Consider the following 57,671-nt stretch of genomic DNA (forward strand, 5'->3'; position numbering starts at 1 on the left):
GCAGTGAAATCGTGTCAGAATGTTCTGAATTTACACCAGAGAAACCTTGGATTTGTGTTGTAACACTTGTATTCGGATCAGTGCCAACGATAGACGGATCACCAATAATAGTTAACCCACCATTATCATCTCCAACCAAGTTAATAGCACCACCATTAGACGTGGTAAGCTGTGCACTGCCGCCTTGGCTTAATGTAATATTTCCTTGAATATTAGTCTTTACAGAAACGTCTAAATACCCACCATTATTAATAGTGACATTTCCTAAATTCGCGCCATCACCTGCATAAACAGAACCATCAGTTACCGTCGTATCACTGGCAACTGCGCCACTATAAATACTTTGATAACCACCACTAATAATCGTATTGCTCGCAATTGCACCTGAAAATACAAACTGACTAGCATTATTAGTAAGCGATGTATTGTAAACAACAGCACCAGATGAAACGTTTTGCTTACCTCCAGCAAAGTAATTACTATTAACACTACCACCTGAAACATTCTGAGTTCCACTAGTAATACTGGTATTTGCTACGGTTCCACCACGAATATTTTGAACCCCACCACTATTTACGCTGGTATTAACAACACTTCCTCCAGCAATACTTTGAACCCCATCATTACTTACATTAGTGTTAGAAACATTTCCTCCATCAATTCTCTGATTTCCACCACTAATAATATTAGCACTAACAACTATACCACTAAAAATATGCTGCAAAGCACCACTAGTAAGACTAATATTATTAACAGTCCCTCCCCATATATTTTGAGTATTCCCTTGTGCTATTGTAACACTATTAACATTAGCACCAGATGAAACAATTTGAGTAATGCCTGATCCTAATGATATATTATTAATTACAGCACCTGAATTAATAATTTGATAACCATAATTGCCAGCATTAGCACTAAGAGTAAAATTACTTAGATTTGCACCAGACATAATTACCTGGGAAGCATTATTACCTAAAGAAGTAATTCCACTTATTGTTCCTCCATAAAGAATCTGAGCTCCACTATTAATACTTACATTAGAAACAATACCACCATAAATCACCTGAGAACCATTATTTAAAACTGTATCCGTAACAGTCCCCCCATACACGCTCTGGTTACCACTACCTATACTTGTATAAGTAACATTCCCTGCAGAAACAGCCTGGTAACCACTATCAATACGTGTACTAACGACATTACCACCAAAAACAACTGTTTGATATCCATTTACGATACTTGTATTGGTAACACTCAGTGGATTGCTACCCGTTTCTCTAACATCTTGATAACCACTCGTAATCCTCGTATAAGAAATCATCCCACCATTAAGTTCTTGATGTCCATTAGCTATATTTGTATAAGTCACACTTCCTAATGTAACCTTCTGGTTTCCACTACTAATATAGGTACTAACAACATTGCTGCCCCCTGCTACACTCTGATCACCACCAAAAATACTTGTATTTTGAACAAAAGCTCCAGAAGTAATATACTGTGACCCATTAGAAATAATAGTATTATTGACAGTTCCTCCAGAAAGATTCTGACTTCCACTATTAATATTTGTATTAATCACATTACCACTAGAAACAACAGTCTGGTTTCCACTAGTAATCATGGTGCTAACAATAGTGCCCTCTGCAATGTACTGATCGCCATTCGTAATATTGGTACTTGTAACAGTTCCAACAGAAACATACTGACTACCATTTGTGATACTTGTGATAATCATGCTACCACTAGAAACAATGCTTTGATTACCATTTGTAATAACAGTACTTATAGCAGTCCCACCAGAAACAAACTGAGTACCACTAGTAAGAATCATATTATTAGCAACGTCACCACTATAAACATATGCATCACCAGTGACAACTAGCCCCCTATTCATATGTAAATTCTCATTATCCACTGTTGCTGATAAATCTGATTGTGCATTACAGTTATTTGTAACGGTTGCCCCTGAAATGATATAATTACTACTGTCGCCCATACTATGCCCCCTATAAACGCTTTATATTGTTAATTTTTTATATAAATACCGATATCGTTAATTTATATTTTATTAAAGTATACTTTAATAAAATACGTTAATAAATAAAAATATTTACATACAATTAATAATTGGCACTTTAAAACAAACAAATAAAAAAGCCTGTTATATGTAACAGGCTTTTATTCAGTCATTATATTGATGTTAATACACGGTCTTAACCAACCAGTGTCCATTTCATCCTCAGCCTCTGTCACGAGCTCTATATATGGCCCCTCAGATAAAATCTGTAAGGATATATAAATCACTGAATTATCAACTAAGTGCTTGCTCTTAATAGGTAATAACGCTCTACCTTTAGTCCAACGACCTGCTTTCTTTTCTTTTGCATGCCAGCCTTCAAGTTCTTCTTCCTCACGTAAAATATTAGATAACTCATTTTTATTATCCGCAAAGATCATCACTTCACCAACCAAGACCCCTAAGAAATGACGATTATCTACAAATGGACCAATCACATCACAAAGACGACTACGTCTAGAGTTAATCCATACAGACTCTACTGTTGAAGGAACCATAAACGTTACCCACTCACCAGAAACACGCTTATTACGAATAACTTGCCCTTGATCCGTTACTAAATGAAGATCTGAATCATTCACAAGTTGAACATGACGGCCTTTATAATCTACTTTCAATCTTTGAGCGCGTTTATTGAGTTTATTATATAACGGTTCAACAACATCTTGAGCAACCACAAGTGGCGCCGCTGCATCTACCTCCCAATCCTTGGCTGATTGGAATGACGTCTCAATAACCTTTTGATCACGGTTAAACGCATGACGATTGCCTGTATCTAGATAACTTTCCGTGCGAACACCATCCGCAATAATCACCGCATGATCTTGTGTTTCAAGATGATAATATTCATAAGAAGTAATCGAATAATCGTAGTAAATCGTAGAGCCATTCACCAACATCCGTGCAGGAATAAACTTATCTTCAAAGAATAAACAATGTTCTGCTGTTACTAATAAATCTTTATAAGGCACCCCTTTCGCAATCGCATCTTTCACAATACGAACAGGATACCCAGCCATATCATCAGGAAGAGATGTATTCACACGACAATATTTCTTACCAACCCAGTGACTTCACGTTCAACATATTTCTTTTGAACCCAATCATACGTCGTTACAAAATCACCCACTTGAAGTGCTTCAATATTCTTCACACCCAACTTCGTTTTAATTTGCGTCCCAGATAAGAAACAAACTGTGAGAATTAAACCAGACACTCCATCCGTAGACTCTTTAATAGAATATCCTGTTTGTTTAATCCCAAGAATATTTAATGTTAGAGCAAAACCTGTATCCATTGTCAGCGTAATATGATTTTCATCTGAGTAAGTTACACTACTTAATGTGCCAGTCTTCAGACCATCATATTCCAATAAAATACCATCGGAATGGCTTGCATCTGTACCTGCAAAACCTTGAATTTGTGTTGTAACACTTGCATTATTACCTTCCCAGTTTATTAATGGTGGCTCACCAATAATCGTTAACCCACCATTCTCGTCTCCAACCAAATTAACAACACCGCCATTAGACGTGGTAATCAATGCACTGCCACCAGGATTTAAGGTTACCTCCCCTTGAATGTTAGCACCAAGTCCTACGTCTAACCAACCACCATTATTAATTGTTACGTTACTAACTGTTGCACCATCATCTGCATAAATCGCACCAGATGAGATAATTTGAGTGCCAGAACCACTTATAATTGCGCCACTCAAACTTGCACCAGACATAATCACTTGAGAAGCATTTGTACCTAAATAAGTTATACCACTTATTTCACCCCCTGAGATTATCTGAGCTCCGCTAGTTATAGCCGTATCATACACAATACCACTTAGAATATATTGATTTCCATCATTTACAAACGTACTATAAACGGAACCTCCGTAAACATATTGATTTGCATAATTAGTAAGACTAGTATTAGAAACTACTCCACTATAAATTCTCTGAAGTCCTGTATTTATAAATGTATCATAAACCTCACCTCCTGAAATATACTGACTCGTATAGTTACTAAGGTGCGTATTCGAAACTACTCCAGCAGAAATAAAGTGTCGTCCATTTATTATAGTGTTATTAAAGGCACTGCCAGCGTCAACATACTGATCCCCACTCTGAATATATGTATCAATTACTACTCCACCAAGAACCCTCTGAAATCCATCGAAGATACTTGTATCAGAAGCTACTCCGCCATAAACTCCTTGACATCCATCTTTCTGAAACTTTGTATGAACAACTGTGCCTCCTGAAATGTACTGTGTACCAATATTAAAACTAGTATTTACAACAGATCCATTCCAGACCTCTTGTTGACCACTATACTGTCCCCCATCAAAATTAATATTTGACGCAATTCCACTCACAACCCTTTGAAATGCTCCACTGCCTAACAAAGAAATATTTGTAGCAGTTCCACCATAAAGATACTGAATACCATCTGTAATCGTAGCGCTATTAACATAGCCACCTTCTCGAACATACATTGCAGCAGATGAAATATTTAAAGAATTTACAGACATACCACTAGTAATATATACATTACTCAGATTAGTAACAACTACACCTCTATTTATATACAAAGTATCATCTCCAGGAGGACAACTAATTATCGTCTCCTCAGATGAGGATGACTGGATTTCACTTCCAATACTATTATTCGTAACAGATGCTCCTGAAATGATATGATTACTACTGTTGCTCACGATATGCTCCTTTGAGTAATTCTGAGGTTACTTAGACCTCAGTGAGAGGGACTTATTCGTTTTAAATAAATGAAAATTGCTTAATTATAATACTTTAATAATGAACGTTAATAAAACAAAATATATACTGATACCTAATAATTGATTTATTTTAACAAAAAGTTTTTTACGCAATTAATATTTTTTTATCGAAAAATAGTGTATAATAAGCACAAATTTAATTATGCTATTTTATACTCTTCATTTTTGTTTTATATAGCTTTTAACTTGATCCGTTTTTGCTTTATAGCCAAAACGCTATTATATTCCCTGCGTCATAACGACATCGTCGTTAAGCGTTTTCATCAACCATTTTTAGTCCATAATGGTCTATAAATAAGGATTTAGTCGTTACTGCGATGATGTATTACAGCCGCAAGAAACTAGCCCTGGTTATTATTACCTGTTTTATTGGGCTATTATTATGTTTACCGAATTTTATGTCTTCTCCCTCGCCAAAAATTCCTTGGCGCCAAGTCCATTTAGGATTGGATTTACGGGGTGGATCTTACTTGTTAATGCAAATTGATTTAAATGCATTAACCAAAAATCGTTTACAAACCCTCAGTGATAATATCCGCCAAACCTTGATCTCGAAAGATCTCGGATATAAAGATATTCACAGCTCTGACAAAGACCATAATATCAGCTTTACTTTACGCAGCCCTTCTGAAAAAGACGCTGTATTAAAAGTATTACGTGCAATGCCTAAAGCCGTTATTAATGAGTTTAGCGTGAGTGATGGCCCAAATGATCAAATTACTCTGACTCTTTCAGAAGCTGCCATGCAAAAACGGGGTAGCGATGCCATTGCACAATCTATTGAGATTGTTCGACGTCGTATTGATGCGACAGGGGCTGTTGATCCTTCAATCACTCGTCAAGGTGAAGATCGCATTGTTGTTCAACTCCCTGGCGTTGACGATCCAGATCGTATTAAAAAGCTATTGGGCACCACTGCAAAAATGACGTTTCATCTGTTAGATGACAGTGCAACCAACCCAGATTTTCCTCCTCCTGGCGTAACTTTTATGCCAATGATGGAAGATCCAACCAGAAAACTTCCTATTCGTGATCATGTTGAAGTCGACGGTGCTGAGCTCACTAATGCTAGTGCGGGTATGGATCAACAAAGCGGCGAATATGCGGTGAACTTCCAGTTTGATACTGCTGGCGCTCAAGCTTTTGCCAATGTAACCAGAACAAATATTGGTAAACCTTTTGCCATTGTTTTGGATAACCAAGTCATTACAGCACCGGTGATTAGAGGCGTTATTCCTGGAGGAAGCGGACAAATCACCGGCGGCTTTACCGTACAAAAGGCAACAGATCTTGCTTTGATGTTACGCTCTGGTGCTTTACCTGCACCATTAAAAATCGTCGAGGAACGTACGATTGGTGCTTCATTGGGTGAAGATGCAATCCGTGCCGGCGCAATCAGCCTTGGCGTTGGTTTTGTTTTCGTAATTATCTTCATGCTTGTTTTCTATGGTCGTTTTGGTTTTTATGCAGATATTGCCCTTTTTGCAAACCTTATTTTAATGACTGCCATTTTATCTTTGTTCGAAGCAACTCTTACGCTTCCTGGTATGGCTGGGATGTTGTTAACATTAGGTATGGCCGTTGATGCAAATATCTTGATAAACGAGCGTATTCGAGAAGAAGTCCGTAACGGACGCACACCTTTGGATGCATTACAAGCAGGATTTAACAGAGCATTAAGCACGATTGTTGATAGTAACGTTGCTGCATTTTTATCTCACGTTATGCTGTTTGTCTTTGGTACAGGCCCTGTGCGTGGATTTGCTTTGACTATTACGATTGGTATCGTAACCACACTCTTTACGACTTTATGTTTGTCTTGGATGTTGATTGTCCGCTGGTATGCGGTTACTCGCCCCAAAGAACTACCAATTTGAAAGAAAGAACATGCTAGGCCGTCCTTTATTACATTTAGTCCCCCATGGCACTAAAATTAACTTTATGCGTGGGCGCTTTATTGGGTTAATTACTTCTGCAGTTCTCTCTATTGCGTCTCTTATCCTCTTTTTTCACCCTGGTTTAACCCTTGGATTGGATTTTCGTGGCGGGATCGTCGTCGAAGCTCAAACTCAAGGTCCTGCTGATTTTGCAAAAATCAGAATGGAATTAAATCAGGCTCATATCTCTGCTGCTGGCTTACAACAATTTGGTGCAAATAATAGCGTCCTTATTCGTTTAGATGCTCCAAAAGAAAATAATGCCGAAGCGACTCAAAGTTTAATTAATCAAGTAAAACAAACCATCACTGCAGCTCAAGATGGAACAAAGATTGTTCGTGCTGATGCTGTTGGTGCTTCTGTTTCTTCTGAACTATTTCATCATGGTTTACTAGCTCTGGGCTGTAGTTTGCTAATGATTATGTTTTATATTTGGTTCAGGTTTGAATGGGAATTTGCACTTAGTGCGATTATTACCCTCATTCTGGATTTAACCAAGGCAATTGGTTTTCTTGTCATTACACACTTTGAGTTTGACTTGGTGATGGTTGCTGCACTTTTGACAATTCTAGGGTATTCTACCAACGATAAAGTGGTGGTGTATGATAGAGTAAGAGAAAATCTACGCAAATATCATTCTATGCCCATTCGTGAGCTGATTGATATGTCCATTAATGAAACCCTAAGCCGAACGCTTGCAACATCAGCCACCGTATTCTTGGCAGCACTACCCCTAGCCCTGTTTGGTGGTGCATCTCTATCAGGATTTGCATGGGTCATGTTATTTGGGATTGTTGTTGGAACATCCTCTTCAATCTTCATCGCTGCACCTTTATTACTCTTTATGGAAGAAGGCAGCCTAAGAAGAAGAACGAAAAAAACATCCTCGCAATAATAATTTGATTTAAACAAAAAGGTAGCTAAATAATTTAGCTACCTTTTTTTATTATAACTGCTCTTTTTGATTCGATGTGATAAAAGCGATCATTTGTTCCATCAAATATTGAGCTTGTTCCAAATTAGTCGTCGTCGGCTGCGTTAAGACTCTAATAATCGATAATTTTGCTTGCTGATCCAACTGAGCCAATGCTGTAAACTGTGCTTTTGTCACAGATGGATCTTGTAAATATCCCATACACATTCCATGAACAAATAGATAATTGATTGCAACAGAATGTGGCGTTGGTTTATCAATAGAGCTGCTATCTCTTTCCATTTGACACCCTAGTAATGGCGAAATAAAAAGAGCAACAGCTAACAAACGCTTTATTTTTTTCATTTATCAAAATCTTTGCGCATCGTTATACATTCTTATATGTTTAACGATTATCTTTCTTTTGTGCAACCAAAGCATCTCTAATTTCTCCTAACAATACTTCTTCATTAGAAGGTTTTGCAGGCGCTTCAGCTTCTTTTGCTTTAGAGCTTTTATAAAGTTTATTCAAAATTCTAACAAACCAGAAAACGGCAAACCCAACAATCACAAACTGAATTACTGCATTGATAAACACACCTAAATTTAAGGTTACTGCACCGATTTTCTGTGCTTCAGCCAATGTTTGAACATGTGCTCCCTTTAAAGTAATAAAAAAGTTGCTGAAATCTATTCCACCAATAATCAACCCAATCACTGGATTTAAAATATCTTTGACCAAACTATTTACAATACTTGTAAATGCTGCACCAATAATGATACCAACGGCCAAATCAATCACATTACCGCGCATAATAAAAGCTTGAAAATCCGCCAACCACTTTGGTGTTTTCGATTTTACTTGTGCCTGATTATCGCTCATTCTTTATTCCTTTATTTCTATGTTAATACAATGTCGTTACAATATTATTCTTATATATATAAATTGCCAACAGAATAAAAAGAGTAGAAATAATAAAAAAGTTTTTACGGAATGGATTGATTTCAATTTATAAAAAGTTTATAAGGTAACCTGTTTCTCCGTCTTATAGCGGAGGTTTTTTTATATTCTGTGAAGAGAAAATCATGAAAGCCGATATTCACCCAGAGTATCACGAAATTACTGTTGTCATGACAGATGGTACTGAATTTAAAACTCGCTCTTGCTATGGTAAAAGCGGGGACACACTACGTCTAGATGTGGACCCAAAGTCTCATCCAGCCTGGACTGGTGTGCAACGTATCAATGATTCTCGTGGTCAAGTTGCTAAATTTAATAAACGTTTTGCTGGTATTGGTCAAAAAAAGAGCTAATTCTCTTTCTTTTGATGGTTATTATCAAAGTGCTTTTTAGAGTTAAGAAGAGATCCTCTTTTCTTAACTCTAATTTTATTTGCTTTTGCCATGATAATTATTATATAAAATAGGATTGATAGGATATCTTATATAATAATTATTCTAGTTAAGCCTCTCTATTATTCATAGGACTGTTATGACTTTACCTCTTATGCCAAAGGCAACCGCAGTATGGTTAATCGAAAAAACTGCATTAACTTTTACTCAAATTGCAGATTTTTGTGGTATGCATCCTCTTGAAGTACAAGCCATTGCTGATGGTGAGGTCGCACAAAGTATAATTGGATACGACCCTGTATCAAATGGTCAACTTACCCAAGAAGAAATTGCTCGTTGTGAAGCAGATGATTCTCGTAAACTACGATTATCTTCATCTAGAATGCAAATCGTTAGACGTTCAAAAGGTGCAAGATACACCCCTATTTCTAAAAGAAATGACCGTCCTGATGCAATTGCCTTCTTACTTCGTAACTATCCACAACTCTTGGATCCACAGGTTGCGAAATTATTGGGAACAACCAAAGATACAATTGCAAAAGTAAGAGATAAACAGCATTGGAATTCGCCAAATATTAAACCTCGTGATCCTGTTATCTTAGGTTTATGCAGTCAAATGGATTTAAATGCCGCTATTGCTGAAGGAAACGAACGTTTAGCTAGAGAAGGTATTGAAGTTCCTGTTGCTCCAGCTGCAGAATCTTTAGAAGAAGCTTTTGCTCATACACCTTCATCAAGTTCTCAAGAGCCTGAATATGATGTCAATCAAGTGTTTGCAAGTTATTCAGACAAATCTACAGAGTCTTCAGAAGAAGAGTAGATATTATGTCTTTGTCAGCCTTCCCCTCTCCTCTTATTGGGATTATCATGGGCAGCCAATCTGATTGGGATGTCATGAGCAATGCAGTCAAATTCCTTGAAGAGTTAAATATTCCTCATGAGGTAAAGATTGTTTCTGCACATCGTACACCTGATCGATTAAGAGAATATTCTACAACTGCTGCACAAAAAGGCATTAAAGTTATTATTGCTGGTGCTGGTGGTGCTGCACATTTACCTGGAATGACCGCTGCTTGGACGCATCTCCCCGTTCTTGGAGTTCCGATGCAAACGCATGCATTAAGTGGTAAAGATAGCTTACTTTCCATCGTACAAATGCCAGCAGGTATTCCTGTTGGAACATTGGCTATTGGTAAAGCTGGTGCCGTGAATGCTGCCATTCTAGCAACATCAATATTATCTTTATCAGATCAAAAAATTGAACAACGTTTAATAGAGTGGCGAACAAAGCAAACAGAATCTGTCACTCTTGAACCTGTATAACTCCGTCATCCATTTTTAAAAGAGGTTTTAATGCTTTCTCCTAATGCTACCATTGGTATTGTTGGCGGAGGGCAGCTGGGACGTATGTCTGCTGTTGCTGCGTCTCGTCTTGGATTTCAAACGCATATTTTATCGGATATTCCTAATCCTCCAGCTGGACAAGTTGCCTCTCATACCATAATTGGTGCTTATGACGATCCAAAAACATTAGAATCTTTTGCAAAATCCGTTGATGTTATTACCTTCGAATTCGAAAATATCAGTGTAAAAGGGATTGATCTTTTATCCTCTATACGCCCTGTTCATCCTTCTGGACATATTTTACGGATTAGCCAAGATCGTATCTTAGAAAAAACTTTTCTAAATGGCCATGATATTCCGACGACTAAATGGTTAAAAATCGAGGAACTCAACGATGGAGCCAAAGCAGGTTTAGAGCTAGGTTATCCTTTTATTTTAAAAACAACTCGACTTGGATATGATGGTAAAGGTCAAGCCGTTATTCATAACCAAGAAGAATTTGAATCTGCTTTTGAAACTTTAAAACCTCACCCATTAATCGCAGAAAAGAAAGTTGATTTTTCTTGCGAAGTCAGTGTGATGGTTGTTCGCAATATTCATGGCACAGTACAAACCTTTGACGTTGCAGAAAACCAACATAAAAATGGCATCTTAGATATTAGCCTCGTCCCTGCACGTATTAATGTAGATCTACGACAAAAAGTACAAGAGCTTGCCATTCATCTTGCCAATTCATTAGATCTTATTGGGATTCTTGGTGTTGAACTCTTTATCGATCAAAATGATAAAATTCTTGTCAATGAGATTGCTCCTCGACCACACAACTCTGGACATTGGACAATGAATGCCTGTCCAATTGATCAGTTCGAAATGCATATTCGTGCTGTGGCTGGTTTACCCTTACCTCCTGCAATCCGACATTCTGATGCTGTGATGAAAAACCTCATTGGCCCAGAAGATATGGCTCTATGGCCTAAAATTATGGCAACACCGGGACTAATCGGACATTTATACGGGAAAGACATTGCAAAAAAAGGTCGTAAGATGGGACATGTAAATATATTATTCCCATTTAATAGCCTTCCTGGAGAATTCGGTATCCAAGCTATTTTACAAGATCTTTATAAGGCGGAATAACAAGGTTGTTTTCTTTAAAAGAAAAATAACAACCATTCCCAATAATAAGATGGTCTTCGACTCTGATATTGATAACTTTTAGTGCATTCATAACCGTTTCTGTAATCTTTGTATCTGCACCAGATGGTGCAGCAACACCACTTGGATGGTTATGTACTAATATCAACGAAGATGCGTTGCATTTCAGCGCACTTCTAGTAACTTCTCTTATATATAAAGAGGTTGTATTCACAGTACCATTCCCTTGTAGACTTTCTTGAATAATTTTTCCCTCTTCATCAAGAAAATATAAGAAAAAAAGCTCTGTTTGTTTTCTTGCAAGAAAAGCAATCAAATAATTCGTCAAAAAAATTTTATTCTGTAAAATATTACAATTATAAATTTTAGACTTTAATACTCTTAACGCAACCTCATGGAACAACTTTATAGTAGCTGAATCTTTTTCGCTTACGTTTAATCCATTTTGCAACTCATCTTGTGTTGCCGTTAAAATTGCAGGGAAAGATCCAAAACGAGACAAAACAAATTCTTGCCAATCAGTTACAGTTTTATTGAAATCAATCCATTTTGATAAATTTTCTAATAATTTTTTATCAGAAAAAGCATGTTTTTCTTTTAATTTTATTCTATGTTCAATGTTGACATAAAATGAGTCGTCGTTATTTTTACACATTTTATCCAAATGATTTTTTAATATTGATTGTTACTATTCTTAACCTATACAGAATCATAACAGTATACATCTAAATATGCTAGGAGCTATAACTCATTGACACAGAATAAGAGTAAAAAACTGGCCAATCAACAATGGGGCGGACGTTTTGCAGAAGGTCCTTCTGCGATTATGGAACAAATCAATGCTTCGATTGATTTTGATAAGAAACTATGGCAGCAAGATATCAAAGGATCATTAGCGCATTCAGAAATGTTGGCAAAAGTTGGCATTATTTCTGAGCAAGATAAAAAAGCGATTCATGACGGCCTACAACAAATCAAAACTGAAATTGAAAATAATCAGTTTGATTTTAGTCGTGCTCTTGAAGATATTCATATGAATATTGAAGCTCGCCTTGCTGATAATATTGGTGAAGCAGGAAAAAGATTACATACTGGACGTTCAAGAAATGATCAAGTCGCAACGGATTTCCGTTTGTGGGTTAGAGACAATATCGATGAAATGATTGTTTCTGCTAAGCATTTAATGCTTACTTTTGCCACACGCGCACAAGAATATGCAGATACACCAATGCCTGGTTTTACGCATTTACAATCTGCCCAACCTGTTACGTTTGGTCATCATTTATTGGCTTATGTAGAGATGCTCTCTCGTGATACAGGGCGTCTAGCAGATGCACGTAAACGTTTAAATGAAAGTCCACTAGGCGCAGCGGCATTAGCAGGAACCTCTTTCCCAATTGATCGTAAAATGACAGCAGAATTACTAGGATTTGATCGTCCAATGGCAAATTCTTTAGATGCTGTTTCTGACCGTGATTTTGCATTAGAATATTTATCTGCTTTGTCTATTATGGCAATGCATCTATCCAGAATAGCTGAAGAAATCGTTATTTGGTGTTCTTCTCCCTTCTCTTTTATTAAACTTTCTGATGCCTACACCACAGGCTCTTCTATTATGCCACAAAAACGTAATCCTGATGCAGCAGAACTCGTTCGTGCAAAAATTGGCCGTGTTTCTGGTGCTTTAATTGGTTTGTTAACGGTTATGAAAGGGCTTCCTTTGGCATATGCCAAGGATATGCAAGAAGACAAAGAACAAGTTTTTGCAGCAACAGAAACCATGATGTTATGTTTAGCAGCATGTTCTGGCATGATTGGCGATTTAAAAGCAAATAAAGACAATATGCGTCGTTGGGCTGGATCTGGCTTTTCTACTGCCACAGATTTAGCAGATTGGTTAGTGCAAAAATTACAAATGCCTTTCCGTACAGCGCATCATGTTACAGGACAGATTGTTAGTCTAGCAGAGCAAAAAAACTTAAATCTAGATCAAGTCACTCTTGAAGATATGCAAGCTATAGAACCTAAAATTACTCAAGATATTTTCTCAGTTTTAAGTGTGGAAGCTTCTTTAGCATCTCGCGTCAGTGAAGGCGGAACAGCACCAAGTAATGTTGCAAGCCAAGCGCAAAAATGGATTAAATTATTACAGGATTAATGATGAAACGTTATATTTCTTTATGCTTGTTATTCAGCTGTTTAGCTGTATTTACCATGCAACTTTCAGCTTGTGGACGTAAAGGTTCCCCTAAACCACCAGGCCCTGCAGATAAAATCACATATCCACGTGGTTATCCGCCTGCTGATTAATCAATACAAAACTTGCCTTAAGTCAATTTAAGGCAAGTTTTTTAATATTTCATGTGTCCCCTCCAATAAAGAACCAGCAATTCCACCTGCTTTTCCATCAAATGCAGCAACTTGTATGCCAACGATTGTCCATTTACCATTTGAGTCTTTAGCAAATAAGGGAGCTCCACTACTGCCATAAGTTGCCTGGCACGTATGAAATAATTTTGCTAGAGAATTCGGATAAGTTACCTGCCCTTGAATAAGACAATTTTTATCTGCGTAAAGAACTTCAATGCGATCTTGTTCGTAGCCTGCAAGCCAAACGGGGGTGTTTTCTTGAGGTAATTCTTTAGCAATTGGAATAAGCTTTGAAGCTGGTAAAATATCTTTAGGTAATACTAAGTAAATCCGATCAGAAATAATATCATCTAGTTGTTTATTAACCATCAACTGACGATATGCTTCTGACGGCAAAACCTGCTGAATAGAAGAAGCCACTTTATATTGCTGTCGTTGATATCCCAATAAAAAGTGAATAGATTGTGGCGCAAAAAATCGTTGTGTTTTCTTTATCCACAAACAGTGCGCTGCGGTTACCACAACTCTTGGAGAGATTAGAAAGCCTGTGCATTTTTCACCAGAATTTGTTTGCACACGCCCAATAATTTGCCAAGGAGGTTCTGAAACGTTTACAACTTGACGATGCTCATCGCTTTTATTTAATCCTGGTAATATCGGAGATTGAACCACTTGCGCCATTAGCTTGTCATGATTTAAAACAAAAGCACCAATGACACTGATAATAAAAAAGAGTGTTTTAAGTAACCGCATGAATACGCTCTCTATTCTATAAAATAATTTCTATATTTAAATTAGTATCAAACAAACACGCATATAACAATTTATTCGCAGTTATCTTGTGAAAGAATAGCGTAAATGCACTTGATTTAAATTTGAGCACAGTGCCAGCGCTTGGTATGAATAACCAGAATAATAACTTCCGTGAGAAAAAAAGCTTATATATAATAAATCGTTTGTAGGAGTTATTTCATAATAATCTATTTCAAAACTCTTCTTAAATTTAATTAGATTTCTAAAATAATATTCACTTTGAAACAGATCCGAATGTAAATTTACAAAAAATAACATATCAAAATACTGACTTTTAGAAGGGCTATCGGGATAATCTGGTTCATAATATGGATCAAAAAAACTATATTTTACAAGTTTACCATGATCAATAAACATGGCTAAAGTTTTATATTCTTGACCATTAACTGTTTTATGTTTTTGAAGACCAAATGAAATTCCCGTGATTTTTTGTATATCCTGATTACTATAATAATAGTTATATGGAAAAAAATAAGCTTTATCCCATTTAAAAGATGTAATTTCATGTAAATGAACTTTACAGGAGTAATGTGGGCCACATTTTTTATTAACGGCCTTAAATAGTTGATCATCCAATGGTGTAAACAACCATACATACAAATAAAATGCGCCTACTGATATCCCAATAATACAAGCAAATAAAAAGAATATGATTTTCTTTATAAAAAAATGAAGTTTATATCTAAATATTTCCATTATGATCATATCACTCTTTTGTGACTCTTGTTCGAAACCCGTAACAGTTTGTCATATTTGAATAATTAAAGATATAAAATGATGATAACTTGACAAAAGATATTGCATAAATCAGACTTGATAAATCTTATAAAAAACAAAAATTAAAAGGGTTATCAAATGAGCCAAACAGCTTTTTTCAGAGATCTATCCCTCAGTGGAAAAGTTGCTGCCGTTACAGGTGCAGCATCAGGGATTGGCCTTGAATGTTCAAAATTATTATTAAAAGCTGGAGCCAAAGTCGTTCTTATTGACCGTGAAGGTGAAAAGCTTAAAAAAATAGTTGCTGAGTTAGGTGAAAATGCGTTCGCCTTACAAATTGATCTTACCAATAACAAGCAAGTTGATGGCCTTCTTGACAGCATTATCCAACTTGCTGGGCGTCTGGATATTTTCCATGCCAATGCTGGTGCTTACATTGGTGGCCCTATTGCTGAAGGTGATCCTGATGTTTGGGATCGTGTGCTTCATTTAAATAACAGTGCGGCCTTCCGGTGTGTAAGAAGTGTTCTACCTCATATGATTGAACAAAAATCAGGAGATATTGTTTTCACAAGCTCTATTGCTGGTGTTGTTCCTGTCATTTGGGAGCCAATTTATACTGCTTCTAAATTCGCAGTGCAGGCTTTTGTCCATACAACTCGCCGTCAAGTTTCTGAACATGGTGTGCGTATCGGTGCGGTGTTACCAGGCCCTGTGGTTACTGCTCTTCTTGATGATTGGCCAAAAGAAAAAATGGAAGAAGCTCTTGCAAATGGCAGCTTAATGCAACCTATTGAAGTTGCTGAATCTATTTTATTCATGGTAACACGCCCTAAAGGCGTTACTATTCGTGATTTAGTTGTTTTACCTAGCAGTGTCGATCTTTAATTTATTTGACTAGTATGAGGATGACAATTTGATGACGAATAACGAAAAAACAATTATTGGTGTTGATGTTGGCTCTGGCAGCGTTCGTGCTGGTGTCTTTAATCTTGACGGTGAGCTTCTTGCTCATGCTAAACAAGATATCACTCTTTTTCGTAGTGCTGGCAGTATTGTTGAACAATCAAGCCAAGAAATCTGGCAAGCCGTTTGCTTTACAATTAAAGAAGCCATTAAACAAGCTGGAGTTTCTCCTAAATCCGTTGCAGGCATAGGCTTTGATGCCACCTGTTCTCTTGTTGTGATTGGTGATAATAAAGAACCGCTTGCTGTTGGCCCTACCGATGATCCAAATCGTAATATCATCGTTTGGATGGATCACCGTGCGATTGAACAAGCTGAAAGAATTAATGCAACCAAGCATTCTGTTCTAAACTATGTTGGTGGCACGATCTCTCCAGAAATGGAAACACCAAAAATCTTATGGCTCAAAGAAAATCGTCCTCATATTTATCAAAAAGCTCATCACTTCTTCGATCTTGCTGATTACTTAACATGGCGTGCTACAGGTGATCTCGCACGTTCTGTTTGTACAGTTACTTGTAAATGGACTTATCTGGCCCATGAAAAACGTTGGGATGCAGACTATTTCCATCAAATTGGATTATCAGAACTAGCTGATGAGAATTTCGCTCGTATTGGACAAAATGTTGTTGATCCAGGAACCCCTTGCGGTCAAGGTCTCTTGGAAGAAGCTGCTCATGAAATGGGGCTTCCTGTTGGCACACATGTTGCCGTCGGGCTAATCGATGCTCATGCAGGTGGTATTGGTACTGTTGGTATTAAAAACGGTGCACTTGCGAATATGGCTTATGTTTTCGGCACCTCATCTTGTACAATGACCACCACTCAAAAAGAAGTCTTTGTTCCTGGTGTTTGGGGGCCTTATTACTCTGCTATGGTGCCAGGATGTTGGTTGAATGAAGGTGGACAAAGTGCCGCTGGTGCTGCAATTGATCAACTTGTCAATTTTCATCCTGCTTCTGCTGAAGCACATCAATTAGCAAAAAAAGCAGGTGTTTCTTTGCCTGTATATCTTGCTAATTTGGTTTTAGAAAAAGTAAAATCACCTTCTGATGCGGTTAATCTTGCTAAAGGGATTCATATCGTACCAGAATTTCTAGGTAATCGTGCACCTTTTGCTGATCCTGATGCCAAAGCAGTCATTGCTGGATTGGGCATGGAACGTGATCTAGATAATCTTGTTGCTCTGTATGTAGCAGGATTATGTGGCATTGGCTATGGATTACGTCAAATCCTTGATGCTCAAAAAGCATGTGGAATTCAATGTGAAAATATCATCATTAGTGGTGGTGCTGGACAACATCCTTTAGTGCGTCAAATTCTTGCTGATACTGCTGGTATTCCAATTGTTAGTACTCAATGTAGCGAACCTGTTTTATTAGGTTCTGCTATTCTTGGTGCCGTTGCGGGTAACGTTGCAGCTTCTTTGCCAGAAGCAATGAAACAATTCACCAAAGTAGACCAAGTTTATAATAGTGAAGCACGTTATAGCGCTGTGCATCAACGTCGTTATGAAGCCTATAAAGCGCTTCAAAAAACTGCTAAATTAATTCGTGAATAAAATAATTATCGTAAAATTAATTCACTAAAAAATTTGGCTGTCATCCGTAAATAGATTGTTAAACAAGTTTATGTATGATAGCCAAAATATTATCTTTTGTCTTTCTCTGACCACATTAACATTGTTTGATATTTTAGTATTTATGTAAAGGCTTTCGACTTCGATGACTTCGTTAATTAAATCGCTTCCCCCTCATTTACAAACTCTTTTGCAAACTCATCCTGATCTCAGCATTGATGCAAAAGAAGGGTTAGTTTTTGGACAAACGCCTTTACAAGCAATTGCAACAAAATATGGCAGCCCTACATGGGTCATTAATGCGGATATTTTAACAGCACGATATAAAAAATTAGATCAAGCCTTCAAAGATGAGCAACTGGATGTTTCCATTCATTATGCGATGAAAGCAAATGGACATTTAGCTATTTTAGATTTGCTGGCAAAAGAAGGTGCTGGTGCAGATATCGTTAGTGGTGGTGAGCTTCTTCGTGCTTTGAAAGCTGGTATTTCCCCTTCTAAAATTTGTTTTTCTGGTGTAGGAAAAACCGAAGAAGAACTCACTTTGGCCATTGAAACGCAAATTGCTCAAATCAATGTTGAAAGCCGAGAAGAATTACATTTACTATCTAAAATTGCTCAAAAAATCGGTAAAAATGCAGCTGTTTGCTTACGCATTAACCCTGATGTTGATGCCAAAACACATCATAAAATTACAACAGGATTAGCCGAAAATAAATTTGGTATTGCTTATAAAGAGGCCATTTCTGTCTATAAAGAAGCGCATGAACTCCCAAACATTACCCCTCTAGGTTTTGATGTTCATATTGGAAGTCAGATCTCCTCAACCGATCCTTATCGTCAAGCTTTTGTAAAAATGGTCGATTTAATCAAAGAGGCACGAGCTCAAGGATTAGAAATTTCTACATTAGATTGCGGTGGCGGTTTTGGCATTTCTTATCATGATGAAAAAGAAGCCAGTCCAGCAGCAATTGCTACGTTGATGAAAGAAGTTTTGGCTCCATTAAACTTAAAACTAGGCATAGAACCTGGCCGTTGGTTAATTGGTCCCTCTGGAATTTTAATCAGCAAAGTTGTGATGCATAAAGATAATGGTGCTGACGCTGCCCCTTTTGTGATTATTGATGCTGCAATGAATGATCTTGTTCGCCCTGCAATGTATGATGCTTGGCATGGGATTTTACCAATTAATCCAGAAATATACCAACGTCCGTATAAATCCTTAAATATTGATGGCCCTGTTTGTGAATCCAGTGATATTTTTGCTCGGGATCGTTCTTTACCTAATTTGCAACCTGGTGATTTTATTGCTATTTTAGATGCTGGTGCTTATGGCAGTGTCATGAGCTCTACTTATAATGCTCGTCCGATGGCTGCACAAATTATGGTTTCTGGAAAACAAGCTGCGGTCATTCAAGAACGCCAATCGGTCGAAGATCTATGGCAAGACGAAATTATTCCTACATTCTCTTCTAAAAACACTTAAACTGACTTTGTAAATTAATGAATATATCCCCACAATATAAAGCACAGATTAAAAAAGCCCTTTTTCTAACTAAACTCAATGCTTGGATAGAAAAATGCTGGCCTATTGTTCTTTCTTTCCTCTCTATATGGGGGATATATCTTTGTTTTGGACTGCTAGGAATTCCTCAATCCCTGCCTGATATTCTTAGAGCTTTATTACTAGCCATCATCTCAATTGGCAGTATTGGTCTTGTTATCTATCAAGCAAAGAAAATTCCTTATCCAACCTTCCAAGAGTTATTACAACGTTTGGAAGAACATAACAAACTTGCCCATCAACCGTTACAAACCCTATATGATACCCCTGTTCAGACAGAAAGCAAAGCGGTTTGGAATATTCATTTACAACGTATTTTTGAAGAATTTCCACATTTAAAAGCAGGCACCCCTCAAATATGTAAAGGTCACTATACACTTAATCGTATAGGTATTGTAACAGTCTGTATGTTTGCGGCTTTTTATGTCTCTCACCCTCATAGCTCTCATTCTCGTTTATTATCTGCAGTTCGTCCTGGATATGATGATGTAACAGTTCCTCTACCAACATTGCAGGCTTGGATTATCCCACCTTCTTACAGTAATTCCGCACCAATATATATCAAATCCAACACGGAAACCGTTTCTACAGATCCAAAAGCACGGTTGCATATTGCGTTTTCTAACTTAAAGCAATCCCCTGAGATTATTAATCCTGAAAGCGATATTGTTTTAAATCAAACTTCTATTCAACAACTTGACCACCACCAATGGCAAGTCGAAGGAAGTATCCAACATTCAGGGATTTTAAAAATCAAAGCAAGAGGACGTATTCTTGCTTCTTGGACATTTAATCTACCAGCGAACCTTCCACCTCAGATTGCTTGGACAGGGCCAGTTCAAAAAAGTCCTTATGATTGGAAAACAGAATTTCCTTTTAAAGTAACACAACATTACGGAATTGAATCTTTACATCTCTCAGTGACGCTCCCTCAAAATAAAGATCATACCAAAGAAAATATTCTTTCTTTGACGTTCCCTTTTGGGGATCGCCCCAAAACAATTACTCAGACATTATATCAAGATTTAACCAGCAATATTTGGGCTGGAGATAAAGCACAGGCTGTATTAACAGCAACTGATGTGACTGGACAAACGACGACTAGCTCTAAGGTCGATTTTATACTCCCTAAACGTCAATTTACCTCCTTATTAGCACAAAAATTAGATCAAATTCGTCAAGCATATGGAACAAATAAACTTTCAAAAGATGCTACTATTCAAGCATTAGAATCATTACAAAACATTCCAAATGCTTTTCGCGATTATGATCTGTTTCTTAATTACGTTGGAATTATTTGTTTTCTAGATAATGCAAACAACAATAGTGATGCCATCAAAACTCAAGCTCTAACGCGCCTTTGGGAACTAACCATTGATACTGAAGAAAGAAACAACAGTAGTTCAGAGGTTGCCAGAGCCAATATGGAAATCCGTGCAGCTCAAACCAGCGTGCAAGAGCAGCTCGATAAAATGCAACGCCTAGGCAAAGATAAAATCACCAATCAAGATCGACAAGAACTTAGCAAACGATTAGAACGTTTGCAAAATGCAGTAGCTCAAAAAATGATGGCCATGGCTAAGCAAAACGCCAAAGATCATCCTGCGAATAATGATGGGAAAGAAATCCAATTTAAAAGCACACGTTCTTTTCAAGATATGTTCCAAAATATGAGCAAAACGATTGAAAGTGGCGATATGGATAAAGCCATGCAACAATTGGAATATACAAACCAAGTTTTAAATACGATGCGCAATGCCACCGCTGAAGATTTAAAAAAATTAGAAGATCAAGTTAAAGCTCAACAAGATATGAAAAAACTAGAGCAAGACTTAGAAGCTTTAATTAAAGATCAACAAACTTTACTAACTCAAAGTTATGCGAGACAAAACCGATCTGTACCGCTAATTTTACGTCCTAATCAAGATTTAAATCAGCTTTCTACGCCAGAATTATTAAAACAAATTACACCACAACCTTCCCACACAGAAGGAGATAAAAAACTTCCTTCTACTCAAGAAAGTGCTCAAAAACAACAAGAGCTCATTGATAGACTGCAAAAATTACAAGAACAAATGCAGGCAATTGCAAAGCAACCTATTGAAAACCTAACACTTGCATCCAATGAAATGGAAGATGCGTATCAATCTTTACTAAAGAAAGATGATCATAAAGCTGCCGAAGCACAAGAAAAAGCATTAGTTAACCTCCAAAAGGGCAATCAATCTGCTAAACAAACCATGCAGAAGCAAGCACAACAATTCTCTAATTTCTTTCCTGTATTCTCTGCTAAAAATCCTCAAGAAGATCCCTCATCTGACAATAAAGTTTCAGCCGATAAGAAAAAAGATCCATTAGGACGCTCTACAGATAAAGAAAATACAGAGATGGATTTGTCTGGAAACGCTTCCAGTGCCAGACATATTGAAGAGGAATTACGTAAACGTGCAGACGATCCAAATCGCTCTAACAAAGACTTAGATTATATTTATCGATTATTAAATATGTTTTAATCAACCGAGTAGACTTACAAAAAATCCCACAAATAATTTGTGGGATTCAAACAGATAATCAATCTAAATTATAACTCACACCATTGTCTCATCAAGTTATGATAAACATTGGTTAACTCCAAGATCTGAGGATCGTTATCCTCCATTCGTGTCCTCAATTTCATAATCGTCATATCTAAATCAAATAGGATCTTTCTTCGATCCGCTTCTTTAATCATTGATTGCGTCCAAAAAAAAGATGCCCAACGACTACCTTTAGTGATTTGACTCACTGAATGTAAATTATATGTTGGGTAGACGATCATATCTCCTGCAGGTAATTTTATAGCCTGAGAACCACTATGATCATGAATAATTAACTCTCCTCCCTCATATTCTTCTGGGTCATTTAAGAATAATGTCGAAGAAACATCCGTTCTAATCCGCATATTTGTTCCTGGAATAGGACGCAGTGCATTATCAACATGATCGGGGAACTCCATCCCCATATCATATCGATTAAACAAAGGTGGCACCACACGATAAGGCATCACCGCAGAATTAAAAATCGGATTACGTCCCAATGCTTTTAAAACAATTTCTCCTAACTCTTTACTTTCAGAGGAATTTTGATCAATTTGCACATTTTTCTTCACCTGCATCGATTGCTCACCAGCAGTGACTTTTCCATCAACAAACGTTGCCTTGGCAAATACTGAACGCACATAAGATAATTCTTCAGCGTTTAATACCTCTGGAATATGAATAATCATGAGTTCACCTTGCTCCTCTGAAAAACGTTAAAATTATTGTAACATATTGAGACTAAATAAAAATGCTCTACCTGAAGATGGCGTAACACGATTACCAAATAAAGAATCATAATTTAAACGATTGGTTAAGTTATAAATATTAAAAGCAACTTTCCAATGCTCATCGAATTTATGAGATAACATCGCATCAATACTCACATTTGCTGGGGCTTTGGCTGTATTGGTATTATTCAACCATACACTTCCTCTCCACGTAATTCCACCGCCAACAGTTACATTATAAGGCGTTTCAGGCATAATATCATACGTCGTCCATAAGTTCCCTTGTTGTGTTGGAACATATTGCACACGACTTCCTTTGGCACCTACAGTTTGAGATGATTCAACATTACTGTGATACGCAGCAAAACCTCCGTAAACATTCCAATGTTTTGTGACATTTCCAGAAACACCCAGCTCGACCCCTTCGTTACGAACCGTATCGCCAGAACTCATTACGTCCCCTGACACTGGATCACTGACGATTTGATTGCTTTTATCTAAACGAAATAATGCCGCTGTTATACCAACACGTTGACTTAATAAACTCCATTTGCCACCCAATTCATATAAACGGCTGCGCTCTGGTTTCATACCACTTTGACCGTCGCGCATGGGTGCATAAGAGTTCGTTAGATACATTCCCAAAGGCGTTGTAGACATTGCCCATGTAAAATAATACATTTGATTATCTGTTGGATTATACATCAAACTGACCGTTGGATTCACAATATTATTTGTCGTGCTCATGTTATTAGCCGCCCAAACACTGCCTGCACTGCCCCCTTCAGTCCCGTATTTGGCATTCCAATTATCATAACGAACGCCGCCCTTAATAGACCATTGCTCTGTCATCCAAAATTGATCATATAAGAAAACACCCACATCTCGTGTATGTCCTTTTCTTAACGCAGGATCTCCTGCACCCGTTGCCCCACTGATATTCGTTCCATGGGGATCCCCAGGTAAAATCGTAATTGGATAATTTATTACTGGCGTTGGATTGACTAAACTATTCGTTGGTAAAGGTGAAGAATACTCTCCATAAAATCTATTTTCACTGGCATAAGAAAAGTCAACACCACCCGTTAACTGGTGCTTAAAGCCCCATGTATGGAAATTAGCAACCGTTGATAATACATTCTGAAATGACCAAGTTCTCTGACGATAAGGCGCAGGCCCAGCTGTGCCAATAATTGCATTTTCTGGATGGCCAGTAAAATACGGGGTCACACAATTGGCAACTTGACATTGTGGACGTGTTACCGAGTATTCACGTTGATAATTCCCATAACGCGTATCATTATGAATAACAATATCTGGCGTTAATTCATATTTTAAACGCCCCGTTAACTGATGATCTTGTGTTTTATCACTATCCATCCAATTACCGTACCAGTTACTGCGACGAATACCATATTCAGTAATAGGTTTTGCAATGCTTGTTCCTGGTTTTGTTACCACGGGAATACCATAGTCAGGAATACGATTATCTTGTTGATAAACATATTGGATCACATAACTTAACTTAGTGCCCAACCCAAAACCAATCGACGGTGCCAGCCCCCAATGATGAGAGTAAATATAATCTCGTCCAACAACGTTATTACTATTTCCTACCCCAACAATACGAGCAGCAATTGTGTCTGTAATTTGTTTATTAACATCAACTGTGCCACGATAATAATCCACATTTCCTCCAGAGAAATTAACATCATAGCGATCTGTTAATAACGGTTTTTTCGTAACAACATTAATCGCTCCACCTGTTGTTCCATTTCCAAAAACAGAAGAAGACGGCCCTTTAATGACCACTACGCTATCATAATCAAAGCTATCTCTGGTATAAACCCCAAAATCTCTAAGTCCATCTTCGTAAATATCATTTTGTGCGGGAAAGCCTCGGATTAGAAATTGATTGCCTGACATTCCTCCTCGCCCCTCACCGACAGAAGCGGTTACTCCAGGCACATTTTTTAACGCCTCTTCCAATGATTTTACATTTTGTTCTTGTAAAATCTTTTGAGGCACAACATTGATATTTTGAGGTGTATGCATCACATCTTGAGGCATTTGATCCACCCCAGTATCATGGGTTAAAATATTAGAGGTTCTTTTCCCTCTAACGAGAATATGTTCATCTGACGTGGACGGATCTGCATTCTTTCCTTTTGTTTCCACTTCGCTCTTTTTACTATCTTTCAAATCATCTGAAGCCATTGTCTGTGCAACGGCAGAGCTGCCTATAAAACCAACCATCACAGTCGCCAAAGAAACTGGCCGAACAATCCTGTGAATACCAACTTTTTTCATTATATTATTACTTTATCAATATTAAGAATGATTCTCATTAGTGTTTAATAGTGATAATCATTCTTAATATTTCAAGGGTAATATCAGCGTTAATACACAACTTTTTAAAAATAATTAAATCTTAGTTTACTGCTACTTTTATTACGATTTAATTCTAAAAAGATATTTTTTATTAATAATAATCATGATAAAGATATAAAATGATTATAATAATGAACATTTACTAATGAATGAATCTACCATGCAATTTCAAATAGAAAAAATCAGACATCCAAAAGAAAAAACATACGGAACATATGTTATTGTTTGTGGCTGTATTATCTGGGCAATTATTGCTTTAACTTTTTTATCGTATATTTTACATAAAGATTACCTGCATTTAAGTATCTTTATTATATATATCGCTGTTTTTTGGTTAGTTTCTTATATTGCTCGCGCTTTAACACGAGCATATATGTTTGGTCACTATGTTCTAATTGGCCCCAATCAATTTCCACACTTACATAAAATGGTGCAAGAAGGTGCCAAACAAGTTGGCCTTACAGAAGCCCCTCAAGCTTTTATTTATAATTCAAATGGCGTTATAAATGCAATGGCAGTGCGTTTAATTGGTCGTCAAAGATATATTTGGTTAACTTCTGCACTGATTGATGCTGACAATGAAGAACAAGTTCGATTTGTTATTGGACATGAGCTAGGCCACCATGTTTCTGGTCATTTAAGCGGTATAAAATGCTATTTACGACTAACAGGATCTTTTATTCCTTTTTTAGGAAAAGCCTACTCTCGCGCTAGAGAGCTTACTTGCGATCGTGTTGGTGCTTTTGTTTCACAAAATATCTCAGCTTCCCGTTCAGCCTTGCAAATGTTAGCTTGTGGTAGTGCAAAATTAAACGATCAAATGAATCCTGATGAATTCCAAAAGCAAGAAACAATGGTTCCTCATACTGCTGGATATATTTTACATATTTTCTCTCATTACCCTAGATTAACAAAGCGTGTCGAAGAAGTCTCTCTTTGGTATGCACAGACTTTCAAAGACCATTCTTAAAAATTATCTTATCCTTATTCTTTTATATCGTCCCAATATAAGCCATAATAGGAGGATAAACACTCGGCACTGATAAAAGAATAAGGATAAAAATGATGAATTACTGGTTAGTTAAATCAGAACCTGATGCATTTTCATGGCAAGAACAAATAACAAATAACGTTGAACCTTGGACAGGCATTCGTAATCATCAAGCTAAAAAAAACTTACAATCTATGAAGAATGGAGATCTAGCATTCTTTTATCACTCTAATGTTGGAAAAGAAATTGTTGGTATTGTTCGTATTGTCAAAGAAGCATACCCAGACCCAACCGCTCCTGATCAAAAATGGTTCTGTGTTGATGTAAAAACAGTTTGCTCCGTTCCTAATCCTGTAACATTAAAACAAATTAAAGCAACGCCAGGGCTCGAGGAAATTAGTTTGATCAAACAATCTCGTTTATCTGTTATGCCCATTGCTCCAGAACATTGGCAAATTTTATGCCAATTAGGGCATGTTTCTGAAGAAGATCTCAAAAAGTAAAAATTATTCTTATCTTATCTAACAACATATTATATAGTATTTTTTCTCTTAAAAGCGTAATTGGATTTTTATTTTATGTCTGCAAACGATACATCTACCCCTGATTATATTCACCTTCATCAACATGACCTGCCTGACAATATCGATTTAGGGAACATTGTCGCAATTGATACCGAAGCAATGGGGTTAAATCATCACCGTGATCGTTTATGCTTAGTTCAACTCTCTAGTGGAGATGGCCAAGTGCATCTGGTTCAATTCATTCCAGAACATCTGGGTGGAAAAGGCTTTAATGCTTGTCCAAATTTAACAAAGCTTTTAACCTCTCCTTCTGTTACAAAAATCATGCATTTTGCACGTTTTGATGTTGGTATTTTGCAACATTATTTAAATATCAAACTCTCTTCTGTCATCTGCACAAAAATTGCCGCCAAATTAGTCAGAACCTTTACAGACAAGCATGGTCTAGCTGCTTTATGCAGAGATATTCTAAAAATTGAATTGTCTAAACAACAACAAAGCTCTGATTGGGGGGCTTTAACGCTGAACTCAGATCAACTGGTTTATGCTGCTTCAGATGTTTTATATCTCCACCAGTTATGGGATGCTTTAAAAGAACTCCTCATTCGTGAAAATCGTTTAGAACTCGCTCAATCCTGCTTTGATTTTTTACCAACTCGCGCAGACTTAGATATTTTAGGCTATGACGAACCAGATATTTTTCAACATCGTAGCTCATAAAAGATCTATTTGATTGAAAATCATAACTGTTTTATAGTGTCAATGTTATTTGTCTATTAACCTGTAAGTGCATAAATATATGAATCCAATCTCCGATTATGATATTCATACTGCTTGTGATGCGTTGCTGATTGAAAAGCAAGGGATTCAAGAACTTATTGATGCACTACAAAGTGATGTTGCACTATCAACAGCCTTCAGCCAGACAATCGAACAAATCTCTACATTTCAAGGTCGAGTTGTCCTAACAGGTATTGGAAAATCTGGTCATATCGCTAAAAAAATACAAGCAACTCTGGCCTCTACAGGCACAGCATCCTTTTTTGTCCACCCTGCCGAAGCTGCCCATGGTGACTTAGGGATGATCCAACCAGGAGATATCGTTCTTGCAATTTCCGCTTCTGGTGAAACAGCAGAGCTGGCAAGCATTATCTCTCACACCAAGCGATTTGATATTTTTCTGATTTCCATTACAACCAATGCTCAATCAACTTTGGCCATCGCTGCAAATATTGCGATAACATTACCAAAATCTAAAGAAGCCTGTCCTTTTGGATTAGCTCCCACCACGAGTACTGTTATGCAACTTGCTTTTGGTGATGCTTTGGCAATTACATTATTAAAAAAACGTCAATTTACTGCATCTGATTTTGGAATATACCATCCAGGCGGCCGTTTAGGAAGTAAACTCAAGGCTGTTCGTGACCTAATGCATACTGGCAAAGAAATACCCTTGGGTCAATCAAACATGCCAATTCTAGAAGCTATTATGGAAATGACCAAAAAAGCATTAGGCTGTATCGGAATTATTTCTGAACAAGGTGTATTAATTGGGTTGATTACTGATGGGGATTTACGTAGAACATTGGATAAAGATATTAGAAATCTCACTGCTCAGGATGTAATGAATACCAAGCCTATGACTGTCAAAGAAGATATACTCGCTGCAGAAGCCCTCAGATTAATGAATAACCCTGAACATCCAATTACCTGTTTGTTTGTGGTTAATCAACATCATCAACCAACAGGTGTATTACATATTCACGATCTTTTACGCGCAGGAATAGCATGACCGAAAATCAACCAGATCATCCAAATACCAAAGCGCCACAAGTTGAAAGAACTGACTTTCAAGCAAAGCAAAAATATTTAAAACAACGAGCAAATACGACCATTACTCGTCGACAAGTGCCTAAAGAAGAAGATATTTTGCGTAGAAAGCAAATCATCAAATGGACGAAATGGGTGCTTCCTATTCTGGCTTTGTTATTGTTAGGATCAATTGCTATCTGGCCAGAAATTGATCGTATCATTAATACAAATAAAGAGGTAGTTAAGCAGCTGTCACGAATCAAAGTTGAAAGTGGTACTATGGTTGGGGCTACTTTTCATGGATTAGATTCATCAGATAGGCCTTATACGATTACTTCCAGTAAAGTTATTCAAAACTCAAGCAATAGCGATATGATCCGCTTAACAGATCCTAAAGCAGATATCCTTCTGCAAGGAGGTAGCTGGCTTATGGTTACAGCTAATAATGGTATTTATATGCAACATGAACAAGACTTAAACTTGTACGATCATGTTGTTTTATATCGTGATGATGGTCTGTTTATGTATAGCGATATTGCTGATGTTGCTTTAAAAGATTCCGTCGTGACTGCTAATGACTGGATACATGCCGAAGGTCCATTTGGTCAATTGGATGCACAGGCTTATTTTTTAGATATGCATACCAACATTGCTCAATTTAAAGGGCCTGGGCGCATGATTTTAAATGATGATAACGATAACAAGAAACCTTCCTCTCCTCCTTCGCAACCTTCCAAAACGTCGGAACAATCCCATGAACATTAAACACGCTTTATTCTTGACATTTACATCCTTGGTGGGTGGAGGACTCCTTCATACTTCCCCAGTAATGGCTCAAAATATTGATTTATCTCATGGCGGACAAATCACTATTACAGCTCTAGGTGGATTTGATTGGGATCAAAACGCAAAATCTGTAACTGCCTATGATCAAGCAAAAGCAATTAGAGGCGATGTTACTGTTACCGCTGATCGTTTAGTTGCTTTATATCGTAAAAAAGCAAATACTGGTGATAATAATCAACCCAAACCAGCCGGCGATACACAAAATAAAAGTAATGATTTGACCCAAAATGAATCAGGATCAAATGAAATTTATCGCTTGTATGCTTACGGACATGTGCATATTTATACCAATACAGATCAAGCTTGGGGCGATAAAGGGATTTATGATATCGATCAAGCTACTCTTGTCTTAACTGGCAAAAATATGAAGATAACGACACCTCAAAACGTAATGACAGCCAAAGATGCAATGGAGTATCACTCTAATACTCGTATGTCTGTCGGACGTGGAGATGCTTCTGTAACGAACCTTAAAAATGGTCATCGTATTCAAGCAGATGTCTTGGTTGGCTATAGTAAACCTAACGATCAAAAAGATCCGAACGCAAAAAATAAACAGCCTGATAACAAACAAGCCGCTGGTAATCCAGACGATATGACACGTTCTAGCAAATTAGAAAAAGTCGATGCGTTTGGTAATGTTGTGGTTAGAACACAAACAGAAACCATTCGAGGAGATCGTGGTGTTTATGTACCAGATACCAGTATTGCACGTGTTGTTGGTAATGTTCATATTACCAGAGGTGCAAACCAGTTAAATGGACATGCGGCTATTATTAATATGAAAACAGGCATTGCGCATATGACCGAAGCGCCTGGTCGTCGTGTTCAAGGGTTAGTCGTTCCAAATGAAACTAATAATCCAAAACCAAGTAATAAATAATTTAAACCTCAATAACTTGACATTGAAGTGACTACTTTTACAGAAGGTTCTATACCATTATGAATACTGTTCCTGATCATTCAACTCATAAACATACGAATGAGCCCCAAAATAATGAAGGTTTAATTGCAAGCAATATTGGCAAAACCTATAAAAAACGTTCTGTTGTGCAAAATGTTTCTTTGCGAGTTCATCGTGGAGAAGCCGTTGGATTATTAGGGCCAAACGGTGCTGGAAAAACAACAAGCTTTTATATGATCGTAGGCTTGGTTCAACCTGATACAGGATCAATCAAACTGGATGGTGCTGATATTACCAAACTCCCTATGTATCGTAGAGCTCGCTTAGGAATTGGTTACTTACCTCAAGAAGCTAGTATTTTCCGTGGGCTGAATGTTGAACAAAATATTATGGCTGTTTTAGAAGTTGTAGAACCTGATTATCATAAAAGACAAGAAACTTTAGATGGCCTATTGGCTGAATTCGGTATCAGCCATTTACGTCGTTCTCCTTCTCTGTCTTTATCGGGTGGTGAACGTCGTCGTTTAGAAATCGCCAGAGCATTGGCCAGTGATCCAAACTATATTCTACTCGATGAGCCTTTAGCTGGGATTGATCCAATTGCGGTTGGCGAAATTCGTGACCTTGTGTCCCATCTTAAAGATCGTGGTATTGGCGTGTTAATTACAGACCATAACGTTCGTGAAACGTTAGAAATTATTGACCGCGCTTATATTATGAATAGTGGACAATTATTAATGGAAGGTATTCCTTCCGAAGTTGTTGCCCATGAAGATGTTCGTCGTGTTTACTTGGGTGAAAAATTCTCTATGTAATATCAAAATCCCCTTATTTACTAAGGGGTTTTTTTTACAAACCACGAATTATTTCAGCTAATTTTTGACTATGCTTTGCCGCTTTTGTCTGCACTTCTTCTTTGGTATTTCCTTCTACTGGGGAAACGCCAAACAAACAAATTGGCTTTAAATATTCCATTTGTGCATATTCTGCAGACTTTTGAATAGAGCGTAAAAAGTCATCAATTAAAAAATGCTCTCCATCATAAAAATTACCTTCGACTTGCCCTACGGTTAAGCTCGGAAGTAGTTTCTTGTTTTTCAGTTTATCCCCTTTGGAACCATACGCAAATTGATAGGTAAAAACACTATCAAACCAGTACTTTAAAATTGCGGGCATACTGAACCAAAACATTGGATATTGCAAAATAATCGTATCATGACGCAATAATGCCTCTTGTTCAGCAGCGACATCAATCTGATAGTCCGGATATAAATGGTGGATATCACGAATTTCCAGATCTAAATCTTGTTTTTGTAACTCTTGGATAATTGTTTTATTGGCCACAGAAACATCAAAATATGGATGGGCCAAGATCATCAAAGCCATTGTACACTCCTCATTAATAAAATAAATATTTACGTGTTCTTTTTTACTAAATCATATTATGAAGAAATCTTCTATAATCAATACGCTTTCATACAGAGAACCATCAATGTCTACTTTGGAATTACTAGACGAAAAACTCATTCATCCCCCACTTATTCCCAATCTATCTGGATGGAAGCGCTTTTGTGTTGAATTCTTATTTTTTGGCATTAAAGAAGCAAGAGCTTGTTTATTCGTCGGATTATTTTTTCTCTCTATTTTTATCATTCCTAAAAGTGGTCTATTAGGAATTCCACGTTACGATGTCCTCTTCATCATTGCGATCTGTATTCAAATCGGCATGGTTTACACAAAGCTGGAAACATTAGACGAACTAAAAGCCGTCATGTTATTTCATATTATCGGCTTTGCTCTGGAAGTCTTTAAAACATCGGCCAATATTCACTCATGGAGCTATCCTGATTTTGCTTATACTAAAGTCCTCAATGTTCCTTTATTCTCTGGATTTATGTATGCAGCAATCGGCAGTTACATTATCCAAGCGTGGCGATTGCTAGATGTAAAAATCTATCACCACCCACCTTATACATTTGCCGTCATAGTTTCTTTACTCATTTATATTAATTTCTTTACACATCATTTCTTAGGCGATTATCGCTGGTATATTGCGGCAACTGTCCTAGGACTATACGCAAGAACAACGGTTATTTTTACGCCTTATGATCGTGAAAGAAAAATGCCAATGTTACTTGCTTTTATTCTGATCGGCTTTTTTATATGGCTTGCTGAAAATATCAGCACCTTCTTTGGAATATGGAAATATCCCAATCAGATTACTTCATGGTCAATGGTGCATACTGGAAAATGGAGTTCTTGGGCATTACTTGTCATTATGACTTTTACCATTACGATTTTCTTAAAGCATATTAAAAAGACCGTTTATATCCCTAAATAGCTTTGATAAAATCCGAGACGAATTTTAGCACGCTTTTTTAGAAAAAACTATGTTAAAGAACGTTTTTAGAAATATATCTATCATCACAAAAAATCTATATTGCACAATGCCTAAACACACATTAGCTTAATAGTATAAGGTATTTAATTTATCTCATAATAATACTTCGATATTTATAATAAAGATGGAGAGAGTATTCATGAAAATATCAATTTTTGGTAAAAAAATAGAAATCCCTGAATGGTTTCATCAAAAAATTGAGGAAACATTAGCAAAAACCACTCAGAAATACTTTGATAATATTATTGATGCGTCTGTTACTTTTAATAAACTTCCCTCTTCTTACACATGCCAAATTCATGTGCATGCCTCTCGCGACCTTTCTATTCGTGGCGAAGGTTCTGCTGCCGAGGTTCAAGCTGCCTTTGAAAGTGCAATTGAACATATCAGCAAACGACTGCGCCGTTATAAAGGTCGCCTTTTAGGTCGTCGTGGAGAAAAAGCTGCGTTCAATAAATTTGTTGAGGGTCGTCAATATATTATTAAACCAGATGCGTCTGTGGAAGAGCATGAAGTAACAGCTCAAGAAAAACTAGAGCAACAAATTAAAGAAAGAATTGTTACAGAAAAAGCAACAGAGATTGATAATCTTACAGTCTATGAAGCCATCATGCATCTTGATTTATCAGAACGTCCTGTTTTGATGTTTAAGAACTCTGAAAATAACCGTATTAATGTCGTTTATCGACATGTTGATGGACAAGTCATCTGGCTTGATTCCGGTGTCAGTGAATAAGTAAAAAGGGAGGATCTTGTCCTCCCTTCTTTTATACAAAAAATCTTAAAATAATTTAGTAATTGACCTCTAATTAATTAACCAAACTAGGAATCATTTCTTGTTGAACAACAGCTGCAAAAGCAGTTTTTACGTTGTCTGTTACAGCCATTGGCGTCCCATCAGCTGCATGAATAGCAAAAACAACATCTCCATTAATCAGGATTGTTTTTACATAGGCCATTTGGCTAACCCCCAAAGACTTTAATTGACTTTCAGTCAAATAACGAACATCAACAACATTCTCGTCTTTTTGAGCGGCAATTAACTTAGTTTTGTCATTTATAGCACGATCATTCATTGTATGATCCTTTTCATCAATAATATCAAAAAAGAAAATAAACCTTAAACATATTATATAAGCACTTTATCTATCTTTTTCGATCGTCTGAATATTACGCTCTAGACCAGAGCGTTCAGAACGGTTTCCTTCGGCTAAATGCCCTCTATAGGCAGGAACTTTAGGATTTGTTTTTTTACGAGAGGCTGAATTCTGTATAATCTCAATCCGTCGAACCTTCATTTCTGGCTGAGGTCGCCGAATATCAATATGTAACAATCCATTATCCAACCAAGCACTTTCAACATCTATGCCTTCTGCTAAAACAAAGGCACGTTGAAATTGTCTAGCTGCAATCCCACGATATAAAAACACGCGTTCCTGTGTAGTATCCTCACACTGACGCCCACGAATAACCAATTGGTTATCTTCTTGAGTAATTTGCAGGTCTTCCATCATAAAACCAGCAACAGCCAATGTGATACGCAAGCTTGAAGAATCAAGTTGCTCAATATTATATGGCGGATATCCATCCGATGTAGATTTTGCCGCACGTTCTAAAATTTGTTCCAAATGGTCAAAGCCCAGGAACATAGGCGATGTAAAAAGCCTTCCTGACATGAAGAGCCTCCTCCTTTATGATGAGCGAGACGTAAAATAAGCCCACAATGGCACTTACCTACTTTATAATATGGGAAAATTACCCTAATATGCAAGTCTATCCTGTAAAATTATGATTTATCATTATGGCAAAATATTGTAATACTAGTAGTTTATTATATATAAAACGTACACAAACACCTATTATAACGGCATAAAACTCAACATGAATACCGAAACACAAACTCCTAAAATTTTACCTATTTTGGTTGCAACCGATCCTTTTTTGCGTAAAAAATCAAAATTAGTCGAAGAAAAAGACCTTGAAGAAATCAGAAAAATTATACCGGTCATGTTTGACACCATGTATGATGCCAATGGTATTGGACTTGCTGCGCCACAAGTTGGAATCCCATTACGCTTTTTCATTATGGATTTAGCCAAAAAAGAAGGCGAAAAAGAGCAATATATCATTCTAAACCCTGAGATTATCGAAGAATCAGAAGAATGCACAGAAGACAGAGAAGGCTGTTTGTCTGTTCCAGAACAATATTCTGAAGTTATTCGTCCAGAAAAAATCAAAGTCCGCTATATGGATTTAGATGGCAAACAACAGGAAATGGAAGCTGATGATTTATTAGCTAGATGTATCCAACATGAAACTGATCACTTAGATGGTATTTTATTTATTGATCATATTTCCTCACTGAAACGCAATATGATTATGCGTAAAGTAATCAAAGAACAAAAAAGACATCGTTAATTCTGTTGATTATGCATTAAGGAAACTGAAAATGCGCATTGCTTTTATGGGAACGCCTGATTTTGCGGTTCCTGCCCTGCATGCTTTACATCAAGCAGGTCATGAAATTGTTGCTGTTTATTGCCAACCTGCACGTCCTGCCGGCAGAGGTCGTAAGATCCGTCCTTGTGCTATCCAAGAGGCTGCTGAGGTATTAAATATCCCTGTTTATGCGCCAATTAAGTTAAAAAAACATCCTGAAGAATTCGAAAAATTCAAAGCATTAAACCTTGATGTCGCTGTGGTTGCAGCTTATGGGTTAATCCTCCCTGCTGAGATGCTGAATGCCCCTAAATTAGGCTGTCTAAATATTCATGCTAGCCTTTTACCACGCTGGCGAGGTGCATCTCCTATTCAAAGTTCGATCTGGGCTGGGGATGCACAGTCAGGGGTCAGTATCATGAAGATGGATATCGGATTAGATACAGGAGATGTCTATCTCGAAGGTGCTGTACCGATTACATTACTAACAACTGCTCAATCTTTGCATGATGATCTCTCTGCTTTAGGAGGAAAACTCATCGTTCAAACTTTGAATGATCTGGCTAATAATCCTTCTCTAACTCCAACACCTCAGCCTGAAGATGGTGTAATCTATGCACGTCAATTAACCAAAGAAGACGGAAAAATTGACTGGGCTTTAAGTGCCAAAGAAATAGATCAGCAAATACGTGCATTAACACCATGGCCTGGCACCTATACGAGTTTGGAAGGAAATCTGCTTAAAATTACCAAAGCAGCAATTAGCAAAGAAAAAAACACTTCTGTTGCTGGCACAGTTACACAATCCTCAAACAGTTTAACTATCACTTGCGGAGATCATCACACAATAGAGCTCTTAGAAGTGCAACTCGCTGGTAAAAAAGCAATGTCTGTGCAAGATTTCCTCCGAGGAAACTCCATAAATTCTGGCACTATTCTGGGCTGATGATGACAATAGATATTCAAAGATGGGCTGTCAAAATTGAATATGACGGCACAGGGCTAGTCGGTTGGCAACGGCAGAAAGAAGGTCTTTCTGTTCAACAAATCCTTGAAGAAGCTGCTGAAAAACTTTGTAATAACAATTTCAAAGTCAGCAGTATTACGGCTGGTCGTACGGATTCTGGTGTGCACGCAATAGGACAAGTCGCTCACTTAGACTTTCCTGCCCATATGTCTTTAACTGCAAAGAAAATATGTGATGGATTAAACCATTATATGAAACCGCATGCTATTGCTATTTTACAAGCCGCACCAGTTGATCTGGAGTGGAGCGCACGCTTTACGGCAACACAGCGTAAATATAAATACGTTATTTTAAACCGTAGCAGTAGACCTGCTTTGAATGAAAACTATGTCTGGCATGTCCGTAAACCTTTAGATATCGATAAAATGTACAGAGCTGCTCAACGTTTATTAGGTCTACATGATTTTACATCATATAGAGCAACGGCTTGCCAAGCCCACTCGCCTATTCGTGAACTCGATCGTTTTGATATTTATAAAGAGGGTGACCTCATCTACTTCATTCCTGAAGCACGCTCATTCTTGCATCATCAGGTCAGAAATATGGTAGGCACTTTAAAAATGATTGGCGATGGTTATTGGCCAGAAGAACAAGCCTATACAATCCTTCAAGCAAAAGATCGCAAAGCTGCTGGCATTAAAGCTCCTGCTACGGGGTTATTCTTAACGGAAGTCATTTACCCAATAGATCCATTTCAATAAAAACGTTGTAATTATAAAACATTTATATATAAATTAATAACCTTAACAAATAAAAATCAAAGATGTTTATATGAGGATTAATAACTATAGTGATTTCAAAAAAGCAATTAAAGAAACACCTGAAAATTTCTATATTATCCATTATTCATGTGAAGGTTTAAATGATAGAAATAAGGAGCAGTCTCCTAGAATTACATCAATCGCTATTATGCACTATCAAACAGGCCAAACAACTAGTTTTTCAACACATATGGAAGCAGAAATACTTCATATTCCACGGAATAAAGTTTCTGATCAATTTGATGAGGTTGAAAAAGCAATATTAAAAAATTCTATAGATTTATTCAAGATTTAAAAGGAAAATACTGGATTCACTGGAATATGAAAAATGCAACATATGGATTTCAACACATTGAACATCGATATAGTGTATTATTTCAGCAAGAAATTCCTACCAAAATTGATATTGAAAATCGTATAAATATACATGATTTATTAACTGAAAAATATGGCGGAGACTATGCAAACGAACCATATATGGTCAATTTGATGGACATTAATAACGGTAAAAGAAGAGATTTTTTAACTGGCAAAGAAGAAGTTGAGGCTTTTCAAAAAAAAGATTTTTTTGCTATGCATAATTCAACTTTATGTAAAGTAAAATTTTTTCAATATGTAATTAAGCAAATGCTTGCCAATAAATTAATCGTAACATCAAAATTATGGAGTATATGGTTAGACAAATTATTTGAAAGCCGATGTAATAAATTAATAGCCTTAATATCAGGTTTCTTGGCAATTTTTGGTTTCTCATGTACAATAATAACTTATCTAATTACAATTACTTAATAGACTTAGCTTGTTCGATTTGTTGCTGTAATTCTTGTGCCATTTGCGTCATATAACCGTAATTACAAGCAACAAAAACACCATAAATCACCATGCTAGCGATAATTAATGCCACCACAACAACAATAGATTTTTGTGTTGTGGTTTGTAATCCGACTTTAATAACGAACCAATTTAACCATAGGCTGTAAGCAAAATATAAAACACTTACCAGTCCAAATAAGCCCATAAAAATATTTGGATACCCAGATAAAAATAGCCCCGCAATCATAAAGAATAAAATACAATCGATAATTGGAACCCAAAAACACCACAAGACAGCAACAGTTGTTTGTTTCCAAGCCGTCTCTCTTTTCCATAGGCTAGCAAACAAATGAATAACAGTAACAGTTACCAATAAACAGCAAATTTTGACTAAAAACATAGATATGCTGATACGCACAAGATGCATATCTTTGAAATTTGCAAAAAGAGGTAAAAGGTTCCCAACAACTGCCAACGCAATCCAAGGAGCCAACGCACTTAAAAGAGAATCAGAAGTATTAGAGAACTCATGAATACCTTCACGTTTTCCTCTACCTAACATAAACATTCCACGAATAGTGCTTTTCACTTTTGCCCTCTTGATCTTTTATCTATCAGGTTATTATTCAAATAATGCGTCAATGACATTCAAGTAAATTGTACTTAACTGTTTTAAATCATGAATGGATACTGCTTCATTGACTTTATGCATTGTTTGCCCTACCAGCCCAAATTCTGCAACTGCACAATATTGTGAGATAAACCGTGCATCCGAAGTCCCACCACCTGTATCTAAACGAGGTTTTACTTCATTAACTGAGTAAATCGCTTCACAAAGTGCCCTGACTTCTTTTCCTGGCTCTGTTAAAAAAGCCTCACCAGACACTGCAATATCAATCTTGCAATGCTCTGCAACACGATGACATTGGGTAGCAATCCATCCCTTTAAAGCAGTCCCTGTATGCAGATTATTAAAGCGGATATTAACACGTGCCGTTGCCGTTGCAGGAATTAAGTTTGTAACAACATTGCCGACATCAATACTGGTAACTTGAACAGAAGATGGTTGAAACCATTCATTCCCATTATCCAATACAGGTTGGGTTAATGAGGTTAAAATTGTCATTAATTTATGAATGGGATTATCTGCCAAATGAGGATAAGCCACATGTCCTTGCGTGCCTTCGACCTCAATAACCGCATTCAAACTGCCTCTACGGCCAATTTTAATCACGTCCCCAAGGGTTTGTGCCGAAGTAGGCTCTCCCACCAAACAAAAATCAGGGATATGGTTATGCGCTTGCATCCATTCCAGCACTTTGACCGTACCATTAATACCAGGGCCTTCTTCGTCACCTGTAATTAAAAAACTCAAAGAGCCAGTAAAATTATTTTTCTTAGATAAAAAATCCTCAACCGCAGATACAAAAGCAGCAATGCCACCTTTCATATCACAAGCACCACGACCATAAATAACATCGTCTATGATATCAGCTGAAAAAGGATCATTATCCCAAGAGCTTTTTCCTGCAGGCACAACATCGGTATGACCTGCAAAACAAAAATGAGGATGACCAGTGCCATAACGCGCAAAGAAATTAAGAATACGATCTTCCCCTTCACCATAAGGAAGGTCAGTAATCTCGAATCCTAATTTCTTTAATCGTGCCTTTAATACAGCTTGAGCACCAGCATCTTCTGGGGTAACCGATGGACAACGAATCAGTTCTTGTAATAAGGAAACAGGATCGCTCATAATGTGATTACCCCTTTATCAATCTTTATAAATTAGCTTCTTAGCAAGTCATTAATCGATGTTTTAGAACGAGTACGTTCGTCAACACGTTTGATAATCACTGCACAAGCCAACCCTGGTAATGGGTTTCCTGTTTCGCTAGTTGCTTGTTTAGGAGGTAATGTGCCTGGAACCACCACAGAGTAAGCTGGAACACGTCCCATAAATACTTCACCTGTTACACGATCAATAATCTTGGTTGAAGCACCCAAGAATACACCCATAGATAAAACGCTGCCTTTTTCAACAACAACGCCTTCTGCAACTTCACAGCGTGCACCAATAAAGCAATTATCTTCAATAATAACAGGAGCAGCTTGTAAAGGTTCCAATACGCCACCAATTCCAACGCCACCACTGATATGACAGTTTTTACCAATTTGAGCACAGCTACCAATAGTTACCCAAGTGTCAACCATAGTGCCACTATCAACATATGCCCCAACATTCACAAAGCTAGGCATTAAAATAACGTTTGGTGCAATGAACGCAGAACGACGAACAATAGAACCTGGAACTGCACGGAAGCCAGCTTGTGCGAATTCAGCATCGCTCCAATTTGCAAATTTCAATGGAACTTTGTCATAAGCAGGAATACCAGCTTCGCTTTTCATGCCATAATTATCATATAAACGGAAAGACAATAGAACTGCCTTTTTCAACCATTCATTAATGATCCATCCATTATCACCAGGAGTTGCCACTCGTAACTCACCTGAATCCAACATTGATAATGCTTTTTCAACAGCATCTCGTGCTGTGCCACTGGTAGCAGGGGAAATATTAGTGCGATCTTCCCATAATTTTTCAATTTCAGCTTGCAACATTGAATGATCTGTCATTCTTTCTTTCCCTCTTTTCTTAAAATAAATCTTTAAATCGTTTCTAGGTGCGATTAGCACGAATAATCGTACCAGATCCCCCTTCGGTAAATAACTCTAATAAACATGCATGAGGAACACGGCCATCCATAATCACGGCTGCTTGTGCCCCAGCTTTTACTGCTTCTAAACAAGTTTCAATTTTTGGAATCATACCACCAGAAATCACACCGGTTGCAATTGCTTCTTTGGCTTCTTCTTCGGTTAATTCAGGAATTAAATTACCATCTTTATCCAAAACACCAGGAACATCTGTTAACATAAACAATCTTGATGCACGTACAGCACCTGCGATTGCACCAGCTGCAATATCTGCATTAATATTATAAGTCTGACCTTGTTTATCCATCCCAATAGGCGCCACAACAGGAATTAAGCCAGAACCTGACAGAGCATATAGAACTCTGGGATCAATACGAACAGGCTCCCCAACTAATCCTAAGTCAATGGTACGTTCTCTTTGAAGTTTTTCATCCCAAACGTGCTTAACCAACTTATGAGCTTCGATTAATCCGCCATCCTTACCAGAAATCCCAACAGCCAAAGCACCTGCTTGATTAATCAAGGTTGCAACTTGCTTATTAACCGTTCCTGCTAAAACCATTTCAATCACATCGATAATTGCTGCATTCGTAACGCGCAATCCATCAATAAAAGTGGTTTCAACATCCATACGCTCAAGCATATTATTAATTTGAGGGCCACCACCATGTACAACAATAGGGTTAATTCCCACTTGTTTTAACAAAGCGACATCATTCCCAAACGCATTAGAAAGACCATTATCAACCATTGCATGGCCACCATATTTTACAACAATCGTATCGCCTGTATAACGTCGCAAATAAGGCAAAGCGCGAGCAAGTACACTGGCCTGTTCATGAGCCTCTTTTGCTGCCTTTTTTACAGAATCTAATGATTTTTGTTTGGTCATAACTTTATAATCCTAATGATCCCTAGACATGGTCAATTTAATCGGTAATTAATCTTACTAAATCTGCTCTCAAATCCTCAATACCAATATTCTTTTGGCTACTCGTCACACGAATATGAGGGTAAGCAGCAGTATGAGACTTAATCACTTCTAAAATTTCCTGCTGTTTCTTTTCTAACTTTGCTGCAGAAAGCTGATCTGCTTTCGTTAACACAATCTGAAAAGTCACTGCAGCACGATCTAATAAATCCATAATATTATGATCGCTTTGTTTTAATTCTATTCTAGCATCAAGTAACAACATAACACGCAATAAAGTGGGTCTACCTCGTAAAAAGGCAAACATCATTTTTTGCCAATCACTTTTTACATCTTTAGATGCTTTTGCATAACCATAGCCTGGCATATCAACAAAAACGAGTTTTTCACCAATATTAAAAAAGTTTAACTGTTTCGTACGTCCAGGTTCAGAAGATGCTCTGGCCAGCATTTTACGACCGGTAATCGCATTAATTAGGCTGGACTTTCCAACATTGGAACGCCCAGCAAAAGCAACCTCTGGTAAAGTTGCAGGCTCGAGCTGATTTAAACGCTGAGCACCAAAGAAAAACTTGGTTTCCTGAGCGAATAAAACTCGCCCAGCTTCTAGCAATCTTTGGTAATCAGCATCATCAGCTGATGGTGGTAATAATTCGGCCACAATTTATCCTTTTGCCGTTTTAGTCTTGTTTTTAGCATTTTTGGCTTTTTTAGCTTTTGCTTCCATACGTTTTTGAATAACAAATTGCTGTAAAGCCGTTAAAGTATTGTTCCAGCTATAGTAAATCACCAAGCCTGCTGGCTGCATTGCCAATACAACGGTAAAGATAATTGGCATGAATTGGAACATTTTTTTCTGAACAGGATCCAAGACCGCAGGATTAAGCTTTTGTTGCACAAACATTGTCAACCCAAAGATTAATGGCCATATTCCAACATGAAGAAACGGTGAGATCGCAGAAGGATCAAAAGGTAACAGTCCAAACAGATTGAAAATATTCGTTGGATCTGGCGCAGATAAATCATGAATCCAACCAAAGAAAGGCGCATGACGCATTTCAATTGTCACATATAGATCTTTATACAAACACCAGAAAATCGGAATTTGGATAAGGATTGGCAAACATCCGCTGGCAGGGTTAACGCCTTGAGTTTTATAAAGACTCATCATTTGTTGATTCATCAACTGTTGATCATCTTTATACTTTTCACGAATTTCTTTCATTTTAGGCTGTAAAGACTTCATTTTACCCATTGAATGGAATTGTTTTGAAGCCAATGGATAGAAAACAGCTTTTACAATTAAGGTAAAGGTTAACAAAGCCAACCCAAAGTTACCCCAAAAATTATTCAACCAATCTAAAACAATAAAAATAGGATAAGTTAAGAAAGCAAACCAACCGAAATCAACAGCCTTCCAGAAATCTGGAATATGATATTCTTTTTCATAATGGTTCAGTAACTCAACCACTTTTGCACCTGAGAAGACATGACCAAACGTTGAAACAGTTTCACCTGGTGCCACAACCATTGCTTGACGAGAAGTAAACGAAACTTGATAAGTTCCTTTTTCTACACCATCTGCACTCGTGTTGTTAGATTGATCTTCATCTGGAACAAATCCGTAACTAACACTAACATTTTTATCTTGTTGTGGAACAATTGCCGTTAACCAATATTTATCGGTAATACCAGCCCATCCACCCGTTGTATTCTTACTCCAAGCAACATCTGTTGGTGCTTTAGAATCGTTACGAATATCTTTATAAGAACTTTGCTCTAGACGATGATCCACAATACCAATTGGGCCATCATGTACCAAATAACCACTTAACTCTTTTGGAGTATAACCGCGACTGACACGCCCATAGAAAAATACGGATACAGGTTTATTTGACGTATTTTTAACGGATTGTTCAAATTTGAACATATAGTCTTTATCAATAGAAATTGTTTTTTCAAACAAAACGCCTTGGCCATTATCCCATGTTAATGTCACAGGATGTTCCGGGGTCAACTCTTTCTGATCTGTTTTCCATACAGAGTTAACGTCAGGTAACTTGGTTGTATCATGTTCGGCATTCATCCAACCTGTTTGTACATAATTAGGATCTTTACTCTGAACACCAGATAATACACGAACTAATGGAGAGTTCGGTTTAATCGTTTCACGATAACTTTTTAAAACCAAATCATCTAAAAGTGCGCCCTTTAGGTTAAGAGAGCCCTTTACAGCATTTGCATCAATAGGGATTCGGATCTCTGGCCCACCACTATTATCAACAACTTCTTGTTTGGGTAATTTTCCAACCTTTTGATCTAAAGATTTCGTTTGCTCTTGTTTTACTTGAGTTGTTGTTTGTTGAGTTTCTTTTTTAGGCGTGAAATATTCAAATGCAAAAAGAAGAAAAACAGAAAGCAAAGTCGCTAGGAAAAAGCGCTTGTTATCCATTCAAAGCCAGCCAATCATTCATTGAATTTAAAAAAATATCGCTCTATTTTTTAGGGGGAACAGGATCATAACCGCCCTGATTCCAAGGATTACACCGCAAAATACGCCACACACCCAACATAATCCCTTTAAAGATACCGTGTGTTTGAATGGCTTTTTGAGTATAAGCACTGCATGATGGATTAAAACGACAATGATGTCCCAATAAAGGACGTAATGTTAGCTGATAAAGATAAATTAAACCAATAAGTAAGCGTTTCATTTACTTATTCAATACAACTCCAGCTTTATGCAAAGCCCAACGGAAATCCTTTACAATCGCTTGATAGGATTTTTCAAAGGTGCTTTTGCGCCCTATCATTACCATATCAATACCTTGAAAAGAATTTGTTTGGGCTATCTCTTGCATGACGCCTCGTAACCGACGCTTTACGCGATTACGCACGACGGAATTTCCAACTTTTTTAGTTACGGTAAACCCTACTCTACCTGCTTCGCAATCATTTCTATGTAACAATTGCAAGACAACACTAGAGGTAGGGACTTTCTGACCGTTTGCAGCTACATTTAAAAATTGTACCCGCTTTTTCAAACGCAAGACAGACTGGAGCTTTTTACCTGTATCAGTCACAAAGTATACTCGCTTTAACGCCCAACCCTACTAAGCTGAAAGACGTTTACGTCCTTTTGATCTGCGATTAGCAATCACTTTGCGACCACCAACAGTAGCCATACGTGCACGGAAACCATGACGATGTTTGCGAACAATTTTTGAAGGTTGATATGTACGCTTCACGAATTTTCTCCTTTAAAGCCTCTGAAAATAGTTTAATTCTTTAAAATCTATCTTCAGTCTTAATAAACAATGATAGTCCTAAAGAGGTGGTTATAATCTGATTATCTATAATCGTCAATCTAACTCCATAGTCAGAAATGCTTTTTTATGGTATTTATATAAAATAATTTGGTTTCCAAAGGACATTTTTACTAATGACGAATACAGAACAGCATTTATCAAAGAAAAAAAATATTTTTTCTTATCTTATTGGAATAAGTTCTGGAATCATTTCATGTGTTTTAGCATTTTCTCTATACGATGCAAACCTACCCTTATGGTGTATCTTTTTACTAGTAGGAATCTATTGTGCTGCTTTCGTGTTTCTAATCATTATATTTTATCAACGTAAATTCGCTAAAATAGAAGAAACTCATCGCAAACAACTTTCTGTCTTGCGTCACGATGTAAAAGGAATTCTTTCTCCTGCCCTTTTAATGGCAGATCGTATTTTATTACAGAAACCAACTGATGAAAAAATATCTCAATCCGCAGAATCTATTGCTCAATCCATTGAAAAAGTCGCTGAGTATTTAAAAGATACAAAAAAATAAAGTTATTTTGTTAAGTCAAAACTCTGATTTAATAATGAAAATATTTCTTTATTGGATAGATCACTATCCAATAAAATACTAATCCAATGCTCGCGATTCATATGATAAGCAGGAAAAATACCAGATTTTTGTTGTAAAAAATAAGACGCTTCTGGATGAACTTTAACGTTTAAAATATCTAAACGCTGTGCTGCCTTTAACCCTAAACGGTCAGCAGCAACATCCATAACCAAGCCATACCATTTCCTATTCTGAGCATGCCTTAAAATCGCATAATTAGGAAATTTTTTCCATGGATAGTCCGGAACTGTTTTTAAGTGCATTGCTGCATATTTAAACAGACCTTGCCTATCCATAATTTATTTAATGACCATTAATAAGTATCTGTTTGAATAAGCTCGATTTTATATCCATCGGGGTCTTCAACAAAAGCAATCACTGTTGTGCCAAATTTAACAGGTCCTGGCTCTCTAGTCACCTTCCCACCAAATTGACGAACAGCTTCCACCACTTCTTTAATATTATCTACGCCAAGTGCTAAATGCCCAAAACCTGTTCCAATTTCATATGGAACATCATGCCCCCAGTTATAAGTCAATTCAATTTCAGCTTGCCCAGCAGCATTATCATCAAATCCAACGTAAATTAATGTATATTTACCTTCAGGAACCTCTTTACGACGAATTTCTCTCATACCCAAACATTGATAGAATGCTAAGCTTTTGTCCAAATTATGAACACGAATCATTGTGTGAAGATATGTAACCATTTTGTTTCTCTTTCATTTTAAATATTTTTGCTTAAAGGTTTCTGGATTATAACTTAACAAAAATATCTCTTTTTCATCAGCTAAGCGAATAACCTCTTCTTGATGCACGATTAATGTTCCTCCTGCTTCAAAAGCTATTCCTCTTAATCCAGATTCTGAAGCTCTTATAACCGTTTGAGGGCCAATTGTTGGCATATCTGCCCTTCTCTCTTGGTCTGGTTTCACTTGTTTGATTAAAATAGCACCTAAGCCAGGCTGCTGACAATGCTTTGCACGCTGCAACATAGAATCAGTGCCTTCCATAGCTTCTACAGCAATGACCAAATTATTTTGAACAATACAGCCTTGCCCAATGTCTAAACGCCCTAAAACCTGGTTAACCTCTATTCCCTTGGCAATGTCGTGTAACCCTTGGATATCAGGTTTCATTTTACCAAATACACCTTCATGAACAGGATCTAGAAATTCATGTGCTCCACGAACGGTGAATCCTTCCTCGCTAAAGACACGAACCAACGCGGCCAATAATCCATCATCACCAGAAAATAAAGCTTTGCCTATCCGAGCAAGAATTTTTGCACCTTCTGCATCAGGACGCATGTCACGCCAAGACGGACGCTTTACAGGGCCGATTAAAACAATATCTTCGCAATGATGCTCACGCAGTGAAGATAAAATACGTCCTGCTGCTGCCAAACGTATATATTCATGAGGCCATTTCTCAACGACCTCAGATTCTGCAAAATCCTGAAAACCAACAATAAAAACAGGGCGCCCCATAGCAAAAACAGCCTCTGCAACTTTACCTGGAAGAGGCCCTCCTCCAGCTAAAATCCCAACGGCTGTTTTCTTTTGCATAAGCTGATCTTGCATCGAAATACTTTTTTATCCTTCTTTTTCAGAAGAGGAAATCGAACGACCTACTTTAACCAACCCTCTACGACTTGGCTGCTCAATAAAATCAATAATTTCTTGAACACGATCACTATGGCCAAATTTATCTTTGACAGCCTGCAAACGCTCTTCAAAAACACATGTTTGGTTCTCTTCTCTTGGAAACAATGTACGATAAACATGCCTTAAAACATGAAGTTCTTCATTTTGAACCCCATTACGTTTTAACCATATCCAATGCATACCCACTAAACGAGCACGATTACCTAGAACACTACCATAAGGGATTACATCAGATTCAACGCCAGTTACACCACCAACTAATGCAGCCTTACCGATTCTAACAAACTGATGAATAGCCGCAGAACCCATTACTCTAGCATCGTCATCAATATGAACATGTCCACCTAAAACAACATTGTTCACGATGATCACACGATTACCCAAATGACAATCATGAGCAATATGAGAGTTAACCATTAACAAACAGTCAGAACCAACGGTCGTAATTCCGTCCCCAGATTCTGTTCCACGATGAATAGTTACTTGTTCACGAACAACAGTTCTACTACCAATTATACAACGTGTTGGCTCGCCTTTATATTTCAAATCTTGTGGTGCTAATCCAATCGTAGAAAAAGGATAATACACAGAATCTTTACCAAGCGTTGTATGTCCATCAACAACAACATTAGCAATTAATTTTACACCATCTTCGATAATGACGTCAGGCCCTACAGAGCACCAAGGACCAATAGTAACCCCACGTCCTATTTTTGCTCCAGAAGCAATAATCGCAGATGGATGAATTTCACTATCGCTCATCGTAGCGTCTACGGCATCTACCATAATTCTCTCCATCTTTTCATATATTGTATAGACGTTATATATGTTGTACCAACATAATTACGGTCAATCATTATCCCATAATCATAGCACTGAAGATCGCCTCTGCAACAGAAACACCTTCAACTTTAGCAACACCACGGAATTTCCATACATTGGCTCGTTGACGTTCTTTTACAACATCAATATGAATTTGATCTCCTGGGCCAACAGGACGTCTAAACTTAGCATTATCAATCGTCATAAAGTAAACAAGTTTACCTTCGAACTCTTTACCTAATGTTTTCACAACCAGTACAGCTGCGGTTTGTGCCATTGCTTCAATAATTAAAACACCAGGCATTACTGGACGAGAAGGAAAATGTCCTTGGAAAAAATTCTCATTTACTGAAACATTTTTAATTCCAGTTGCAGATAATCCTTTTCTTACATTGATCATACGATCAATAAGTAAAAAAGGATATCTATGTGGAATAGCACTCATAATCCCTTCAATATCAATTAAAGGAAGGTCGATTGCTACATTTTGTTCCTCTGGTGAATCACCGGTTTTATTTGCTTCTATGCTCACTTTATTAACCACTTAAAATTATATAGTTTTTACAGTTCTCTATTTATACTGATTTTACTAAAATCATCAATTCACTTTTAAGGCTATTCTTTACCTTTTGATGTTTTTGCTAATCGTCTCAAAAATGCAACATTCTTAAAGAACTCTTTAAAAGGCATCGCTGGACTACCAATTACATCAGACTTAGCCTCTACATCTGACATAACCCCACATTGTGCGCCAACTCTGGCACGGTCACCAATATGAATATGACCAATCAATCCAGCTTGTGCAGCAATCGTTACAAAATCACCCAACTCTGTTGATCCAGAAATACCAGCTTGAGAAACCACAATACAACAACGACCCATTTGAACATTATGTCCAATTTGAACCAAATTATCTAACCTTGATCCCTCACCAATAATAGTATCCCTTACCGAGCCCCTATCAATGGTTGAATTTGCACCAATTTCGACATCATTTTTCAGAACAACCTTACCGATCTGAGGAATACTGATAAATCCTTGCTCACCAACAGCAAAACCAAAACCATCCTGACCAATTCTGGCACCAGAATATAATGTTACACGATCACCAAGCACAGCATGACTTAAAGAAACATGACTGCCAATACGACAATATTGTCCAATTTGAACGCCTTGCTCAATAACGGTATGTGCACCAACAATACATTCCTTACCAATATGCACGCCCCCCATCACCACAGCAAAAGCTTGAACTTCTGCACTAGGATCAATAGTTGCATCAGGATGTATATAAGCCGTAGGGTGAATACCTGCTTTTGCTTTTACTTTAGGGTAAAATAATGTTGCGACTTTAGCCCATGCTAAATATGGGTTAGAGGTAACCAAAGCACAGCTTGTTGTAGGCACTTTATCAACAAAAGCTGGCGCAACAATCACCATTCCTGCTTTTGTTTCTGCTAATAACGGTAAATAACGTTTGTTATCCAGAAAGCTGATTTCTGTAGAAATTGCACTTTGTAATGGTGCAATCCCTGAAAATTCAACATTATTTATATCTTGATGAGGTGCTGTGAGTTGAGCACCTGTTTCCCTTACTAAATACTCAACAGTATAAGGGCCAGATTTTGAAAAAAACCGACTGTCACCAGGATGATGATCTTCTTGCTCAATACTCACGTAATACACCTATTCTACTTACTATTTTCCTGTTGGTTCAGGAGCTTTCTTTACAACGCTGCTTGGTTGTTCTTTTTGTGCGGGAGCGTCTGGATTAGCAGTTGTAGGCATAGACCCACTTTTTGCTAACTCTTCAGGATCAACATCAGCGGCAGGAATAAATACAGATGATAATGTCTTATTTAATTCTTTTGCAACTTCATTGGTAATATCCAGTTCGTTCACACTTAAAGCAACTTGCTCACGATGTAACACTAAGTTCATATTATGACTTGCAGCAACATTTTGAATTAACTGAATTAATTCACGCTCTACTTGACCAAAAGCAACTTGTGCTGCTTCTTGAATAATACGGCTACGGTTACGAAAATCTTTTTGTGCATTCAATACGCGAGCTTGTAATTTACGTTCACGAGATTGGATTTGATCTGCTGTCATTGTTTTAGCTTTTGCTTGGATCTGCTGTTGTTCAGCTCTCCACGCTTTTTGCTCATTTTGAACATCTTTTTGCAACTGATCACGACGCTCAACCAACACTTTTTCAGCTTCACGTGCAGCAACAGATTGACGCATAACATCAGGAACACTGATTACACCAACCATAACAGCTGGTGGAGGATTTCCTTTTGGCAATGCTGCAGCTTTAGGAATTGGAGGCAAAGGCAATATAGGTTGTGCCTGATTTTGCATATCCCCTTGATCTGGGGCACCTTCTTCATCCATAGGAGCTGGTGCAGGAACAACTGCTCGCGGCGCATGTCGCACCTCAGTTTTTTGAGGTGCCGCGGCTTGCTTTGGTTGACTATTCTTAGGGATAAACCAACCATTATTTGCATCTGCTGCTTGTGCTGGTGCAATTGTGCTAGCTATAGAAGGAGCCAACAAAACTCCAGCAACAGCTAAATAAAACCCAAACTTATTAACCATTATTTATCCTTAAAACTGTTGTCCGAATCCAAATCTGAGCAATTGTTTACGATCATGTTTCTCTCTAACCAAAGGCAGAGCAGCATCAACATTTAACAGACCAAATGGACTTTTCCAAGAAACACCTACACCAGTACTAACACGAGGAGACATACTATCCCCATAAACACCGGTATACTTATCACCTGCTGTCGCAGGATTAGTATATTTGTGTTTTACTCTTAACCCATCTAACGCACCCATATCAACAAAATAACGTCCGGTTAATCCAAGGTCTCTAGCAGCTGGCATTGGAAAGTTCACCTGTGCAGAAGCCGTATACATACGACGTCCACCCAAGAAATCTTCTTGATCGTGACCATAAATAGCATGACTTCGCGGCCCAACACCACCATCATAGAAACCTCTAAGGTTATTACCTCCAAGGTAGAAGTTATCGATCACCATGGTATCTTTTTTACTACCCATGTCACCAATATACCCAGCGCCAGCTGTCAAACTTAATGTCCAGTCACGGTTCCCTGTAATCTCATCAAGGGGAATATAGTGAGACACATCAATTTTACCACGATAATATTTAGCATCACCACCAAGACCTGCAATATCACCACCGATCTTAACCATGGATCCTGTATGTGCATTAAAACGTGCATCCCGCGTATCATAAGCAATCGTTGTGCTTAACTGGGACAGTAAAGATGATCCTTTTTGATCTAAAATATAATAAGACGAACGATCCCAAATATCATGAACGCGACGATTAATGATTGAATATGTCCATTGTTGGGAAAGCACGTTATTAAATGCATACCCTAAACGAAAAGAGGCACCATAACGATCTTCACTATAGTTCTGATAGGTTTGGTAACTATTTTGAATATAAAAAACATCAACACCAGCAACCATATTTTTATTCATAAAATATGGGTCTGTAACAGAGAGGTTTACCTGTTTGGCATAATAAGCAGCAGTTCCAGAAATACCAGCATCAACACCTGTACCGAGGAAGTTACGTTGCCTTAAACCAATATTCCCCAATACACCAGAATCTGTTGAGTAACCACCCCCCAAAGAAAATTCACCAGTTGGTTTTTCTTGGACATTTAGTGCCACAGAACGTTTATCAGGAGCAGAACCTTGGGCTTGTTCAACTTTAACTTCTTTAAAATATCCCAAATCCTCTGCTGCCATTTTCATGTATTTTTCAGTGGTGTTTGTATACGGATCATTTTCAGCTACTGGCAACTCACGACGAATAACATTATCTTTTGTTACTGTATTACCATTAATATCAATGCGCTCCACATAAACACGAGGCCCTTCCATCACATCAAATAAGAGGTCAACTCTTTTCTTTTCTGGATTACGTGCGATTTCAGGCCTAACCACAGCAAAAGGATGCCCTTGAGCTTGTAAGTTTTCTTGGATACTTTTAGCTACGTCTTCGATCTCTTTACCATCATAAATTTGACCTTTACGCATCGCAATCATATCTCTAATTTTGTCGGCTTGAACACCTTCAAGATTCGATCTAACGTCAATTTTACCCAAACGATATTGTGGACCTTCACTCATCGTATAAGTAATATAGAATGATTTATGATCAGGAGACAATTCACCTGTTGCATTAATCATTTTAAAATCAACGAAACCATTACGAAGATAAAAACGACGAAGCAATTCTGCATCATATTTTACTCGTTCTGGATTATATTCATCTGCAGAAGACAAAAAGCGATACCAAGCTGTTTCTTTAGAAGAGGTAACTTGCGCCAAGCGTGCTTCACTAAATGCGTGATTACCAACAAAACTTAGCTTTTCAATCGCTGTTTTAGGGCCTTCGTTAATTTTATAAATAACATCTACACGATTTTTTGACAAATGAATGATCTGTGGGGTAACCGTTACAGAATAACGTCCTTTAGCTGCATACATTGCCAAAATATGTTGACGATCTGACGAAATCAGCGCAGGTGAATATACTGCACGCGGCTTTAAAGACGTATATTTAAGAAGATCGCCATCTTTAATCTTACGATTACCTTCAAAAGCGACAATATTTACAACTGGATTCTCTACGACTTTAACTTGCAAATCATTACCAGAGCGATGGAACGTAATATTTTTAAATAACCCTGTTGCATAAAGGGTTTTCAGAGAACGATCCAATAAATCCTTATTAAAAGGATCTCCAGGTTGTGCCAACATATAAGAAAGCACCGTAGGCGTTTCAACACGATCATTCCCAATCACTTGGATCGATTGAATGATACCACCTTGTTTAGTTACGTGTTTACTTACACTCCCTTTCTTCGCATGAGATGAGCTTTTTACAGCTTTTTTCGCATGCGTAGAATGAGATACATTACCTGTCGTTTGCGCGTGCACAGCACTACATACAAACGGAAACATACATACAGAAGCAAACAGCGCCGAACGTTTACCTGACAAATCAGCCACCCTTTTTCACTAATGGAAAACCACCAAATTGCATATCACAAGAGTTTTATACACAAATACAAAATCGTCTTATTTTATTCTTATTTCGTGAGTAACCGTTTTTTATACCTTTTGACAAGTCGTTACTTGCAATAAACCGCATAGAAATTAATTACTGTGACCTGTAAGCCAACGAAACCACGAAAATTGAGAGATATCATTGTAGGTAGAAAATAAAAAAAGCATCAAAATCAAGACAAAACCAATTTGAAATGCTCGTTCCTGTATCGGTTTTGGCACAGGTCGTCTAAAAATAGCTTCAAACGTATAAAATACCAAACGTCCACCATCCAAAACAGGAATCGGAAATAAATTAATTAATCCTAAGCTAATAGACAAAAGCGCCATAAAGCCAACTAAGTCTGCAAAGCCACCTTTAGAAACCTGACCAGACAATTGTGCAATTTTAATCGGCCCACCCAAATCTTTGGCAGAACGTTGCCCTATAATCATTTGACCAAGGCCTTCAACTGTTTTTGCACTTACATCCCATGTTTCTTCTACAGCAGCAACTGCAGCATTACCAACAGACATTGGCTTGCCTTCGATAATATTAGCCCCCAGCTGCACACCTAATAAGCCAATCTTTTTTCCATCTTGTTCTTTGCTGCCAATGATGATGGGTAAGACCATATCTTTACCATCTCTTTTAACCGTGACTGTCGTCGATAAATCGGGGTGTTGCTGAGCAAATAAAACAAGTTTCTCAACACCAGGTTGATTAATATCAGCAATCTTAATAATAGTATCCTTAGTTTGAATACCAGCTTTTGCAGCAGCACTATCTGCTACAATCGCTTGAGCAACAGGATCCCCTAAAGAATGCTTTCCAACAGTTAGAAATAATCCAAAATATAAAATAATCGCCAGTAAAAAGTTAAAAATAGGCCCGGCAGCAATCACAATCGCTCTGCTACCAACCCCTTTACCATGAAATGTTTTGCCAGAGATATAAGTCGCACGTTCCTCTTCACTAACGTCCTCTGGATCTGCAAATCCATGAGGACGAACATACCCCCCCAAAGGAATAGGGCAAAGACGCCACTCTGTTCCAACTTTGTCATGCCAACGATATAAAGGTTTGCCAAAACCAATTGAGAACACATCAACATGCACACCTCGCCAGCGTGCTGCTAAATAATGCCCCAATTCGTGAATAAAAACGAGCACACCTAAAACAAAAACAAATGAGATAATCATTCGTAAGAAGTCATATATAGCCAACATAGACATATCTTTACCCTAAATTTTATTCTTTAATTACATACTGTTACGGTTTTTAATCCATGCTTCAGCATGTTTTCTGGCCTCTTGATCCCAATGAATAACTTCTTGAATGCTATTTGCTTCTGGAGCCCCTAATTTTTGCATAACCGCTTCTACTGATTCAGGAATATCTAAAAATCCAATTTGTTCTTTTAAGAACGCATCAACAGCAACTTCATTTGCAGCAGAAAGAATAGTCGGCGCACATTTACCAGCTTTTAAAGCTTCACGAGATAAGCGTAACGCAGGGAAACGCACTTCATCAGGTGCTTCAAATTCCAACTTTGCAACTTCAGTTAAATTTAAACGATCTACATTTGAATGCATTCTATGAGGCCATGCTAATGTATGCGCAATCGGAATACGCATATCAGGAGCCCCTAATTGTGCAATCATACTGCCATCTTCATACTGTACCATGCTGTGAATGATCGATTGAGGATGAATTAACACATCAATTTTATGCTCTGGCATATCAAACAAACGTGCTGCTTCAATAATTTCCAATCCTTTATTAAACATGCTTGCAGAATCAATAGTGATCTTTGCACCCATCGTCCATGTTGGATGTTTTAATGCTTGTTTTAACGTGACCTTTTTCATGTCTTCCAAAGACGTATTGCGGAAAGGCCCACCAGAAGCTGTTAAAATTATTTTCTCAATAGATTGAATTTGCTTGTCAGCCATAGATTGAAAAATAGCATTATGTTCAGAATCTACAGGCAGCAATGTTGCGCCTGCCTCCTGAACCGCTTTTAACATAACATCACCAGCAGAAACTAAAGCTTCTTTATTCGCTAAAGCAACATACTTACCGTTTTTAACCGCTGCCATGGTTGGTTCTAAACCAATCGCACCCGTAATTGCAGCCATCGTCCAATCAACAGAAATTGCTGCAACTTCTAACACAGCTTGTCGCCCACCACTTACTTTTGTTGAATGTCCTGCTAATAATTCTTTCAATTCTGGCAAATAATGCTCATCAGCAATAACAGCATATTCTGCATTTAATGCAATGGCTTGTTCTGCTAGTTTTTTTACGTTTTTTCCACCAACCAAAGCAATTGTTTTAAATGCAGCGGGATCTTGCAATAGCAAATCAACTGTTGAACATCCAATACTGCCTGTACATCCGAGTATAGAAACCGTTTTCATTCTTTGAATATCCTCTTACACATTTAATCAATTATTTTATTTAAAAAGAGTTAGTGGAATGAATTGAAGTTGTGCTGTCTCTACTTGTTTTGTAGATAACAACTCCCCACCCCATTTAGATAATTTATCATCAGAAGGTAACACACAAGAAACAACTGCAACAAAAATAGAAACAAATATTAAAGCATCAAAACGATCTAATACTCCTCCATGGCCAGGAATAATTTTACCAGAATCTTTAACGCCTAATTCTCTTTTTAACTTACTTTCTAATAAATCACCAATTTGCGCGACAACACCTGTAACCATTGAGAATAATGCACCCCCAATAAAAGCGGTATATAGACCACCACATAAATATCCGACAATCCCACCACCAACACAACCTGCACCAACTAAACCACCAATCGCGCCAGACCATGTTTTGCCAGGAGAAACAGAAGGAATTAATTTTGGCCCACCAAATGTTTTACCTGTTATGTAAGCAAAACTGTCACTTGCAATTACGACAGCAACGATAAAAATAACAGTCCACATTTCAAAATGAGTCATAAAACGTAGCCAAAACAACGAAAGTCCCGAACCACCGATAATGACTGATCCCATCCATAAGCGAGGGCCAAAAACAAAAGGAGCCCATCCAACAATCAAAATTGCTTCCCACCACATCCCGTTCATTGCTGCTGCATAAGCAATCAACGGCCAGATTAAAAAGGCACAAACACGATAATTAGATAGTTTCACCTTAAATAAATTAGCCCACTCAAGAGTCATTGCCACACTAGTTAAGGTCAACAGAAAAATAAAAAACCATCCACCATAAATAATACAAAAAAGGGCAATAGGAATAATGACTAAGGCAGATGCAATACGCAAAGGTAAATCTTGCCAAGAAGATTTAGTTTTATTTGTCACTGATTTTCAATCCTGGCCGAGTACCAAAACGTCGCTCACGGCGAATATAAACACTTAAAATATCATTAAAATGATCTTCGTTAAAATCTGGCCATAATGTTTCGACAAAAATCAGTTCAGCATAAGCAGATTGCCATAATAAAAAATTAGACAAGCGAGATTCGCCACTCGTCCTAACGATCAAATCTGGATCTGGGACATCAGGTGCAAATAAATAATTAGAAAATAAATCTTCTGTTATTTGTTCTGGATCAATCTGTTGCGCTTGAACATCTTGAACAATCCGCTGAACTGCTTGAATAATCTCACCTCGCCCACCATAGGACAACGCTAATGTTAAAATCAAACGAGTATTATTCTTGGTTAACGCTTCAATTTCATCAAATTGTTTCTGTAACTTTGGATCAAAACGCTTACTATCACCAATAATGCGTACACGAACACCTTCTTTGTGCAGCTTACGCGCTTCGAATTTTAAATAAAAGCGTAAAAGAGCTGTTAAATCCGCAACTTCTTCTGGTGTTCGACGCCAGTTTTCAGAAGAGAACGCATAAAGTGTCAACCACTGAATATCATTGCGGATTGCCCCTTGGATACATCGTTTAACAGCTTGCGCCCCTTCTTTATGTCCAGCAACTCTGGGCAAAGATTTTGCCTCTGCCCAACGGCTATTACCATCCATAATAATTGCAACATGCCGAGGCAGAGTGTTTTGACTAGACAATTTTAAACATTCGTCAGAAGGATCCAAAGAAGAAAAAGCCACCATACAATATCAATTCAATCTATAAAACTAGACTTGTTTGATATCACGTTCTTTTTCACTGAAAATTTCATCAATTTTACTTATATATTGGTCTGTAATCTTTTGAATTTCATCAGACCAATCTTTAACATCATCTTTACTGATGTCACCATTTTTTTCTGCCGCTTTGGTTTTATCCATACCGTCACGTCGTACACCACGAACAGAGACTTTTGCTGCTTCAGTATAACGTCCAGCGGCTTTCACCATTTCATTACGGCGTTCTTCTGTCAATTGAGGAATAGGCACACGGATAAGCTGCCCGTCTGGCATAGGATTTAATCCCAATCCACTTTCACGAATAGCCTTATCAACAGCACTCACCATTGTTTTATCCCAAACTTGCACAGCCAACATTCTGGCTTCTGGTGCAGTAATTGATGCAACTTGAGTAATTGGAGTGACACTCCCATAAGCTTCAACACGAATAGGTTCTAACAAAGCAGCTGTTGCACGGCCAGAACGTAAACCCGCCAAGTCATGCTTAAAAGAATCAATCGCACTATTCATACGACGTTCTATATCTTTTTTAAGGCTCTCAATATCATCAACCACAGAATAAATCCTTGTATTTTAAACTAACTATTTCCAGTG

60 protein-coding genes and 2 pseudogenes are annotated in these 57,671 nt (G+C 37.5%); 27 read left to right on the forward strand and 35 right to left on the reverse strand.

Annotation, left to right across the window (positions count from 1 at the left end; translation table 11 throughout):
• The 3 genes and pseudogenes from CIN_RS05140 to CIN_RS11395 form a co-directional block, all read right to left on the reverse strand.
• Positions 1–1,996, reverse strand: a pseudogene (locus CIN_RS05140) (hypothetical protein); the annotation flags it as partial.
• Positions 1,997–2,178: 182 nt separating this feature from the next.
• A complete protein-coding gene (locus tag CIN_RS05145; protein ID WP_008853995.1) occupies positions 2,179–3,120 on the reverse strand; it encodes a Hint domain-containing protein in 942 nt (313 codons plus the stop codon).
• Positions 3,117–4,787: a hypothetical protein gene (locus CIN_RS11395; protein WP_008853996.1), complete on the reverse strand. Its 1,671-nt coding sequence runs from the start codon at positions 4,785–4,787 to the stop codon at positions 3,117–3,119. Before CIN_RS11395 ends, CIN_RS05145 begins: the two co-directional genes overlap by 4 nt.
• Positions 4,788–5,185: 398 nt before the next feature.
• On the opposite strand from CIN_RS11395, the gene secD reads away from it, so the two are divergent.
• Positions 5,186–6,745 carry a protein translocase subunit SecD gene (secD, locus tag CIN_RS05150; RefSeq protein WP_083813351.1) on the forward strand — a complete coding sequence of 520 codons (1,560 nt, stop codon included), beginning with the start codon at positions 5,186–5,188 and terminating at the stop codon, positions 6,743–6,745.
• Positions 6,746–6,755: 10 nt separating this feature from the next.
• Positions 6,756–7,700, forward strand: coding sequence for a protein translocase subunit SecF (gene secF, locus CIN_RS05155; protein WP_040364000.1), 945 nt, complete (start codon positions 6,756–6,758; stop codon positions 7,698–7,700).
• A gap of 51 nt (positions 7,701–7,751) precedes the next feature.
• Here the strand turns inward: secF and CIN_RS05160 are convergent, their stop codons facing one another.
• Positions 7,752–8,084: a hypothetical protein gene (locus CIN_RS05160; protein ID WP_008853999.1), complete on the reverse strand. Its 333-nt coding sequence runs from the start codon at positions 8,082–8,084 to the stop codon at positions 7,752–7,754.
• A 40-nt stretch (positions 8,085–8,124) separates the two neighbouring features.
• Complete coding sequence (mscL, locus tag CIN_RS05165) at positions 8,125–8,601, reverse strand: large conductance mechanosensitive channel protein MscL (RefSeq protein WP_008854000.1); 477 nt, start codon at positions 8,599–8,601, stop codon at positions 8,125–8,127.
• Positions 8,602–8,804: 203 nt separating this feature from the next.
• Between mscL and rpmE the strand changes: the two genes are divergently transcribed.
• The 4 genes and pseudogenes from rpmE (at position 8,805) to CIN_RS05185 (ending at position 11,552) form a co-directional block, all read left to right on the forward strand.
• Complete coding sequence (gene rpmE, locus CIN_RS05170; protein WP_040364001.1) at positions 8,805–9,032, forward strand: 50S ribosomal protein L31; 228 nt, start codon at positions 8,805–8,807, stop codon at positions 9,030–9,032.
• A gap of 178 nt (positions 9,033–9,210) precedes the next feature.
• Positions 9,211–9,771: pseudogene (locus CIN_RS05175) on the forward strand (DUF1013 domain-containing protein); the annotation flags it as partial.
• 125 nt (positions 9,772–9,896) lie between these two features.
• The gene (purE, locus tag CIN_RS05180) at positions 9,897–10,394 is read left to right on the forward strand and encodes a 5-(carboxyamino)imidazole ribonucleotide mutase (protein ID WP_008854003.1); all 498 of its coding nucleotides are present in this window, start codon (positions 9,897–9,899) and stop codon (positions 10,392–10,394) included.
• A 30-nt stretch (positions 10,395–10,424) separates the two neighbouring features.
• The gene (locus CIN_RS05185; protein ID WP_008854004.1) at positions 10,425–11,552 is read left to right on the forward strand and encodes a 5-(carboxyamino)imidazole ribonucleotide synthase; all 1,128 of its coding nucleotides are present in this window, start codon (positions 10,425–10,427) and stop codon (positions 11,550–11,552) included.
• Here CIN_RS05185 and CIN_RS05190 read toward each other — a convergent pair.
• Positions 11,521–12,225 carry a JAB domain-containing protein gene (locus CIN_RS05190; protein WP_008854005.1) on the reverse strand — a complete coding sequence of 235 codons (705 nt, stop codon included), beginning with the start codon at positions 12,223–12,225 and terminating at the stop codon, positions 11,521–11,523. The two genes, CIN_RS05185 and CIN_RS05190, sit on opposite strands and share 32 nt — an antisense overlap.
• 96 nt (positions 12,226–12,321) lie before the next feature.
• On the opposite strand from CIN_RS05190, the gene argH reads away from it, so the two are divergent.
• The gene (gene argH / locus CIN_RS05195; RefSeq protein WP_008854006.1) at positions 12,322–13,728 is read left to right on the forward strand and encodes an argininosuccinate lyase; all 1,407 of its coding nucleotides are present in this window, start codon (positions 12,322–12,324) and stop codon (positions 13,726–13,728) included.
• Positions 13,728–13,880 (forward strand): hypothetical protein, encoded by a 153-nt coding sequence (locus CIN_RS11880; RefSeq protein WP_170314035.1) that lies wholly within the window; start codon positions 13,728–13,730, stop codon positions 13,878–13,880. The genes argH and CIN_RS11880 overlap by 1 nt, the downstream gene beginning before the upstream one ends.
• Before the next feature lie 27 nt (positions 13,881–13,907).
• Here CIN_RS11880 and CIN_RS05200 read toward each other — a convergent pair whose 3' ends face one another.
• Together CIN_RS05200 and CIN_RS05205 are read right to left on the reverse strand one after the other, a co-directional pair.
• Positions 13,908–14,693, reverse strand: a complete 786-nt coding sequence (locus CIN_RS05200) for a trypsin-like serine peptidase (RefSeq protein WP_040364002.1) — start codon at positions 14,691–14,693, stop codon at positions 13,908–13,910.
• A gap of 81 nt (positions 14,694–14,774) precedes the next feature.
• Positions 14,775–15,449 carry a hypothetical protein gene (locus tag CIN_RS05205; protein ID WP_139016951.1) on the reverse strand — a complete coding sequence of 225 codons (675 nt, stop codon included), beginning with the start codon at positions 15,447–15,449 and terminating at the stop codon, positions 14,775–14,777.
• Positions 15,450–15,608: 159 nt separating this feature from the next.
• Between CIN_RS05205 and CIN_RS05210 the strand changes: the two genes are divergently transcribed.
• The 4 genes from CIN_RS05210 (at position 15,609) to CIN_RS05225 (ending at position 22,092) form a co-directional block, all read left to right on the forward strand.
• Positions 15,609–16,358: an SDR family oxidoreductase gene (locus CIN_RS05210; RefSeq protein ID WP_008854010.1), complete on the forward strand. Its 750-nt coding sequence runs from the start codon at positions 15,609–15,611 to the stop codon at positions 16,356–16,358.
• A gap of 31 nt (positions 16,359–16,389) precedes the next feature.
• Positions 16,390–17,997 (forward strand): FGGY-family carbohydrate kinase, encoded by a 1,608-nt coding sequence (locus tag CIN_RS05215; protein WP_008854011.1) that lies wholly within the window; start codon positions 16,390–16,392, stop codon positions 17,995–17,997.
• Between the two features lie 163 nt (positions 17,998–18,160).
• Positions 18,161–19,501, forward strand: coding sequence for a diaminopimelate decarboxylase (gene lysA, locus CIN_RS05220; RefSeq protein ID WP_008854012.1), 1,341 nt, complete (start codon positions 18,161–18,163; stop codon positions 19,499–19,501).
• A gap of 17 nt (positions 19,502–19,518) precedes the next feature.
• Positions 19,519–22,092 carry a DUF4175 domain-containing protein gene (locus CIN_RS05225; RefSeq protein ID WP_008854013.1) on the forward strand — a complete coding sequence of 858 codons (2,574 nt, stop codon included), beginning with the start codon at positions 19,519–19,521 and terminating at the stop codon, positions 22,090–22,092.
• A 68-nt stretch (positions 22,093–22,160) separates the two neighbouring features.
• Here the strand turns inward: CIN_RS05225 and CIN_RS05230 are convergent, their stop codons facing one another.
• Positions 22,161–22,844 (reverse strand): Fe2+-dependent dioxygenase, encoded by a 684-nt coding sequence (locus CIN_RS05230; RefSeq protein WP_008854014.1) that lies wholly within the window; start codon positions 22,842–22,844, stop codon positions 22,161–22,163.
• A 33-nt stretch (positions 22,845–22,877) separates the two neighbouring features.
• Positions 22,878–25,196 (reverse strand): TonB-dependent receptor, encoded by a 2,319-nt coding sequence (locus CIN_RS05235; RefSeq protein WP_008854015.1) that lies wholly within the window; start codon positions 25,194–25,196, stop codon positions 22,878–22,880.
• Between the two features lie 241 nt (positions 25,197–25,437).
• On the opposite strand from CIN_RS05235, the gene CIN_RS05240 reads away from it, so the two are divergent.
• The 7 genes from CIN_RS05240 to lptB all read left to right on the forward strand — a co-directional run bounded on the left by CIN_RS05240 (position 25,438) and on the right by lptB (position 31,169).
• On the forward strand, positions 25,438–26,247 hold the full coding sequence (locus CIN_RS05240) for a M48 family metallopeptidase (protein WP_008854016.1): 810 nt from the start codon (positions 25,438–25,440) through the stop codon (positions 26,245–26,247).
• Positions 26,248–26,342: 95 nt separating this feature from the next.
• A complete protein-coding gene (locus CIN_RS05245) occupies positions 26,343–26,771 on the forward strand; it encodes an EVE domain-containing protein (RefSeq protein ID WP_040364003.1) in 429 nt (142 codons plus the stop codon).
• Positions 26,772–26,846: 75 nt separating this feature from the next.
• Positions 26,847–27,512 carry a ribonuclease D gene (locus CIN_RS05250; RefSeq protein WP_008854018.1) on the forward strand — a complete coding sequence of 222 codons (666 nt, stop codon included), beginning with the start codon at positions 26,847–26,849 and terminating at the stop codon, positions 27,510–27,512.
• A 79-nt stretch (positions 27,513–27,591) separates the two neighbouring features.
• Entirely contained in the window at positions 27,592–28,584 is a 993-nt protein-coding gene (locus tag CIN_RS05255; protein ID WP_008854019.1) for a KpsF/GutQ family sugar-phosphate isomerase, read from the forward strand.
• On the forward strand, positions 28,581–29,369 hold the full coding sequence (gene lptC, locus CIN_RS05260; RefSeq protein ID WP_008854020.1) for an LPS export ABC transporter periplasmic protein LptC: 789 nt from the start codon (positions 28,581–28,583) through the stop codon (positions 29,367–29,369). Before CIN_RS05255 ends, lptC begins: the two co-directional genes overlap by 4 nt.
• Positions 29,370–29,433: 64 nt before the next feature.
• Complete coding sequence (locus CIN_RS05265) at positions 29,434–30,333, forward strand: LptA/OstA family protein (RefSeq protein WP_008854021.1); 900 nt, start codon at positions 29,434–29,436, stop codon at positions 30,331–30,333.
• Positions 30,334–30,392: 59 nt separating this feature from the next.
• A complete protein-coding gene (gene lptB / locus CIN_RS05270) occupies positions 30,393–31,169 on the forward strand; it encodes an LPS export ABC transporter ATP-binding protein (protein WP_008854022.1) in 777 nt (258 codons plus the stop codon).
• 34 nt (positions 31,170–31,203) lie between these two features.
• On the opposite strand, the gene CIN_RS05275 is transcribed toward lptB, so the two are convergent.
• Entirely contained in the window at positions 31,204–31,740 is a 537-nt protein-coding gene (locus CIN_RS05275; RefSeq protein ID WP_008854023.1) for an NAD(P)H-dependent oxidoreductase, read from the reverse strand.
• A 106-nt stretch (positions 31,741–31,846) separates the two neighbouring features.
• Here CIN_RS05275 and CIN_RS05280 point away from each other — a divergent pair, with 106 nt between their 5' ends.
• Together CIN_RS05280 and hpf are read left to right on the forward strand one after the other, a co-directional pair.
• Positions 31,847–32,695: a DUF817 domain-containing protein gene (locus tag CIN_RS05280; RefSeq protein WP_139016952.1), complete on the forward strand. Its 849-nt coding sequence runs from the start codon at positions 31,847–31,849 to the stop codon at positions 32,693–32,695.
• A 199-nt stretch (positions 32,696–32,894) separates the two neighbouring features.
• Positions 32,895–33,491: a ribosome hibernation-promoting factor, HPF/YfiA family gene (gene hpf / locus CIN_RS05285; RefSeq protein ID WP_008854025.1), complete on the forward strand. Its 597-nt coding sequence runs from the start codon at positions 32,895–32,897 to the stop codon at positions 33,489–33,491.
• A gap of 73 nt (positions 33,492–33,564) precedes the next feature.
• Here the strand turns inward: hpf and CIN_RS05290 are convergent, their stop codons facing one another.
• A complete protein-coding gene (locus tag CIN_RS05290; RefSeq protein ID WP_008854026.1) occupies positions 33,565–33,831 on the reverse strand; it encodes a DUF1150 family protein in 267 nt (88 codons plus the stop codon).
• A 66-nt stretch (positions 33,832–33,897) separates the two neighbouring features.
• Positions 33,898–34,431, reverse strand: coding sequence for an Hsp20 family protein (locus CIN_RS05295; protein WP_050798358.1), 534 nt, complete (start codon positions 34,429–34,431; stop codon positions 33,898–33,900).
• Positions 34,432–34,636: 205 nt separating this feature from the next.
• Here CIN_RS05295 and def point away from each other — a divergent pair, with 205 nt between their 5' ends.
• The 5 genes from def (at position 34,637) to CIN_RS12015 (ending at position 37,771) form a co-directional block, all read left to right on the forward strand.
• On the forward strand, positions 34,637–35,173 hold the full coding sequence (def, locus tag CIN_RS05300) for a peptide deformylase (protein WP_008854028.1): 537 nt from the start codon (positions 34,637–34,639) through the stop codon (positions 35,171–35,173).
• A 31-nt stretch (positions 35,174–35,204) separates the two neighbouring features.
• Positions 35,205–36,140: a methionyl-tRNA formyltransferase gene (gene fmt / locus CIN_RS05305; protein ID WP_008854029.1), complete on the forward strand. Its 936-nt coding sequence runs from the start codon at positions 35,205–35,207 to the stop codon at positions 36,138–36,140.
• The gene (truA, locus tag CIN_RS05310; protein WP_008854030.1) at positions 36,140–36,922 is read left to right on the forward strand and encodes a tRNA pseudouridine(38-40) synthase TruA; all 783 of its coding nucleotides are present in this window, start codon (positions 36,140–36,142) and stop codon (positions 36,920–36,922) included. The genes fmt and truA overlap by 1 nt, the downstream gene beginning before the upstream one ends.
• 70 nt (positions 36,923–36,992) lie before the next feature.
• A complete protein-coding gene (locus tag CIN_RS12010) occupies positions 36,993–37,277 on the forward strand; it encodes a hypothetical protein (protein WP_008854031.1) in 285 nt (94 codons plus the stop codon).
• A gap of 26 nt (positions 37,278–37,303) precedes the next feature.
• The gene (locus CIN_RS12015; RefSeq protein ID WP_008854032.1) at positions 37,304–37,771 is read left to right on the forward strand and encodes a hypothetical protein; all 468 of its coding nucleotides are present in this window, start codon (positions 37,304–37,306) and stop codon (positions 37,769–37,771) included.
• Here CIN_RS12015 and CIN_RS05320 read toward each other — a convergent pair.
• The 9 genes from CIN_RS05320 to rpmH form a co-directional block, all read right to left on the reverse strand.
• Positions 37,764–38,384 (reverse strand): Yip1 family protein, encoded by a 621-nt coding sequence (locus CIN_RS05320; RefSeq protein ID WP_008854033.1) that lies wholly within the window; start codon positions 38,382–38,384, stop codon positions 37,764–37,766. The genes CIN_RS12015 and CIN_RS05320 overlap by 8 nt on opposite strands.
• Positions 38,385–38,417: 33 nt before the next feature.
• Positions 38,418–39,551, reverse strand: coding sequence for a succinyl-diaminopimelate desuccinylase (gene dapE / locus CIN_RS05325; RefSeq protein ID WP_008854034.1), 1,134 nt, complete (start codon positions 39,549–39,551; stop codon positions 38,418–38,420).
• 32 nt (positions 39,552–39,583) lie between these two features.
• Positions 39,584–40,432, reverse strand: coding sequence for a 2,3,4,5-tetrahydropyridine-2,6-dicarboxylate N-succinyltransferase (gene dapD / locus CIN_RS05330; RefSeq protein WP_008854035.1), 849 nt, complete (start codon positions 40,430–40,432; stop codon positions 39,584–39,586).
• A gap of 43 nt (positions 40,433–40,475) precedes the next feature.
• Positions 40,476–41,405: an acetylglutamate kinase gene (gene argB / locus CIN_RS05335; protein WP_008854036.1), complete on the reverse strand. Its 930-nt coding sequence runs from the start codon at positions 41,403–41,405 to the stop codon at positions 40,476–40,478.
• Between the two features lie 37 nt (positions 41,406–41,442).
• Complete coding sequence (gene yihA, locus CIN_RS05340; protein WP_008854037.1) at positions 41,443–42,105, reverse strand: ribosome biogenesis GTP-binding protein YihA/YsxC; 663 nt, start codon at positions 42,103–42,105, stop codon at positions 41,443–41,445.
• Positions 42,106–42,108: 3 nt separating this feature from the next.
• Positions 42,109–43,896 (reverse strand): membrane protein insertase YidC, encoded by a 1,788-nt coding sequence (gene yidC, locus CIN_RS05345; RefSeq protein WP_008854038.1) that lies wholly within the window; start codon positions 43,894–43,896, stop codon positions 42,109–42,111.
• A gap of 43 nt (positions 43,897–43,939) precedes the next feature.
• The gene (yidD, locus tag CIN_RS05350; protein WP_008854039.1) at positions 43,940–44,158 is read right to left on the reverse strand and encodes a membrane protein insertion efficiency factor YidD; all 219 of its coding nucleotides are present in this window, start codon (positions 44,156–44,158) and stop codon (positions 43,940–43,942) included.
• Positions 44,159–44,494 (reverse strand): ribonuclease P protein component, encoded by a 336-nt coding sequence (gene rnpA, locus CIN_RS05355; protein WP_040364086.1) that lies wholly within the window; start codon positions 44,492–44,494, stop codon positions 44,159–44,161.
• A 63-nt stretch (positions 44,495–44,557) separates the two neighbouring features.
• Complete coding sequence (gene rpmH, locus CIN_RS05360) at positions 44,558–44,692, reverse strand: 50S ribosomal protein L34 (RefSeq protein ID WP_008854041.1); 135 nt, start codon at positions 44,690–44,692, stop codon at positions 44,558–44,560.
• A 194-nt stretch (positions 44,693–44,886) separates the two neighbouring features.
• Between rpmH and CIN_RS05365 the strand changes: the two genes are divergently transcribed.
• The gene (locus tag CIN_RS05365) at positions 44,887–45,285 is read left to right on the forward strand and encodes a hypothetical protein (RefSeq protein ID WP_040364005.1); all 399 of its coding nucleotides are present in this window, start codon (positions 44,887–44,889) and stop codon (positions 45,283–45,285) included.
• Positions 45,286–45,287: 2 nt separating this feature from the next.
• Here the strand turns inward: CIN_RS05365 and CIN_RS05370 are convergent, their stop codons facing one another.
• The 13 genes from CIN_RS05370 to frr form a co-directional block, all read right to left on the reverse strand.
• A complete protein-coding gene (locus CIN_RS05370; protein WP_040364006.1) occupies positions 45,288–45,641 on the reverse strand; it encodes an MmcQ/YjbR family DNA-binding protein in 354 nt (117 codons plus the stop codon).
• 17 nt (positions 45,642–45,658) lie between these two features.
• Entirely contained in the window at positions 45,659–46,054 is a 396-nt protein-coding gene (gene gloA, locus CIN_RS05375; RefSeq protein WP_040364007.1) for a lactoylglutathione lyase, read from the reverse strand.
• Positions 46,055–46,066: 12 nt separating this feature from the next.
• Positions 46,067–46,912 carry an LpxI family protein gene (locus tag CIN_RS05380; RefSeq protein ID WP_040364087.1) on the reverse strand — a complete coding sequence of 282 codons (846 nt, stop codon included), beginning with the start codon at positions 46,910–46,912 and terminating at the stop codon, positions 46,067–46,069.
• Positions 46,913–46,939: 27 nt separating this feature from the next.
• Positions 46,940–47,797, reverse strand: a complete 858-nt coding sequence (lpxA, locus tag CIN_RS05385; RefSeq protein WP_040364008.1) for an acyl-ACP--UDP-N-acetylglucosamine O-acyltransferase — start codon at positions 47,795–47,797, stop codon at positions 46,940–46,942.
• A 70-nt stretch (positions 47,798–47,867) separates the two neighbouring features.
• Positions 47,868–48,311 carry a 3-hydroxyacyl-ACP dehydratase FabZ gene (gene fabZ / locus CIN_RS05390; RefSeq protein WP_245527826.1) on the reverse strand — a complete coding sequence of 148 codons (444 nt, stop codon included), beginning with the start codon at positions 48,309–48,311 and terminating at the stop codon, positions 47,868–47,870.
• Positions 48,312–48,448: 137 nt separating this feature from the next.
• Positions 48,449–49,510, reverse strand: coding sequence for a UDP-3-O-(3-hydroxymyristoyl)glucosamine N-acyltransferase (gene lpxD / locus CIN_RS05395; protein ID WP_008854048.1), 1,062 nt, complete (start codon positions 49,508–49,510; stop codon positions 48,449–48,451).
• Positions 49,511–49,531: 21 nt separating this feature from the next.
• Complete coding sequence (locus CIN_RS05400; RefSeq protein WP_008854049.1) at positions 49,532–50,437, reverse strand: OmpH family outer membrane protein; 906 nt, start codon at positions 50,435–50,437, stop codon at positions 49,532–49,534.
• Positions 50,438–50,446: 9 nt separating this feature from the next.
• Complete coding sequence (bamA, locus tag CIN_RS05405; RefSeq protein ID WP_083813364.1) at positions 50,447–52,849, reverse strand: outer membrane protein assembly factor BamA; 2,403 nt, start codon at positions 52,847–52,849, stop codon at positions 50,447–50,449.
• 195 nt (positions 52,850–53,044) lie between these two features.
• Positions 53,045–54,169, reverse strand: a complete 1,125-nt coding sequence (gene rseP / locus CIN_RS05410) for an RIP metalloprotease RseP (RefSeq protein WP_245527823.1) — start codon at positions 54,167–54,169, stop codon at positions 53,045–53,047.
• 27 nt (positions 54,170–54,196) lie between these two features.
• Positions 54,197–55,357 carry a 1-deoxy-D-xylulose-5-phosphate reductoisomerase gene (gene dxr / locus CIN_RS05415; RefSeq protein ID WP_008854052.1) on the reverse strand — a complete coding sequence of 387 codons (1,161 nt, stop codon included), beginning with the start codon at positions 55,355–55,357 and terminating at the stop codon, positions 54,197–54,199.
• 36 nt (positions 55,358–55,393) lie between these two features.
• Positions 55,394–56,272, reverse strand: a complete 879-nt coding sequence (locus CIN_RS05420) for a phosphatidate cytidylyltransferase (protein WP_008854053.1) — start codon at positions 56,270–56,272, stop codon at positions 55,394–55,396.
• Positions 56,262–57,041 (reverse strand): polyprenyl diphosphate synthase, encoded by a 780-nt coding sequence (uppS, locus tag CIN_RS05425; protein ID WP_008854054.1) that lies wholly within the window; start codon positions 57,039–57,041, stop codon positions 56,262–56,264. Before uppS ends, CIN_RS05420 begins: the two co-directional genes overlap by 11 nt.
• Before the next feature lie 24 nt (positions 57,042–57,065).
• Positions 57,066–57,587, reverse strand: a complete 522-nt coding sequence (gene frr / locus CIN_RS05430; RefSeq protein ID WP_050798385.1) for a ribosome recycling factor — start codon at positions 57,585–57,587, stop codon at positions 57,066–57,068.
• Between the last annotated feature and the right edge of the window lie 84 nt (positions 57,588–57,671).

Source organism: Commensalibacter intestini A911 (genome assembly GCF_000231445.1).
Classification (GTDB): Bacteria; Pseudomonadota; Alphaproteobacteria; order Acetobacterales; family Acetobacteraceae; genus Commensalibacter; species Commensalibacter intestini.

What these genes read in the sequence shown, in the direction of transcription:
- secD (WP_083813351.1), top strand. Translation starts at nt 5,186, where the DNA reads ATGATGTATTACAGCCGCAAGAAACTAGCCCTGGTTATTATTACCTGT.
- secF (WP_040364000.1), top strand. Translation starts at nt 6,756, where the DNA reads ATGCTAGGCCGTCCTTTATTACATTTAGTCCCCCATGGCACTAAAATT.
- CIN_RS05160 (WP_008853999.1), bottom strand. Translation starts at nt 8,084, where the DNA reads ATGAAAAAAATAAAGCGTTTGTTAGCTGTTGCTCTTTTTATTTCGCCA.
- mscL (WP_008854000.1), bottom strand. Translation starts at nt 8,601, where the DNA reads ATGAGCGATAATCAGGCACAAGTAAAATCGAAAACACCAAAGTGGTTG.
- rpmE (WP_040364001.1), top strand. Translation starts at nt 8,805, where the DNA reads ATGAAAGCCGATATTCACCCAGAGTATCACGAAATTACTGTTGTCATG.
- purE (WP_008854003.1), top strand. Translation starts at nt 9,897, where the DNA reads ATGTCTTTGTCAGCCTTCCCCTCTCCTCTTATTGGGATTATCATGGGC.
- CIN_RS05185 (WP_008854004.1), top strand. Translation starts at nt 10,425, where the DNA reads ATGCTTTCTCCTAATGCTACCATTGGTATTGTTGGCGGAGGGCAGCTG.
- CIN_RS05190 (WP_008854005.1), bottom strand. Translation starts at nt 12,225, where the DNA reads ATGTGTAAAAATAACGACGACTCATTTTATGTCAACATTGAACATAGA.
- CIN_RS11880 (WP_170314035.1), top strand. Translation starts at nt 13,728, where the DNA reads ATGATGAAACGTTATATTTCTTTATGCTTGTTATTCAGCTGTTTAGCT.
- CIN_RS05200 (WP_040364002.1), bottom strand. Translation starts at nt 14,693, where the DNA reads ATGCGGTTACTTAAAACACTCTTTTTTATTATCAGTGTCATTGGTGCT.
- CIN_RS05205 (WP_139016951.1), bottom strand. Translation starts at nt 15,449, where the DNA reads ATGGAAATATTTAGATATAAACTTCATTTTTTTATAAAGAAAATCATA.
- CIN_RS05210 (WP_008854010.1), top strand. Translation starts at nt 15,609, where the DNA reads ATGAGCCAAACAGCTTTTTTCAGAGATCTATCCCTCAGTGGAAAAGTT.
- CIN_RS05215 (WP_008854011.1), top strand. Translation starts at nt 16,390, where the DNA reads ATGACGAATAACGAAAAAACAATTATTGGTGTTGATGTTGGCTCTGGC.
- lysA (WP_008854012.1), top strand. Translation starts at nt 18,161, where the DNA reads ATGACTTCGTTAATTAAATCGCTTCCCCCTCATTTACAAACTCTTTTG.
- CIN_RS05225 (WP_008854013.1), top strand. Translation starts at nt 19,519, where the DNA reads ATGAATATATCCCCACAATATAAAGCACAGATTAAAAAAGCCCTTTTT.
- CIN_RS05230 (WP_008854014.1), bottom strand. Translation starts at nt 22,844, where the DNA reads ATGATTATTCATATTCCAGAGGTATTAAACGCTGAAGAATTATCTTAT.
- CIN_RS05235 (WP_008854015.1), bottom strand. Translation starts at nt 25,196, where the DNA reads ATGAAAAAAGTTGGTATTCACAGGATTGTTCGGCCAGTTTCTTTGGCG.
- CIN_RS05240 (WP_008854016.1), top strand. Translation starts at nt 25,438, where the DNA reads ATGCAATTTCAAATAGAAAAAATCAGACATCCAAAAGAAAAAACATAC.
- CIN_RS05245 (WP_040364003.1), top strand. Translation starts at nt 26,343, where the DNA reads ATGAATTACTGGTTAGTTAAATCAGAACCTGATGCATTTTCATGGCAA.
- CIN_RS05250 (WP_008854018.1), top strand. Translation starts at nt 26,847, where the DNA reads ATGTCTGCAAACGATACATCTACCCCTGATTATATTCACCTTCATCAA.
- CIN_RS05255 (WP_008854019.1), top strand. Translation starts at nt 27,592, where the DNA reads ATGAATCCAATCTCCGATTATGATATTCATACTGCTTGTGATGCGTTG.
- lptC (WP_008854020.1), top strand. Translation starts at nt 28,581, where the DNA reads ATGACCGAAAATCAACCAGATCATCCAAATACCAAAGCGCCACAAGTT.
- CIN_RS05265 (WP_008854021.1), top strand. Translation starts at nt 29,434, where the DNA reads ATGGCTCAAAATATTGATTTATCTCATGGCGGACAAATCACTATTACA.
- lptB (WP_008854022.1), top strand. Translation starts at nt 30,393, where the DNA reads ATGAATACTGTTCCTGATCATTCAACTCATAAACATACGAATGAGCCC.
- CIN_RS05275 (WP_008854023.1), bottom strand. Translation starts at nt 31,740, where the DNA reads ATGGCTTTGATGATCTTGGCCCATCCATATTTTGATGTTTCTGTGGCC.
- CIN_RS05280 (WP_139016952.1), top strand. Translation starts at nt 31,847, where the DNA reads ATGTCTACTTTGGAATTACTAGACGAAAAACTCATTCATCCCCCACTT.
- hpf (WP_008854025.1), top strand. Translation starts at nt 32,895, where the DNA reads ATGAAAATATCAATTTTTGGTAAAAAAATAGAAATCCCTGAATGGTTT.
- CIN_RS05290 (WP_008854026.1), bottom strand. Translation starts at nt 33,831, where the DNA reads ATGAATGATCGTGCTATAAATGACAAAACTAAGTTAATTGCCGCTCAA.
- CIN_RS05295 (WP_050798358.1), bottom strand. Translation starts at nt 34,431, where the DNA reads ATGTCAGGAAGGCTTTTTACATCGCCTATGTTCCTGGGCTTTGACCAT.
- def (WP_008854028.1), top strand. Translation starts at nt 34,637, where the DNA reads ATGAATACCGAAACACAAACTCCTAAAATTTTACCTATTTTGGTTGCA.
- fmt (WP_008854029.1), top strand. Translation starts at nt 35,205, where the DNA reads ATGCGCATTGCTTTTATGGGAACGCCTGATTTTGCGGTTCCTGCCCTG.
- truA (WP_008854030.1), top strand. Translation starts at nt 36,140, where the DNA reads ATGATGACAATAGATATTCAAAGATGGGCTGTCAAAATTGAATATGAC.
- CIN_RS12010 (WP_008854031.1), top strand. Translation starts at nt 36,993, where the DNA reads ATGAGGATTAATAACTATAGTGATTTCAAAAAAGCAATTAAAGAAACA.
- CIN_RS12015 (WP_008854032.1), top strand. Translation starts at nt 37,304, where the DNA reads ATGAAAAATGCAACATATGGATTTCAACACATTGAACATCGATATAGT.
- dapE (WP_008854034.1), bottom strand. Translation starts at nt 39,551, where the DNA reads ATGAGCGATCCTGTTTCCTTATTACAAGAACTGATTCGTTGTCCATCG.
- dapD (WP_008854035.1), bottom strand. Translation starts at nt 40,432, where the DNA reads ATGACAGATCATTCAATGTTGCAAGCTGAAATTGAAAAATTATGGGAA.
- argB (WP_008854036.1), bottom strand. Translation starts at nt 41,405, where the DNA reads ATGACCAAACAAAAATCATTAGATTCTGTAAAAAAGGCAGCAAAAGAG.
- yidC (WP_008854038.1), bottom strand. Translation starts at nt 43,896, where the DNA reads ATGGATAACAAGCGCTTTTTCCTAGCGACTTTGCTTTCTGTTTTTCTT.
- yidD (WP_008854039.1), bottom strand. Translation starts at nt 44,158, where the DNA reads ATGAAACGCTTACTTATTGGTTTAATTTATCTTTATCAGCTAACATTA.
- CIN_RS05365 (WP_040364005.1), top strand. Translation starts at nt 44,887, where the DNA reads ATGACGAATACAGAACAGCATTTATCAAAGAAAAAAAATATTTTTTCT.
- CIN_RS05370 (WP_040364006.1), bottom strand. Translation starts at nt 45,641, where the DNA reads ATGGATAGGCAAGGTCTGTTTAAATATGCAGCAATGCACTTAAAAACA.
- gloA (WP_040364007.1), bottom strand. Translation starts at nt 46,054, where the DNA reads ATGGTTACATATCTTCACACAATGATTCGTGTTCATAATTTGGACAAA.
- CIN_RS05380 (WP_040364087.1), bottom strand. Translation starts at nt 46,912, where the DNA reads ATGCAAAAGAAAACAGCCGTTGGGATTTTAGCTGGAGGAGGGCCTCTT.
- lpxA (WP_040364008.1), bottom strand. Translation starts at nt 47,797, where the DNA reads ATGGTAGATGCCGTAGACGCTACGATGAGCGATAGTGAAATTCATCCA.
- CIN_RS05400 (WP_008854049.1), bottom strand. Translation starts at nt 50,437, where the DNA reads ATGGTTAATAAGTTTGGGTTTTATTTAGCTGTTGCTGGAGTTTTGTTG.
- bamA (WP_083813364.1), bottom strand. Translation starts at nt 52,849, where the DNA reads ATGTTTCCGTTTGTATGTAGTGCTGTGCACGCGCAAACGACAGGTAAT.
- rseP (WP_245527823.1), bottom strand. Translation starts at nt 54,169, where the DNA reads ATGTCTATGTTGGCTATATATGACTTCTTACGAATGATTATCTCATTT.
- dxr (WP_008854052.1), bottom strand. Translation starts at nt 55,357, where the DNA reads ATGAAAACGGTTTCTATACTCGGATGTACAGGCAGTATTGGATGTTCA.
- uppS (WP_008854054.1), bottom strand. Translation starts at nt 57,041, where the DNA reads ATGGTGGCTTTTTCTTCTTTGGATCCTTCTGACGAATGTTTAAAATTG.
- frr (WP_050798385.1), bottom strand. Translation starts at nt 57,587, where the DNA reads ATGAATAGTGCGATTGATTCTTTTAAGCATGACTTGGCGGGTTTACGT.